We start from the raw sequence: 57,671 nt of genomic DNA, 5'->3' as shown, positions 1-57,671 counted from the left end.
TTTTGCAGGCGGGATGGGGGGGAGGCAGAGGGGACGTGGCTGCTGGCTTGAGGCGGGAGCCGCAGCTGGCAAGGGGGCTGTGCTTGTCTCATGATCCTCCGCCTGTGCCTGCATCCCGCTGATAAGGGGCACTTTTTGAATTTTTTCCCTTAAGTCCTGCGAGAATGTGCCGATAAATAGGGTAAGCGGCGTTAATGCGATGAAGCGTTAAAAATAATGCTAAAGACATCGAAGAAGAGGCCGTTAAATAAGACGCATCGGACATGAAAGACAATAAAGTTCGAGCAAATTAGATAGTAAATTTAATAGCTTAGGAGAATGATCATGGGTCTTTATATCAATACGAACGTTTCATCGCTCAACGCTCAGCGTAACCTGATGAACACCAACAAATCTCTGGATAATTCCTACACCCGCCTGGCATCTGGTCTGCGCATCAACAGCGCAAAAGATGATGCCGCCGGTCTGCAAATATCCAACCGTTTGACCTCCCAGATCAATGGTCTGGATCAAGGTAACCGCAACGCCAACGATGGTATTTCCGTTGCCCAGACCGCTGAAGGTGCCATGGACGAAGTGACCTCCATGCTGCAACGGATGCGTACTTTGGCACAACAATCAGCCAATGATTCAAACAGTAAAGATGATAGAACAGCCTTGCAACAAGAATACAAACAGCTCTCGACTGAAATAAACCGTATCGCAGGTGATACCACCTTTGGGGGGCAAAAAGTATTAGCTGGCGGCTATCAAGGTACTTTTCAGGTTGGCGCTGAGGCTGGACAGACAATTTCATTCAAAATGACCAATTCGTTCAAGTTGACTGGAATTGCTGATATGAGCAAAGGTAAAGCGACAGTAGTGAAAGCGGGTACAGCCGCGTCGTTAGCCGGTGATGCTTGGGTTGTGACGGTTTCAACCGGGTCAACATCCAAAGTCACGTGGAGTGATATCGATGATATCTCTGGATCAACAGGTTCCAATTCCCAATTGGCTTTAGCGAACTTGGACTTTATGATTGGTGCCGTAGACAGCAAGCGAGCTGAGCTGGGTGCGGTACAAAACCGTTTCGATTCAACCATTCGTAACCAGGCTAACATATCTGAAAACGTCAGTGCCGCCCGCTCACGTATCCGTGACGCTGACTTTGCCACTGAAACAGCTAACCTGACCAAGCAGAACATCCTGCAACAGGCGGCATCGACCATACTGTCCCAGGCAAACCAGCGTCCGCAGTCTGCACTTTCACTGCTGCAGGGCTAACAAAAGAAAACAGGGCGGTTGTTCAGGCCGCCCTGGTCAAGAGATGGAACAAAGGGGTGTTCGGGTTTGCACTCTGTTCTATCGGGAGAGAATCAATTCTCTATTAGTAATGCCAAGTGTTGTCCAGATGTTCAGTTCTGTCACCCTTGGTCATATTCTCCTGAGCATAAGCTCATCTTTAGGCCGGTTCTCCGGCCTCTTTTTATTGTGCCGCCAAATTGACGTCACTCTGTCAGTTCAAAGCATGAACCATGCCAATACATTCCACTCCGTAAAATCAGGCATCGTCGGATGTTGGCTGCTCGGCTACGTCGTTCCGTCCTTGCCCTATTGCCGCCTACCGGAGAAAACTTGCCGCTTTAGGCAACAATTTTCCTAAAGCTTGTCTCTGCGCTGCCGTTAAATAAAGTGAAGCAATCGAGGGGTGTTCGGAATCCAACGTTTGCACTACTGCGGGTGACCTGTTCGTTCAAACAGACACCCGCCTGAAGAGACAGGCATGTTCAACCTGTTCTTCAAACGGTGGGACGTCGTGTTGTTTGGACGACGCAACCTGCAGTCGCATGTTCTTCGGGAGAATTTATTATGGCCATGTACATCAACACCAATACGTCATCACTGAACGCGCAGCGTAACCTGATGAATACCAACAAAGCGTTGGATAGCTCTTACACTCGCCTAGCATCCGGCTTGCGCATCAACAGTGCCAAAGATGATGCTGCCGGCTTGCAGATTTCCAACCGTTTAACCTCTCAGATTAACGGCTTGGATCAGGGTAACCGTAATGCTAACGATGGTATCTCTGTCGCACAAACCGCAGAAGGGGCCATGGATGAAGTGACTAATATGCTGCAACGGATGCGTACGCTGGCACAACAATCAGCAAACAGCTCCAACAACAAGGATGACCGAACTGCCTTGCAGCAGGAGTATAAGCAGCTGACAACGGAGATTAACCGTATAGCTGGGGATACTACCTTTGGCGGTCAAAAAATACTCAATGGAAGTTATCAGGGCACTTTTCAGGTTGGGGCTGATGCTGGCCAGACAATCTCGTTTAAAATGACCAACTCGTTTAAATTGACCGGTATTGCAGATATGAGCAAGGGCAAAGCGACGATTGCGAAAGCAACTACCGCTGCGTCGATGGCTGGAGATGCGTGGGTTGTGACGGTTTCATCTGGTTCCACATCAAAGGTCACATGGAGTGATATAGACGATATTTCAGGTTCTACGGGTTCTAGTGCGCAGATTGCATTGGCAAACTTGGATTTTATGATTCAAGCAGTTGACAGTAAGCGAGCCGAGTTGGGGGCGGTACAAAACCGCTTCGATTCCACTATCCGTAACCAAGCCAACGTATCTGAAAACGTCAGTGCTGCTCGCTCTCGTATCCGTGATGCTGATTTTGCAACAGAAACGGCGAATTTGACCAAGCAGAATATCCTGCAACAAGCAGCTTCCAGTATTTTGGCGCAAGCTAATCAGCGTCCACAGTCAGCGCTCTCTTTACTGGGCTAAGTACCGGTTAAGGGATATGGATAGAGGAGAGATAAGATGACGAATGAACTTGGAAGCCTGTCATCTGCTAATGGCTCTTCTGTACTGTTGAAAGATAAGAGCGGCCATTCGGCCGCTCTACCACTTTCTGACAGACCAGCAGAATCGTTTAAAGGGCAGTCAGAAGAAAAGGTTGATGTGCAAAAAGACATCAAGTCAACTTCTCAAACAGTGAAATTGAGTGATGAAGAAGTTGAAATTCAGGTACAAAAATTGCAGGATTTTGGGCAATCTCAAGGATGGACTGTTAATTTTAGTTTGGAGCGAGAGCTAAACAAAGTGGTAATCAAGGTGGTTGACTCTGACTCCAAGTCAGTCATACGCCAGATACCGAGTGAGGAACTGATCGAGATAAGCAAGCGGATTAGAGAGTTGAGTGAGGAACACTCTGGCTCATCCCCCAGGGTTGGACTGTTGCTTGATCGTGAAGTCTAAAACCATAAGTACAGTGGCTAGGAGAGGACAAAATGGCAACAATCACATCTGCGGGTGCCGGTTCAGGTATTGATTTGGAAAGTGTCATCGCTGCTAGCCTCAATGCCCGTAAGGCGCAGATACAGCAACCCATCATAACAAAAAGAACCAATGCACAGGTCGAACTATCAGGCCTTGGCCAATTCAAATCTGCAATCAGTTCCTATCTGACTAGCCTTAAAGAAATGTCAAAAGCTGATGCTTTTAACAAAAGAGCTATCAATGTTACCCAAGATAAAGACAACCCTATCCTTAAAGTAGAGAGCAAAACGGGTGCTGCAAATGGGCAGTACAATGTAACGGTCAATAAATTGGCAACAACCAGCAAGTTTGAAGGAACGTTTAATAATGCCACCGATCCATTAGTGACTGAAGATGGGAGGCTTACGTTCAAGGCTGGAGAAAAAACTTTCAACGTTGATGTTAAAGCGGGTGATTCATTGCAAGCTATTCGTAAGCGGGTCAATGAGAACGGTAATAACTTTGGTCTGACTGCCAATATAATTAATACCTCTGATGGTAAAGCGAAGCTGGTTATTGATTCTGGTGTTAGTGGCAATGGTAAAGATTTGCAAATCACTGGTAGTACTGCGGGCCTAACAACATTTGCGTCATCATTAGCTAAGACCCAGACTGCTGGAAGTGCGGAAATCTCTGTTGATGGTAGTACTTTAACGAGTGATAGTAACACGTTTGATGGCACTATCATGGGCTTGAAGTTAACGGTCCTTAGGCTATCTGATAAGGATTCAGCAGGAGTAGTAAAGTCGAATAAAGTTGATGTTACGACAGATAAAGATGGCATCAAGGATATGGTTAAAGGCTTTATTACCGGTTACAACGAATTGGTAGCCAAAGCTGATGCTCTTGGCAAGCGTAATTCAGTTGTTGCTGGTGTAACACAAAATGATGGAGGTGCATTAGCTGGGGATTCAATGACCCGTAGCGTTGTCAACCTCATGAGTAATACTCTTATTACGCCATCTGATTCTTCGACAGAGTTTTCGACCATATTTCAGCTTGGTATCAAAATGGATAACAAAGGTGTTCTGTCACTTGATGATAAAAAATTTAGCGAGGCATTAGATAAAAATTTTGAACAAGTTGTCTCGGTCTTTGGTGGTGAGAAAGGAGTCACAGGTAAGTTGGTTACATCACTTGATAGTTATTCGAAAAGTGGTGGCCTGGTTGCCCAGCGAGAAGACTCTTTGAATGTAGAGCTACGCTCTCTGGCACAAAAAGAAAGTGACGCAGCGGCTGAGCTTGTAAAATATGAAGCTAGTTTACGTGCCAGATATGGTGGGCTGGATAGCTTACTTGCTAAAATGAATCAGTCGGCAAGTTATCTTAAAAATATTCAAACATCTAACAAGACTAGCTAAGGTGTCAATTTATTCTTGACTCTTGTAATATAAATGAGGTTGATATGTATCATAAGAGTATAAAAGCATACACCAGTCAAAACCTGCAGGCAGAGATGGCCGTTGCTGATCCTTACCGAGTTATTCAGCTGATGTTGCAAGGTGGTATAGAGCGGTTGTCACAGGCCAAGGGTGCAATAGAACGCAAGGATTACGAGGGTAAGTCAATTGCTATTTCAAAAAGCTTAGCGATTATAAATGGTTTGCAAGACTCGCTGAATCTTTCATATGGAGAGATTCCTGAAAATCTTTTTTCACTATATGAGTATATGAAATCTAGATTATTTGATGCTAGTCGAGATATGAGTTCAGAGCCTATCGATGAAGTTGCAATTCTGCTTGGAACAATAAAAAGTGCATGGGATTCCATTCCCGTTGATGAGCGTGCTAGAGCATTATCTCAGCAGGCTTCATTATGAATGATGTTCAGCATCTTCTTAAGTTAAACAAGCTTTTAGAGTCGGCGATTAAATCTCGTAATTTGCCATTGGCGCATGATTTGGCGGATAAGCGCCTTATCTTATTGGATAAGATATATCAGGCCAAGAAATATTCGTCGGAGTTGATTGATGCTGTCAATGTCATTTTAGATAGTGAGCAATATCTTACAGATATGATTGTGTATGAAAAAAATGAAATAAAGAAAAAACTACTATCCATTATCGCTTCAGATAAAGCGAGTCAGTTGTACAAGTCTCATGCAAAATAAGTAGGGTGAAAATGGACTTCCAAAATAGTATTGATAAAATCGAAAAAGAAGTGGCTCGCCTGAAAATTCAGAGTGAGCAAGAAAGCGCAATGATTAATGTGCTACCGATTCGTTTTAATAAAAATATGGAAGTATTTAAAAAATATATGCCTAGCATATATGAACGGTTTAAAGATTATAAATCTAATAGAGCATTTAGACTTTATTGCAATGAGAATGGTGTACCGAATCTATTGTGGCTGGATGATAACATATCGCTATATGGACATGACCCGTTCTTGGAATGTAAAGCACAAGTGGATAGTGTTTTACATTCCAATGATGCAATTCAGACAATAGAATTTTCTAGTGAAGATAATCCACTCGACTTTATTCATGTGAATTTCATGAATGAAATGTTAGATCAGCAAACCATTTTGGCTGACAGGCTTGAACCTATCTCAAAGGCTGGTGATGTCATCCCGCTCGTTATTATGTTTGGTGTCGGGTTGGGATATCAGATTTCATATCTGTTTGAACAGTGCCAGCCAAAGGTTTTCTTTATCGTTGAGCCAGATCTAGATTTGTTTTATGCCTCAATTTTTACTTTTGATTGGTTTTCTTTATTTGAATATATTGACAATGCCAATCTTAATATTCACATCTTTCTTGGACAAACAAATGACGAAATAATAAACGATATAGCACCTGCTATGGCGAAATTTGGTTCATATTTAGCGGCCGCTAGTATCGGATTTTGGCATTATAGAAGTGAAAAAATAATTGATTTAATAAAGAGAGTAAAGCAAGAGTTTTTTATATTAGCTAGCGGTTGGGGTTTTTTTGATGACAATATAATCGCAATGTCACATTGTATCGAAAACGTTAAAAATAATATCCCATTTTTGGTGAAAGATAGGTATGTTGATGAAAAGTGGAAAAATATACCTGTTTTTGTTATTGGTAATGGACCGTCTCTTGATAACGCGATTGAGACTTTAAAATATTTACACAAGAGTGTGGTAATGATCAGTTGTGGCAGTGCACTTTCAGCATTGCATAGAGCTGGAATAAAACCCGATATTCATGTTCAGGTTGAGCGAACCAAACTTGTCCCGGACACACACGCTTTATTAAATGATGATGATTATTTACGAGATATATTATTTCTTAGTGTGGATGTTATTCACCCTAATTGCATGACGCAGTTTGATAAGGTTGGATTAGCATTTAAGTTATTTGAACCAGGTCCATTTATATTAAAGCGTGACTTTGAGATTGCTAGATTGCGCGACACGCTCAGAGCTGCTAACCCTCTTGTTGGAAATACGGGGTTAGCAACAGCATGTCGACTCGGATTTGAAAATATTTATCTTTTTGGCATAGATAATGGTTATGTCAGCGATCAGCACCATCACTCTAAACTAAGTTTTTATTTTGATGATGATGGAAAATCAAAAGAGAAACTATCTCTCTTGATTACGCAAAAAAGCAAGCATCTTGTACCTGGTAATTTTGGTGGGGATGTTGAAACAACAAATATGATGATCAACTCCAAGTTGGTAATGGAAAGTTTGATAAAGGTATATAAGCAGGTTGATATATTTAATTGCTCAAATGGTGCGGAAATTAAAGGTACTAAACCGACAAGAGTCAGTGATATCATTGTAGATAACCTGCTTGTTGATAAAAACGAATTAAAATCACATATCATAAATCATATTTACCAGCCAATGAATATTTCAACAGAGGATTTTGTTGGCAGGATCAATAGTGAATTTTTCGATGAGTTGATCGATAAAATCGTATCAGAATGGGAAAGCGACTTTTCCTCTCGGGAGAACATACTGCAGTGTATGATGAGACAATATGAGTATATGTCAGCCATTCGCAATAGTGGATATAACCATATATATCGGTGTGTTATTGGTTCGTTATATTATTCATATAGCGTTATTTTGTCTACTTTGTATCGGTATGAAGAGTCTGACGATCTATATAAGACAATCAATCTTATGATTTTTATTATGAGACAGTACTTTATTACCATGAAAGAAAAATACAAAAATGCATTAACAAGCATAGATAATAAACAGCACGGATTACTAGATTGAGAATGAGGTGCAGCCCTATCTTGGGGCTGCATTTTTATTCTTTGATATGGGCATTGATCTTGCTAAGCAAGACAGCGGATGTCCATCCGGTCGATGTTTTAAAATGACCTAGCGTTTCGCCTTCAATAATGAATCCGTTTTTAATAAAGGCATTGATGGATGCACGATTATCCTCATATGCACCTGCTGTAATTTTGTGTATATTGAGCTGTGAAAAACAATAATCAGTTACTATCTTGATGACCTCTGTTGCAATACCTCTTCCCCAATAATTTTTATCTCCAATCATTATTCCTAGCCCAGTGCTGCTATTTTTTTTGTCAATGATTGATAATTTCACATTTCCAATGTGTTTCTTTTCTGTAAGGTCAATAATGGCCAAAAAAAGACCTTCGCTATTGTTTTTCATATAATAATTGGTTAGTTTTTCGATATCCCACTTAGTAAATCTAGACTCAAGATAACGATTTACTTCTGGATCATTCAGCCATGAACAGTAAGTGTTATTAATATCTGATAGTTCAAGTTTTCTAATGCCAATCACAAAAATTTTTTGATGTGAACTAATTATGCTTGAAAGTATAATATTAGAATCCATCATATCATTCCTCTATTTTAAGAAAATTGTTGATATAAAATCTCACAAAAAAATTTTTAAAAGTAATCGTTTATTTTATTTAGCTGTATGTAATTTTCATCATTCTATGTATGTACTTAATTTAAAAAAGCGACCTTCATCTATTTTTAAATTTTAAAGTCAGAAAAACAGACTGCTTTACCTCGATGAATATCATGGAGAGCTGTTTTTCCCAATACTTGTGGCAATGCTTCAGGTGGCAACCCATAGCCAGGCCGGATCCGACGGATGTGTTCCGGTTTTATTGTTGTGCCAGCAGGAAGGTTGGCAACAAAATACAATGAACGACGAAATCTCAGGTTTGTCAGTTCGGCCTGATTGCCACCACTTTCTCCTGACCCCAGCGCTTGCCAACATAGTTTTGCTTGGCTGCAGAGTTCTTTCAGTTCATGTGGTTCAAGGGAGAACTCGGCATCAGGGCCACCATCTGTGCGAACCAGCGTCAGATGTTTTTCGATGGCCACAGCCCCTAGCGCTATTGCCAGCTGAGCTGCTGTATTACCCAGAGTGTGATCAGACAGGCCGACGGGTACTGAAAAAGTATCTGCCAAGCGGCTAATTCGCTTGAGATTGATATCGGCAAGGGGAGTGGGGTAGCCACTGACACAATGAAGAAGAAGGGTCTGCGGGCAACCATTTTCACGTAAAATAGTCAGGGCTTGGGCAATTTCATCTTCAGTAGACATGCCAGAAGAGATAATGACCGGTTTTCCTTTCTGAGCTATATAACGGAGCAAGGGAAGGTCAGTAATTTCAAATGAGGCAACTTTGTACGCTGGGGTATCCAACTCCTCCAGAAAGTCGACCGCGCTCTCGTCGAAAGGGGTGGAGAAGATAGTCAGTCCGCGTGACTTTGCCCGCTCAAAGAGAGGCTTGTGCCATTCCCAGGGGGTATGGGCCAAGGTGTAGAGATCGTAAAGGGTATGGCCATCCCACAAACCACCTTGAATATGAAAATCCGGCAGATCACAGTCGATGGTCATGGTGTCTGCGGTATAGGTTTGCAGTTTGATGGCATCAGCCCCCGCATCGGCAGCGGCATCTACCAGCGCCAAGGCCCTTTCCAGCTGGCCATTATGGTTACCGGAGAGTTCGGCAATGATATAGGGCGGACTATCCGGGCCGATCTCGCGGCCATTAATAGTGAACTGAGGCATGAAATGTATCCTTGGGAGAAAAGTAAAACCAGTTCCGCGTGCTACTGACTTGGTATCCAACAGATTGGAATAGCGCCAGAGAGCCCAGGTTTTCGGGGCTAATGTAGGCGTGAAAGGTGAACCACGGGAAAAGCTGGTGCAGCAGGTTCAAGGCCCGCTTGCCATGCCCCTGCTGGTGTTGTTCGGGGTCAACGTAGATTGAGACTTCGGTATATCCTTCCGGCCCACAGGCTTCATCCAGCCTCACTACGGCACAAGGGCCAATAGCTGACATAACCTTGAACAGCCAGCGTCGAGGGTGTTGCAAAGCACTGTGCAGCCAAGCTTGATGCTCACGCAGGGGAGGGCACACGGGATTTCTACTATAGCGACGGGTTACGTCATCTTGTTGCCAGAGCCACATCCACTCTGCGTCTTCTGTTGTAATGGGTTGCAACCAGTACGCCTGTCGTAGGGGAGTGATCTCTTGAAGCAGACGTTGTGCCCCCATGCCATCACACAGTGCGGCGCTATGTTTGCCTAGTTGCTGTAAGGCCTCTTGAGTTGGCCAGTGAGCTGAGAGCTGCTGCAGCAATTGTTGATTATCCAGCGTATTCAGATCGCCAAGCCATATCACGGCATGTGCCTGCTCCAGCCGTCTGGCATTTTCCAGTTGATTGTCGGCAAGTGTGAATAGCAGGGTAGGCAGAGCCAGGGTTGCACGCTCCCAGCAACTGGTCCCGCCTGCGCCGATGGCGAGATCGGCCTGCAGCATCAACTCGGCCATGTTGTTTGCATCGAGGTGCAGTTTGACGTGATGGCGGCTCTTTGCCACGACCTCTTTGAGTGCATCGATATGAGGTGCTGTGCTTGCCAGTACTAGATCAATGTCCAATACCGGGATGGGCAGCTGATCAATCAGGGGCAGGAGGCGGGACAGATGGTTGTCACTGTCCATCGCTCCCAAGGAGAGCAGTAGTCGAAGGATGGTTCTATTTGATGCTCTCCTGGCCAGCGCTGCGGGCCGCAGCTTGGCAAATTCAGGCCGCAGAGGTGCATAGCTAGGTCCCAGCAGAGGAGCTTGCTCAAACTGGCTCTCTCGATAGTCGGCTAGTTGGCGATAGGGGGTGATATCTAGCAGCCGGGTAGCCACATGGGGTCTGTCTGCCAGATCGTCAATAACCAGTTGCTGGGGGAAGAGGGCGGCAAGCGGCCGCTCCCAACAACGATCGAGCTGATAGTGATCCACTATCAGCCAGTCACTGCCTCCCCACCCCATGATGGCGCGGTAGAGCGAGCGCCAGTCAGGTTGTGCGGGAAGCAGCGTCAGACCATGCTGGCGAGCCATGATCTGAGCCCCATCAAAGCCAGGCAGATCGGCGCACAAGAAGTGGCACTCATCACCTTGGCTGGCAGCAAGATCAGCGATGCTGAGGCAACGCATGAGGTGGCCAGCACCTATGGTCGTACTGGCATCACATCGGAACAGCAGCCGCATCAGCGCACCCGGAATACGGGTTGAATTGGCTCACCATCGAGCGCGCTGGCTAGCGTCTGGTCGCGATCGTGGTGGATGAGTACGGGCAGTATGTCACGATAAGCGGCCAGTAAAACGGCCACATCCTGTTCGCTATGGGCTAGGTTCATATTGTGACTGCCAAGGGTGAGGAGCCCCCGTTTGCACAACTCCTGGATAAGATAACTCTTGAGAAGCCAGGTCGAGTGGTTTGCTGAATCTGCAACCAGCAGGAAGCTCCAGCTAGGATGTCCGGCAGTTTGCAACCATGCTGGAGCATCGAGCTCTTTTAGCAAGGCATCGAGCCCATCCAGTACCTGCAGTCCCCGCTCTGCAAGCATCTTCGGCACATCCAGTTGCCGCATCTTTTTGATGACGGCGTTGGCAGCAGTCAGGGCGATGACATCTCCGCCGAATGTGCCGGAGAAGAAGATATCTTCCATCCGTTTCATGTACTTGCGGCGACCCACTACTGCGGAAATGGGGAAACCGTTGGCCATGCCTTTGCCAAATGCAGCCAGATCCGGCGTCACACCAAAGAGGCTCTGTGCCCCTCCCAAGTGATAGCGAAAGCCGGTAATAGTCTCATCAAAGATAAGCAGCGCGCCATGGGCATCGCAGAGTTGACGCAGACCAGGCAGAAAATCGGGGGTTGGCCAGGTTACGTTCATTGGCTCCAGAATGACAGCCGCAAACTCGCCAGGGTGGGCTTCCAGCTGTCGCTGTAGCGAAGCGAGATCGTTGTAGTCAAATTTGTGGGTCAACTCTCTCACGCATTCGGGAACCCCTAGATGGCGGGTGGTCGAGCCAATATACCAATCCTGCCAGCCGTGGTAGCCACAGACGGCTACCCGCTCGCGCCCGGTGACCGCGCGGGAGAGCCGGATACAGGCTGAGGTGGCATCAGTCCCGTTTTTGCCAAAGCGAACCATTTCGGCGCAGGGAATGAGTTCGATGAGCTGTTCGGCGACCTCGGTTTCCAACCGGTGGGGAAGTGAGAAGATAGAGCCCAGATTGAGCTGCTCCATCACTGCCTCATTCACGTCCGGATCGCAATATCCAAGGCTGATGGCCAGCAGGCCGCTGGCAAAATCGATGTACTCATTACCGTCCACATCCCATACTTTTGCTCCGTGTCCCCGTTCGATGAAGAGGGGGGCAGCCCCATAAGGGAAACAGAGGCGGCTTTTGGAGAAGGTTTGGGAGCCGAGAGGTATGCTCTGTTCTGCACGAGCAGATAGAGCCAGTGAATGTTGATAGCGTGTGGTCATATATGATTTTCCTTGGCTAGCGAGTCAGCCAATCCTTCGTTGCGCTGGTGCCGGGTATTGAGTGTTGCCAGCTCCGGCTGTTGTGCCAGCAAGGCGAGAATATCGTCAGTGGTGAAGGCTGGTTTGGTGGGGTAAAGAGCCTGGTAAATGCGCTCTACCAGTTCAAAATCGGCAGGCTCATCAACAGTCCAGCGCAAATGTGCCAGCGAAGACGTGCACTGCAGTTCGCCAATGGAAAATTGCTCTAAATGGCTGCGAACGTAATAGGTGACATGTTCTCGCTCGGTCAGTGTAGTTGCTTTTTCCTGCAAGGTTGCCAGCGTTGATCCGCTCATTATCTCGGCATCCAGCCCATCTGGATAACTGGGGTTCCCGCAGTTGCTGCTGTAGTCGTACTGACCGGTGAGATGCAGCTCTATCAGCTCATCTATCACCAGTGGGTCAACCAGCGGGCAGTCACCGGTGAGACGTACAACATGGGTCGGATTGTAGGGTTGAGCAGCCAGATAGAAACGTAGCAGCACATCGTCAAGTGGGCCGCAGAAACAGGGGATATCCAGCTTTTCACACAAGGCGGCAATGGCGCGATCTTCCGGCTGATCGCTGGTGGCAACCAGCAGCTTGTCCAGCAGCTTGCTCTGCAGCAGCCGTTCAATCTGCCTTGCCAGCATGGGTTCACCGAGCAGCTCTTTCATCACTTTGTTGGGCAGACGGGAGGAGCTGGTTCTAGCCTGCAAAATACCCAGGATCATTGCGTTCTCCAGAGTGCTGGGTTGATAAGGTCCTGCTCCATGGAGGCCAGCGGGGCAATCTCGGCCTCGTTGCTTTCATGTAGCGCGTGGCTGGCCGCAACAATAGCGGCCAATTCTTGCTCATGACACACACCGACGACAAAGCGCTTTACCTGTGGCAGGGCCGTCATGATAGAGAGTGCTCTGCCAAGTGGGGAGTGTGATGGGCGCCAGTTATCAAATGGCTCCAGTTTGGCCGAAAAGCGGTGAAAATAGTCTGGTCGCTGCGCCGGCGCCATCAGCAGGAGTCCCTGCAAAAAGAGCGACCGTACGTGGATCTCACACCCCATATCTGCCAGCTTGTCGAGCCAGCCGGTGCGCAGAAAGCGCTGATCGAGCAGATTGGCTGGCAATTGCACCAGTTCCAAGGGATAGCCAGCTGCGATCCAGGCTTCGAGTTCCTCTGGAGAGTAAACGGAGACGCCTAGCTTGCCGACATTCCCCTGGTGCTGCAGTTCAGCGAGCAACTCGAACAGGGCTGGAGAAGCATCCTGACTGCGATGGAGCAGTAAGCCATCAAGCCGTTTGCGCCCAAGTAGCCGCATACTCTGGTTGACGGCATCGTGGACATCAGTCAGCGGGAGTCCTGGCGCGAGTTTGTCAATCAAGGTGAAGTGACTGGTATCTCGTTGCCCCAGTCGCCGCTCGGCGTTGCCATAAGCTTGCGCCGTATCCAGGGTGTCAATGCCTGTCTGGCGGGCTAGCGCAATGATGGCATCGAGCTCATCATCGCTGACCTGTCCCTCCCGGTTACTCACCCCGTAATCCAGGCCGAATTGCACCGTGCCGAGAGCTAACTGCATAGTGCCTGCTCCAGTGCATCGACAACCTGCTGCTGCTCTGAGCACGAGAGGGTCGGGAACAGCGGAAGGGATATGGCTCTCTGATAGTAGGCTTGAGCCCCCGGATAGGCGGCGGGATTTTGTCCCAGCCCACGGTAGTAGGGCTGGGCAGGGATAGGAATATAGTGAACGTTGACGCCGATACCGGCAGCACGCAGCTGGGCAAACACTTGATCGCGAGCTGCCATCTGGATGATATAGAGGTGATAGCCGCTCTGGCGGTCACTATGTTGCTTCAGCGGCCGGACTGGCAGGTGGGCTAACAGTTCGTCATACCGACGTGCAAGTTCACGTCGCTGGGTGATGAACTGATCAAGGCGACTCAGCTGACTTAGCCCCAGTGCCGCCTGAATGTCGGTCAGACGGTAGTTGAAACCCAGAAGTTGCTGCTCGTAGTACCACTCCCCTGGGGAAGGCATGAGCAGGGATTGCGGGTCACGGGTAATCCCATGGCTGCGATAGAGCCGCAATTTGGTGGCGAGTTCCTGATCTCGGGTGGTGACGGCGCCACCCTCTCCGGTGGTGATCGGTTTGACCGGATGAAAGCTGAAGACCGTCATATCACTGTGAAGGCAACTGCCGATCGGCGACCCCTGATAGTGTGCTCCCAGTGCATGGCAGGCATCCTCGATCAGAAATATTCCGTACTGGCGGCAGAGCATACCAATCTCTTCGAGAGCGCAGGGCTGGCCCGCCAGATGTACCACAATCAGCGCTTTGGGCAGAACATGAGTGAGCGCGGCCTGCTGCAGCTTGCGTTTGAGCGCCACAACATCGAGGTTGCCGGTAGCTGGGTCAACATCAACAAAATCCACGTTGGCATTGCAGTAACGGACGCAGTTCGCCGAGGCCACAAAACTCACAGCTGAGACCCATACTGTATCTTCGACACCCAGCTCCAGTACTGCGCAGGCCAGATGAAGCGCAGTGGTGCCGTTACTGCAAGCGATCACGTATGGCACTTGGCAATAATCAGCCAGCCCCTGTTCGAAGGCGGGAACGGCCTGACCCTGGGTCAGATAATCAGATTTCAGTACGGCAACGACGGCTTCTATATCGGCATCGCTGATCGATTGGCGGCCATAAGGGATCATTCGGACAACACCTGCTGATTCATGCTCTGTAGTTCGGCTATCGACAGAAAGTGCTGATTATTTAGGGAATTGTATTCAAAGCCGGGAGCGACCAGCGTGGCCGTTTCACCGAGCGCATTAATGCTGAAATCATTGTTGCGACTGGTGAAAGTGATGCTGGGGGCAATCACGTAGTAATCGTTGAACTCGTAGGTGTGGAAAGAGTCGTCTGCCGGACACATTACTTCGTGCAGTTTCTCCCCGGGACGGATACCGATGATCTCCTGTTTAAAAGCCGGTGCCATGGCCGCTGCCAGATCGGTGATCCTGACTGACGGAATTTTCGGCACGAACAGTTCGCCACCGCGCATACGCTGGAAGTTGCTAAGAACAAAATCGACACCTTGCTGCAAGGTCAGCCAGAAGCGGGTCATCTCGGGATGGGTGATCGGCAGTGTATCAGCCCCATTTTTGATCAGGTTGTCGAAGAAGGGAACCACTGAGCCCCGCGAACCGACTACGTTGCCATAACGTACCACCGAGAAAATGGTCGGGTTTTTGCCTGCCATATTGTTGGCGGCAATAAACAATTTGTCGGAGCAGAGCTTGGTAGCCCCGTAGAGGTTGATCGGATTGGCTGCCTTGTCGGTGGAGAGCGCAATGACCTTTTGTACACCATTATTGAGCGCAGTCTTGATGACGTTTTCAGCTCCTCCGACGTTGGTCTTGATGCATTCCATGGGGTTATATTCGGCGGCCGGCACCTGTTTGAGCGCCGCTGCATGTACCACAAAGTCTACATCGCTCATTGCCATATCAAGGCGCTCGGCATCGCGGACATCACCGATGAAATAACGCATGCAGGGGGCGTTGAAACGTTGCTGCATTTCAAACTGCTTGAGCTCATCACGGGAGTAGACGATCAGTCGTGCTGGCTGGTAGTGGGAGAGCACGGTTGCAATAAACTTTTTGCCAAATGACCCTGTGCCACCGGTAACCAGAATTGTTTTTCCATTAAACATAACGGTGTCTCATGATGAAGATTGGTATCTACTAAATTTTAAGGCACTTTCTATGCCATGTGCAGATCTACATCAGCGTGTGTGATCTGAATGCATGTTTTTTGGCTGCTTGTCACCGAGCTGAATAATGGCATCACACACCTGCTGCACGGCATTGAGTGCCCTCGGGGTGAAGCGGTGCAACTCATCCGAGTTGATGAGTTGCAGGCGCTGGTGCTTGACCGCATCGATCATGGGCCACTGCTGCCAGTGACGCAGGGCGTCGGGATCTTGACTCCCCGCCAGGATCAGTGCCGGGTTGGCCTTGATGATCTGCTCCAGGCTGACCTGGGGGTAGGGAGTGTGGGTTCCCGCCATCACATTTTCTCCGCCACACAGTTCGATGGCCTGAGCCGGCCAGGCGGAACCGCTGACGCTGGTCAGGGGGGGATCCCAGAGCTGATAAAACACCTTGATATGCTTGGGCTGGCCGTAGCGTTGTTTGAGGTCGGCCAACCTGGCGAGATAGGCATCGGCCTGGGCATTGGCCGCTTGCTCCAGCTCCAGCCGTGTTCCCAGCGCGTGTATTTCCGTGGCCAGGGAGGCGAAATCCGTGGGCTCGGAGTAGAACACCGGAATACCCAGCTGCTCTATGGGCGCGAGCATGCGGGATTGGGCCGAGCGCCAGGCCACCACCAGATCCGGTTTCTGGGCCAGCAGGGCTTCCAGGTTGATGCTGCGGTAGTTGGCCACGTGCGGCCGTGTCGCCACCTCGGGTGGAAAGTCGGAGGCATCATCGGTGGCGACGATGCGATCGCCGGCACCGATGGCAAACAGCAGCTCGGTCAGATGGGGGGTGAGGCTGACGATGCGCATCGGCGCAGCCGCCAGCAGCGTCAGTGGCCAGCAGAGCAGGCAGATCAGGGCGACATGCCTAGCCATGCAGTTGCTCCAGCGCGGTGAAGAGGACGGCCAGTGCCAGCCAGCCCCAGCCAATTTGTTGCAACCGGTTGAGCAAGCGCAGTGCACTGCTGGCATCAGGGTCGCTCACCGCATCGAACACAGGGAAGCGAAACAGGGTGTCCTGGTAATAGCGTGGGCCGCCCAGCCGGATCCCCAGCGAGTGGGAAAGCAGCATCAGCAAGGCGCCCATGGCAGGGTAGGGCCACCGTATTGCCGTGCGCAGGCGAGCCCCCAGTTGACGCAGCTGGGTCAGGCACAGGGGCAATGCCAGCAGCAGGATGGCGGGGGTACAGAGTCCCTGGTAAAGCACGGCAGCGGCGCGGCCGAAGTGGCTGAATGCCGCTTGCTTGGGGCTCCAGCCCTGGTTCATCAACTGAGCGAGTCGCCACAACAGGGCACCCTGAACGCCGGCCAGTGCAAACCCGAGCAGGGGACCGGCCCACTGGCCTGTCAGTCGCAGCGCACAGGTCTCGCTGACCGCCTTGGCAACCCCCATCACGGAGAGTTTGCCGGTATCGCGCCTGAGCGAGGGGGCGGCCTGCAGCCGGGCAACCACCAGCGTCTCCTGACTTGCCAGCGAACGGGTGGCCTTGGCCAGCTCTCGCAGCGGGCGCGACTCTATCATCAGCAGCAGAAACAGCAGATCAAACAACGGCTCCGAGAGGGAAAGGTTGCGCACCGCCCAGAGTCCGGCGGCGCACGGCAGCCAGACAACCAGCAAGGCCAGCAGACCGGCCTGGAATTGCTGCCTGGGCGCGCCATCTGGCCTGTGTACCTTGTGGCCGAGGCGGGTCAGCAGGGGCACCAGGGCGGAGAGCCTGAACTGGGCAGGCCAGGGCAGTATGGCTTCCAGCAGCGTGGCCCCGAGCAAAATGGCCGCCGGAGTGGCGGCCATCTGTTCCAGCGTGGCGAGGTCGATCACAGCTTGCCGAGCATCTTGATGATCATCTCGGCCGAATGCTGGCCCGCCACCTCGATGAAGGCGTCGAAGGATTCAACCTGTTCCTTGCCGGCGATATCCGACATGGCGCGGACCACCAGATAGGGGACCTTGAACATGTGGCACACCTGGCCGATGGCGGCTCCTTCCATCTCGACTGCCAGCATCTGCGGGAAATCGGCACGGGCTTTCGCAATCGCCTCGGGCTTGCACATAAACTGATCGCCGGTGCAGATGAGGCCAACTTTGGTCTGATGCTTGCCTTGCTCGGCGATGCAATCCTGGGCCACCGCGATCAGCTTCTCGTCGCAGGGGAAGGCGGCGGGTTGTTGCGCCATCTGGCCCATCTCGTAGCCGAAGGCGGTCACATCCACGTCGTGGAAGCGCATTTCGCTGGCGATGACCACGTCACCTATATGCAGATCCTGGGCAAAGCCGCCGGCGGAGCCTGTGTTGATCACGCAATCCGGGGCAAATTTTTCCAGCAGCAGGCTGGTGGCGACGCTGGCGGCGACCTTACCGATGCCGGAGCGAGTCAGGATCACCTCTTTGCCCGCCAGCATCCCCTGATAGAACTCGCAACCGCCCAGTTGCAGGGTGGTTGGCTCGCTCATCTGGCTGCGCAGCAGGGCCACTTCCTGTTCCATGGCGCCGATAATACCTACTTTCATCACTCACCTCGTCTCGATGGCCGCGTGGCCGAATAAGTTGTTGTGGATCATAACAAAAGTTGGCGATGGCGCCGAGCATTCCGAGATGGTCGCCAGGAGGAAGATAAAAGGGGAAAGAGGCGGAAGTGACGTGTCCCCGCTCAGCGGTATTGTTCCACCAGCCTGGTCAGCGCGCCGCTGTCGGCCAGTTGCTGCAGCGTGCTGGCAAACAGGGCCAGCCGCGCGGGCGAGGTGTGTTGATGAAACAGTATGTAGAAAGGGGTCTCTTCCATGACGGTGGGGAGTATGCGCACCTGGCCGGTGAGCCTGTGCTGGCGAATATCGAATTCGAAGCCGGGTGAGCGGTAATAGATGAAGCGCCCCCGTTTCATCCGCAGCTTGTCGTAGTTGGCTGTGCTGTTGATCCCGCCGCTGTCGATGAGGAGCCCGCCGATGGCTTGCAGCCGCTCTATGGCTCCGCTGCCATGGTTGATGAGGATGATGCCCTCCTTGCCAAGGGCCCTGACATCGTCCCAGTGACGAATATGGATGGGGTCGTCGCTGCGCACCGCCAGGTGGTAGCGCACCGTGAAGATGGGCGGTTGCAGATAGATGAAGTGGTTGCGGCGGGCCGGGTTGTCGCCGACGCCGCAGATAAAATCGAGCTGGCCGTGCAGCACGCTCTTCTCCAGCCGTTTCAGCGGCAGGAAGATCTGATCGCCCTGGATGCGCAGGGCGGGTTCTCGCTGCTCCATGAGTCGAAACAGGTCGACGCAGATCCCGCCGACGTGTCCATCCGGGTTTTCAATGTATTTTGGGGCCGACTCCGGCTGCGCCGCCGTGTGATAGACCTCTATGGTACTGGCTGCCCAGAGCGCAGGGGCAAGCAGGAAAAGCAGTGAGGCCACCCAGGATCTCATCTCATGCAGGCCCTTGATGAAGGCTCGGGGAGATCCCGATGCCAGCTATGTCAGTATCGTCAACGAATGGGACATTGGGCTATTTATCAGCATCTTATCAACCCAATGCGGTGTCGAGCGTCATCATGAGGGCAAAGCCGGCCATCAGCCCCAGGGTGGCGTGGGTCTGGTGACCATTGCGATGAGTCTCGGGGATCACCTCGTGGGATACCACAAACAGCATGGCGCCGGCGGCCAGCCCCAGCCCTATGGGATAGGCGATGGCCATGCCGCTGGAGAGGCCCACTCCGAGCAGGGCGCCGAGCGGTTCCAGCAGACCGCTGCCGATGGCGACCAGTACGGCTTTGCCTGGATGAAAACCGGCGGCGCACATGGCCAGCGCCACCGCCAGCCCTTCCGGAATGTCCTGCAGTGCGATGGCGGTGGTGAGCGGCAATCCCACCGACATGTCTCCCTGGGAGAAGCTGACCCCGATGGCCATGCCCTCCGGCAGGTTGTGCAGGGCGATGGCAAACACGAACAACCAGACCCGGGAGCAACTCTCATGGCCCGGGCCGCAGGGGCCCGTCTTGTCGTGTTCATGGGGAGTGAACTGATCCAGTCCCAGCATCAGCAGTACCCCCAGCGTCATACCGGCTACCACCACGGCGGCGGCGAGGAAGCCATCCCCGGTGATCCCTTCCGCTGCCTCGAGTCCCGGCAGCAGCAGGGAGAAGGCACTGGCGGCCAGCATCATGCCGGCGGCAAAGCCCAGCATGCTGTCTTCCACCCGTTGTGGCACGGCGCGCAGGAAGAGGGCCGGCAGGGCCCCGAGGGCAGTGGCGGCAAAACCGGCCAGTCCACCGATGAGGCCATAACGGGCTCCCGGACTGATGTCACCAGCCGCCAGCATGATGAGGCTCTGCAACAGCAGCAACAACACGGCTGCCAGGGCGATGAGCAGGCCGATCGCGGTCAGCGGGCGAGCCTGCATCTGCTCGCGCAGCTGAATTGACCAGGAGGAAACCGGCAGCGCCGACGCGTTATCCATAAGCATGACCTCGATTGGCAGCGGATGAGGGGGCTCATCACCATGGTCTTGCATTACACCGAGGCGGGCCTGCTTTGTCCATGCCCGCTGACCGATTGCCTTCATCGGCTAACTATTTGATATGTTTTGGTCGCTATAAAAAGTTTGTGATGAAAGTCCGGTTGTGCGGAAAAACAACTTGCTTTCACGCCGCGAAATCCGGTGAAGGAGTAGGCAGATCTGTGGTAAAGTGCCGCCCTCGCGAAACCAGCCCTTCCCTTGGTTTTTCGCAACGTCCCATCTCCCGTCAGGAATGTCCGGGTATCAGCTCATACGGATGTGATCGCCACAGTGCACCTGCTTGTCAGCAGTTGAGGATCACCAGCCACCATGTTTTACAAAAATCTGTCTATCGGCAAGAAGATTGCCGTGGTCTTTGCGGTCATTGCCGCCGTCAACGTGATATTCGGTATTTTTCTCTCCAGCGAGCTGCGCGGCGTGCGCGACCGCGTGCTGAACTTTACCGACTCCACCCTGCCGAGCGTGCTCTCGGTGGAAACGCTGCTCTACGACGTCTCTTACGTGCGTCGGGCCCAGTTCGCCCTGCTGATGGTTGACGATGCCGCCGATCTGCAGGCTCGCCGTGGCCGCATTCAGGACAATGTCCAGAAGGTCGAGCGTGCCTTTCGTGCTTACGAGTCCACGGTCGGTGCCGATCATGAGCGCCAGGTGTTCAACCGTGCCAAGCAGGACTGGCAGCAGTACCTGAACTCGGTCAATGCGGTGGATCAGCTGCTGGTACAAGGCCAGCTGGCCCAGGCCAAGGCGCAGCTGTTCCAGTCCAACGCTGCCTATGGTGCGCTGGAACAGTCGGTCAACAGCCTGGTGGAGGTGAACCTCGGCTTCGTGAAGGAGAATCGGGGCAGCCTGCTCGACAGCGTCAACATGGTGACCAGCTTTGCCATGGTGAGCATAGGTGGCCTGCTGCTGTTCATGATGGCCATGACCTGGTTCCTGACTCGCCAGATCTGCCTGCCACTGCAAGCCGTGGTGGCGCAGGCCAACGCCATCGCCGCCGGTGATCTGACCCATCAGCTGGATCGACAGCACATAGGTCGCGATGAGCTGGGCATGCTGGCCAAGGCATCTCTCAAGATGCAGGACAACCTGCGTGGCCTGATTGAAGAGGTAGTAGCCGCGGTGACCCAGCTTGGCGCCGCCATCGAAGAGGTGAGCGCCGTTTCCGAACAGTCGGCGCAAGGGATCCAGAGCCAGCAGCAGGAGATCTCCCTGGTGGCAACCGCCATGACCCAGATGAAGGCCACCGTGGCCGACGTGGCCGGCAACACTGAGACCGCCTCCGAGTCCGCCAGCTCCGCCAACGCCCTGGCCCGTCGCGGCAATCAGGATGTGCAGAGCTCGCTGGTGGCCATTACCCGGGTCGCCGAGGAGATTGAACAGGCGGGGACCCTGGTCGCCGAGCTGGAGCGTGAATCTGCCCAGATCAACGTGGTGGTGGACGTGATCCGTGGCATCGCCGATCAGACCAACCTGCTGGCGCTCAACGCCGCTATCGAGGCGGCCCGTGCTGGCGAGCAGGGCCGCGGCTTTGCCGTGGTTGCCGATGAGGTGCGTACCCTGGCGGGTCGTACCCAGGCCTCCACCGGCGAGATAGTGGCCATCATAGAAACCCTGCAGGCGCGCGCCAACCAGGCGAAAGAGGTGACAGGTCAAAGCTGTGACATGATCCGCCAGTGCGTGGTGCAGAGCGAGCAGACCAGCAACGGCATCCAGCAGATCGAAGAGGCGGTCGCCCAGATTGCCGACATGGCCATTCAGATTGCCAGTGCCTGTGGCGAGCAGGATGCTGTCTCCGATGAGCTGGGTCGCAACGTGGAGCGGATCAATGAATCCTCCAACGAGGTTGCCATCGGTGCCGATCACACCGCCCGCGCCTGTCTGGAGCTGAGCCAGCTGGCTGCCGGTCTGAAGCAGACCATAGGTCGCTTCCGCCTGGCCTGATGAGGGCAATGCCGGCTTGGTCTAGGCTGAGCCGGCCCATGCCCGCTGGACACACAACAAAACCCGGCGCTTGCCGGGTTTTGTTGTTTTACAGGGCGCCAGGGGAGGCGGATACCCGGCGAATGAATCCTGATCTTCACGTCTTCATGCCGGGCCTGCGACTGCGGGCGGATGGCCGCGGGCAAAGGATTGATGTCGGCAGTTAAGCATGGTGAAACCCGGTTGGCGGGAAAGGGGTATGAGGATTTGCGTTGATAACGCTCATGCCTGCCGGGCTGCAAGGGAGGCTCAGGACTGCCATGGAAGGGCCTGCCTCGTTGCTGTAGCAATAAAAAAACCCGGCCAAGGCCGGGTTTTTTGTGCGTGCGCTGCGAGAGGCTGGCTTATTTGGCCAGGGACTCCGGCAGGTTTTCGCGGATCTTGCCGAGCATCTCTTTCAGGACGCGCGGGTTGGCAACCACTATGTTGCCGGAGTTTTCGTAGTTGTGACCACCCACGAAGTCGGTGACGATGGCACCGGACTCTTTGGCCAGCAGCTCACCGGCAGCGGTATCCCAAGGCTTGAGGCCGATTTCCCAGAAACCGTCGACGCGACCGGCGGCCACATAGGCCAGATCCAGTGCGGCAGAGCCGGAGCGACGGATGTCGGCACATTCGATGAACATGCTCTGGAACATCTTCAGGTACGGCTCTATGTGGTGCTTCTGCTTGAACGGGAAACCGGTGGCCAGTACTGTGCCAGCCAGCTCTTTGGCCTTGCCGACACGGATGCGGTAGCCATTCAGCTGGGCGCCGTTACCACGGGTCGCGGTAAACAGCTCGTCACGGATGGGATCGTAAACGACGGCCTGTTCGGTCTTGCCCTTGACGCGCAGGGCGATGGAGACGGCAAAGTGCGGAATGCCCTTGACGAGGTTGGTCGTGCCATCCAGTGGGTCAATGATCCATTGGTAGTCCGGATTGGTACCGGCAATCTCACCAGACTCTTCAGCTATGATGCTGTGTTCCGGGTAAGATTTTTTGATGGTGTGAATGATGGCCGCTTCGGCGTCACGGTCAACGTTGGTCACGAAGTCATTGCTGCCTTTCTGGATGGCCTCGATGTTCTCGGGCTGGGAGAAGGCTTTTACTACTACTTGACCGGCGTTGCGCGCAGCGCGCACGGCGATATTCAGCATCGGATGCATAGGTTCACCACTGGATGTTAAAGAACGGGGGATAAAAGGACGCGGTATAATACCAGTCTTTTCGATAATGGCAACCGTTATACGCCTTCTCCCTGACCTTGGCGACTGCCAGATCTGACGGCTCCAATATAGGCTTCTTTTGGTCTAGTCTTATGGCAGCAGCCGAATAACAGGCTGCATTGAGCATAGGGACGTGGATCATGAATCTGTCATTAGTCAGTCAAAAACCGTCGGCAGCGAGCACTCAAGGGCTGCTGGCTGCCTTGAGAGCATCAACCGGATATGGCGACTACTTCAACGAGGTGAGCATTGCCCAGCCATCACAGTGGCAGCCGGGCAAAGAAGAGGCGGCCATACTGCTGCTCGATGGCGATACCCCCTGGCCCGAGTTTGCCTGGCAGCGCAGCGGCGAGACGTTCGGCTTGCCGGTATTGCCGCTGCTGATGCGCGGCGGGGATGAGACCCTCACCATTCAGGGGCCGGATGTGCGGGATCCGCGCTTCTATTTTGTCTCCAACGGCATAGTGCTGGACGAATCGGAGCTGGCCGATCCCGCCTGCAGCAGAGTGCTGTTGAGCAAGCTTGAGTCCTACTTCCCGCTGTTGTCCCGCCTCATTTTGCTGCGCCAGCGCCAACCCGTGGGGCTGTGCAACTAGCGTTTCTCTTCCTGCTTGCGGGCTGTTCAAGCGGCGCAATATTTGTCATAACTGACCCGTATTGCGCCGCTTTGCCATGCCGGAGCCGGGAAAATGTCCGCATGGCGTCTATCCCGTTGTCTTTACCTGTCTGGCATAAGCACAGCAGTGATCGTGTCTGTGCCAATGTGTGGATCACAAGGAGTTCATGATGATCGATTTTTATACCGCAGCCACCCCCAATGGTTTCAAGGTGGCGATCGCCCTCGAAGAGCTGGGGCTGCCCTATCGGGTGATCCCGCTGGATTTGTCGGCACTGGATCAGAAAACCCCCGCGTTTCTGGCCATCAACCCCAACGGACGCATCCCGGCCATCGTCGATCGGGATAACGGTGACTTCGCCGTGTTCGAGTCCGGCGCCATCCTGCTCTATCTGGCAGAGAAGGCGGGCAGGCTGTTGCCGCAGGATCCCAAGCGTCGTTCCCAGGCCATCCAGTGGCTGATGTTCCAGATGGGCGGGGTCGGCCCCATGATGGGGCAGGCCAACGTCTTCTATCGCTATTTCCCGGAGAAGATCCCGGCCGCCATCGAGCGTTATCAGAAGGAGGGGCGCCGCCTGTTCGAGGTGCTCGACAGCCACCTGGTGCAGCATGAATACCTGGCCGATGAGTACAGCATCGCCGACATCGCCACCTGGCCCTGGGTGCGCATTCATGACTGGAGTGGCATCTCCATCGAGGGTCTGCCGCATCTGCAAGCCTGGATGGCGCGCATGGCAGAAAAACCCGCCTGCCAGAAGGGGATCACCATACCGCCACGCAACGAGACACCGGAGGATCTGGTCAAGCAGGCCCAGCAGATGGTAACGCGTTGATTTTTATTGCTGACGGGGCAAATTGCCCCGTTACATTAGAAAAACTAGGGAAAGCTGATTACAAAGATTCGTTCGTTTTTCGTGATCTGAATCACTAAAATCACGCCAAGCCAAGGGAGTGTCCTGCTCCCGGCCGGTGCGGGTTCTCCGCCTTGTATTTTCACCTTTGATTGACTCTGTTTTTTTGGATCCCCTCTGCAGGTTTCTGCCAGGGGTACGGCAGCTTTTTGATGATTTGCGGGACTGAGATATGTATCGGCACAGTTTTTACCCTCTGTTTTTTCTGACCATCCTGATGGTCGCCGTGGGCCAGATGACCCAGACCCTGTATGTGCCCTCCATTCCCATGATGGCGGGGGACTTCAACGTGGCCTCCGGCCAGTTGCAGGCGGTGATGGCCTGTTACCTCATTCCGTACGGGCTCTCCCAGTTTGTCTATGGCCCGCTGTCGGATCGCATCGGTCGCCGTCCTGTGCTGCTCATCGGCATGATGGTGTTTCTGGTGGGGACCCTGACCATTCAGCTGATCCCGAGCTTCACCGCGCTGCTGGTGGGCAGCCTGATCCAGGGGATGGGCACGGGTGCCGGCGGGGCCATGAGCCGTACCGTGATGCGCGATCGCTACAGCGGCGCCGAACTGAACCGGGCCAACAGCCTGGTGAGCATGGGAGTGATCTTCTCCCCGCTGCTGGCCCCCGTACTGGGTGGCTGGCTGACCGAGCTGTTCAACTGGCGCGCCGGTTACTGGTTCCTGTTCGGCTTTGGTGCCGTGACCACCCTGGCCCTGCTGGCCTGGTTTGGTGAAACCCTGCCACAGGCGGCTCGTCAACAGCCGCTGCGGGTCGGCGCCGCCTACCGCCACGTGCTGGGCAATCCGCGCTTTCAGGGCAACCTGCTCTGCCTGATGGCGACCTTCGCCGGTCTGGCGGTGTTTGAAGCGGCGGCCGGCGTGCTGCTCGGCGATGTGCTCAAGCTGAGCGCCCGCACCGTGAGCGTGCTGTTCGTGCTGCCGCTGCCCGGCTACCTGTTCGGCGCCTGGCTCTCCGCCAAGCTGAGCTTCCGGCTGAGCCAGGGCAAGCTGATGCGCCTTGGCATCGTCTTCCTGGCGCTGGGGTCACTGATCATACTGTTGCCTGGCTTGTTCGGCGTGGTGAGTGCGGCCTCGCTGGTGGGGGGCGCGGCCGTCTACTTCATCGGCAGCGGCATCCTCTATCCAACCGCCACCTCCTGCGCCATCGAACCCTTCCCGGGTCAGGCCGGCACCGCCGGCGCCATCCTTGGCGGCATGCAGAACCTGGGGGCGGGGATAGTCACCCTGCTGGCAGCCTGCTTCCCGATGGAAGGCCAGGTGACCCTGGGAGCCATCATGACGCTCATGGTCCTGCTGGTGGCCCTGAGCTTTGCCTGGCTGCGCCACCACGGCTCGCCGCACGAGCAGATGGCCGTCTGATCGCCTCGTGACAGTGACAAGCCCGCCCTCGCCGGCGGGCTTTTTATTGGCTCGATACTGGGTGTCGTGGGGGCCTGGGTTAGGGGAGAAGTAGGGGATGAACCTGAGCAGACAAGAATGAGCTGTCGCGCTGGGTCCCTGTAAACGAGAGACAAAGAAAAAGCCCGTCATCGTGATGACGGGCTTTTTGCTGTTGGTACCCCGGAGATGCCGTTGCCGGTTTGGGCCCTTGAACCGTAGGTTCAAGGCGGGAATCGAATCTGACCGCAGGCTTCTCGGTCGTGCCGAGCATGCGCAATAGCCAGAAGGCCGATCCCCTGGTGGGTATGATTATCGGCTCGGGGACTTGAACCGGCTGACGCACATCCCAGGGAATTTTAAAACGGTGCGCGATTAGGGCTGCAGGCCCTCGCCGCTGGATTCGCCATACTGTCCGTGCTCGATCAAGGCCGCTTCTATGGTGCGTTGCAGCATCTTGATCCGCTTGTCCATGGTCTCAGAGTATTGGTGATTCTTCTCTTTTTCAAGGCAGAGCTCATGGCAAAAATTGAGCGCTGCCATGATCGCCAATTGCTCGTTGCTGGAGACCTTGGAACGTTGACGCAGCTCGATGAGTTTGTCAGTCAGCTGGTCGGCGGCCTGGCGCAGGGCATCCTGCTGTCCCAAGGGACAGGATACCTTGTAGGGACGTCCCAAAATGACGATTTCTACGGCCTCTGTGCTCATGCCTTCCTCAATACGGCGGTGCTGATTTCCGCCTTTATCCACGTGGACAACTGGGCGGGACTATATAGCGCAGATGCAGAAGTTTCAAGGCCTTGCTGGCTCTGGAAGGGGGAGAATGCTAGGATCCTGACCATTAATTTTGCATATTTGCCTGAACTTTGAGCGGATCTTCGATGAGCAAAACGAACCCCCTGAAATACACGGCCGTGGCCGACCTGATGGAACAGCATGAGCTGATGGCAACGGCGGTGGAGGCCCATGGCGTGATCTGTGGTCTCGTCTGCGGTGGCGTGGCACTGGATGACAAGAGCTGGCTGCCGCCCTTCAACGATCTGGTCAACGACGGTTTCGGCTTGCCGGCCCCGGTGCGCCAGGTGATGACAGATCTCTATCACGAGATAGTCGAGAGCCTGATGGCCCAGAAGGGCGTCGAGCTGCTGCTGCCAAGCGATGAGGCGCCGCTCGATGAGCGCATCGATTCGCTTGTTGACTGGTCACAGGCATTTCTGGCCGGGTTTGGCGTGGTGCAGCAGGAGCTTTCCAGGGCGTCCGAAGAGTTGCAGGAGATGATCCAGGACATCGCCAGCATCACCCAGGTCTCTGCCGAGTTCGATCAGGAAGATGACGAGAACGAAGCCTCCTTCCTGGTGCTCTACGAGCATGTACGTCTGGGGGTCATGATGACCTTCGAGGAGTTTGGCAAGCGTCCCGATACCCCGATCGCACCGCCGACCCTGCACTGATCGCCCCTGCGACAGAAACAGCATAAAACAACGCAGAGCGCCCCGGTGGCGCTCTGCTTTTATCCGGCCGTATGGGGGAGGCAGCTCAGCATTTTTTCAACCAGATCATGGTCGTGACGCCGTTTTTTGCCCGTGGCCTCGCATCCCGGCCCCCCGCTTTGTGATAGCATGAGGTCACGTTCCCAGCTTCTTCCTCTCATCTCATGTCTCAATCTGATCTGGTTCACGTCGACGTGGCTATCGTCGGCGGTGGAATGAGCGGCGCCGTGCTGGCGCTCTCTCTTGCCGCGTTGCGAGGTGCCGACGGCGAGCCCCTGCAGATCCTGCTGCTGGAGGCGAGCGCCCCCGAGCTCAATGCCCATCCGGGCTTCGATGCCCGCGCCATCGCGCTCTCTGCGGGCACCTGCGAGGCACTGGCCCGTCACGGGCTCTGGCCTCGCTTCGCCCCTCACTGCTCCCCCATCACCCAAATCCATGTCTCGGATCGGGGCCACGTCGGCCAGGCTGGATTGTCGGCGGCGGAATATGGTCTGCCCGCGCTCGGCCAGGTGATAGAGCTGTCGGCGGCCGGCATAACACTGCAGCAGGGGATGGCGGCCTGCCCCAACATCCATATGCTGTGCCCGGCCCAGCTCTCGACCATTGAGCCGCTTGAGGAGGGCGTGACCCTGACGCTGGCCGGTGGCGAGCGCTACCAGACCCGGCTGCTGGTAGCGGCCGATGGCGGTCACTCCTTCGTGCGCCAGCACTTCAAGATGGCCGTCACTCGTCACGACTTTGAGCAAAGTGCCATCATAGCCACGGTCAAGACCGCCGAGGATCCCGCCGGGCGGGCGTTCGAGCGCTTCACCCAGGGGGGGCCGCTGGCCTTGCTGCCGATGCAGGATGGGCTCTCCTCCCTGGTGTGGAGCGTCGGGCGGGAGCAGGCGGATGAACTGATGGGGCTGGATGAGGCCGCCTTTCTCGCCCGGTTGCAGCAGGCGTTTGGCTGGCGGCTGGGCCGTTTCGAGCGATGCGGCCAGCGCCACGTCTATCCGCTGGTACAGACGGCCACCGACTACCCGCTGGCCCAGCGCACCGTGCTGGTGGGCAATGCCGCCCACCTGCTGCACCCCATCGCCGGGCAGGGCTTCAACCTCGGTATGCGCGATCTGGACCTGCTCACCCAGGCGGTTGCCGGCGCGCTCGCGGCGGGGGAGGACATAGGCAGCTTTGCGGTGCTGAACGGTTACTGGCAGCTGCGCAAGGAGGATCAGGCCCGGACCATCTGGCTCACCTCCTCGCTGGCCCAGCTCTTCTCCAATGGCCACGATCCGCTGGTGGCGGGCCGCAACCTGGCGCTCTCCCTGATGGGACGGCTGACTTGCCTCAAGGCGCCGCTGGCCTCCCGTACCCTGGGGTTTGTGGCCGACCTGTGCCGTAAATGAGGGGCGCCGCCCACCCGCGGCGGTCAATCGCGAATTGAAAGGGGCTATGCCAACGGGCGTCCCCTGCTGACCCGGCGGTCAGCCACGAAAGGAACAGATGATGCAGATGCAAAACGTGGATGTGGTGATTGTGGGGGGCGGCATGGTGGGCCTGGGGCTCGCCGCCGCGCTCAAGCAGAGTGGCCTCAAGATTGCCATCGTGGAGGGACAGTTGCCCGATCCTGAGCTCGGGGACGCGCCGGACAACCGGGTCAGTGCCCTGAGTCTGGCCAGCCAGCGCATCTTGCAGCAGGTCGGCGCCTGGGCCGGGATAGCGGCGCGGCGCCTGCAGCTCTACGAGAAGATGCAGGTGTGGGAGCAGGACAGCTTCGGCCAGATTGGCTTTGATGCCGCCAGTCTGCGCCAGGGGGCACTCGGTCACATAGTCGAGAACCGGGTCATCCAGCTGGCGCTGCTGGAGGCGATTCTTGGTGGCAATGCAGGGGATGCAGACAACATACAGCTGCTGAGCCCGGCCCGGGCCGCCAGCCTGCAAAGTGGCGAGGCGGGGTCACTCCTGCTGCTGGACGATGGCCGCGCGCTGTCGGCCAAGCTGGTGGTGGCCGCCGATGGCGCCCACTCCTGGGTGCGCCGCCAGGCGGACATTCCGCTCACCAGCTGGGATTACGGCCATCACGCTCTGGTGGCGACGGTGCGCTGTGCCGAGCCCCACGAGGCGGTGGCCCGCCAGATCTTCACCCCCGATGGCCCGCTCGCCTTCCTGCCCCTGTGGCAACCGGATCTCTGCTCCATCGTCTGGTCCGTGCCCGCTAGCCGGGCCGAGGCACTGTGCGCCTGCGATGACGAACAGTTCAACCGCCAGCTCACCACCGCCTTCGATGGCCGGCTGGGGTTGTGCAAGGTGGAAGGGGCGCGCAGCGCCATCCCGCTCACCGCCCGCTATGCCCGCGACTTCGCTCGCGAGCGGCTGGTGTTGGTGGGGGATGCGGCTCACACCATACATCCGCTGGCGGGGCAGGGGGTCAACCTGGGCCTGCTGGATGCGGCGGCGCTGGCGGAGCAGATTGTGCAAACATATCGTGCCGGTGGGGACATAGGTCTGCTGGCCAACCTGCGCAGCTACGAGCGCTGGCGCAAGAGCGAGGCGGCCCGCATGCTGGCGGCCATGGAAGGGCTCAAGCGGCTGTTCAGCGGGGACAACCCCCTCAAGAAGCTGGTGCGCGGGGTGGGATTGTGCGCCTTCGACGCGCTGGCGCCGCTCAAGCAGGGGGTGATCCGGGCTGCCATGGGGCTCGATGGCGAACTGCCCGCCCTGGCCAAGGGTGAAAAAATCTAATACTACTCAGGTTTTTTTACAACAAAACTAATCTGACGAGGCTGATGACCCATTTTGGGCATCAGCCTTTAATCTGGGTGGCAGGCGAAACGTTTTTCTTCAAATTGTGACGAAACGGTAAAAATCAAAATTTAATCTCGTGTGAGTCGCGGTTCGACTGTTTTTATCACTGTTTTTACCTTAGTGTCTGGGGTCTGTTTACTGGCGGTGGATTAGTTTTTTTTGAGCGGCAGGCTCGCCCGCTTGTCATATAATCCGCTGCGTTCAAGGAATCACTCTTGCCCCACGGGGCTGGAACGAGCACAGACTCCAGCCGTCTCTTCTCTTTCTGTTGCACAGGCGATTGCATGTCCTGTTGGCTGTCAGGGGAGGGCGGATTGCGAGTGTTGTCGCGAACGCTTAAGGAAACACAGCGATGATCCAGACTACAGTACTGCATCCCAAGCACCTGGAAGCCAGCGCCAAAATGGTGGACTTCCACGGTTGGGAAATGCCCATCAACTACGGCTCCCAGCTGGAAGAGCACCACGCGGTGCGCACCGATGCCGGCATGTTCGACGTCTCCCACATGACCATAGTCGACTTGACCGGCGAACGGGTCAAAGCCTTCCTGCAACACCTGCTGGCCAACGACGTGGCCAAACTCACAGTCCCGGGCAAGGCCCTCTACAGCGGCATGCTCAATCCGGAAGGCGGCGTCATCGACGACCTTATCACCTATTACCTAACCGATACGTTTTACCGCCTGGTGGTGAACTCCGCCACCCGCGAGAAGGATCTGGCCTGGATCCGCCACCACGCCATCGATTTTGCTGTGAGCGTGACCGAACGTCCCGAGCTCGCCATGATCGCGGTGCAGGGCCCCAACGCCAAGGCCAAGGCGGCCAAGGTGTTCACCCCTGAGCAAAATGCGGCAGTGGAAGGGATGAAGCCCTTCTTCGGCGTGCAGGCGGGGGATCTCTTCATCGCCACTACCGGCTACACAGGCGAAGACGGCTATGAAATCGTGGTGCCGCAAGAGAAGGCGTGCGACCTGTGGCAGGCGCTGCTGGACAACGGTGTGGCCCCTTGCGGGCTGGGCGCGCGGGATACCCTGCGCCTCGAAGCCGGCATGAACCTCTACAGCCAGGACATGGACGAGAGCATCAGTCCACTCGCCGCCAACATGGCCTGGACCCTGGCCTTCGAGCCGGCTTCCCGCCAGTTTATCGGTCGCGCCGCGCTGGAAGCACAGAAGGCGGCGGGCACTCAGCCCAAGCAGGTCGGTCTGGTGATGGAAGAGAAGGGGGTGCTGCGTGCCGGCATGCCGGTCACCTTCACCACCGCCAGCGGCGAGAAGCGGGAAGGTGTGGTCACCTCGGGTTCTTTCTCGCCGACCCTGGGCTACAGTATTGCCCTGGCGCGGGTGCCCCGCGACATCGGCGAACAGGCCGAGGTGGAGATCCGCAAGAAGCTGGTCACCGTCAAAGTCACCAAGCCCGCTTTCGTGCGCAACGGCCAGAAGCTGGTGTAACAACCCCATTGCGGCGAAGGGGCTGCCCTTCGCCAGTACCCCTTGTACGCGGTCCAGGTACAAGTGATCCAAGTGAATAAGAAGGAAGCACAAATGAGCCATATCCCGAGCGAACTGAAATATGCCACCTCCCACGAGTGGATCCGTGTTGAAGCCAACGGCGAGGCCGTGGTCGGTATCACCGAGCACGCCCAGGATCTGCTGGGAGACATGGTGTTTATCGACCTGCCGGAAGTGGGCAAGCAAATTGGTGCCGGTGATGACTGCGCCGTGGCCGAGTCGGTCAAGGCCGCCTCCGACATCTACAGCCCGGTGAGCGGCGAAATCATCGCCATCAACGAAGAGCTGGAAGGCAGCCCCGAGCTGGTCAACTCAGACCCCTACGGCGCCGGCTGGCTGTTCCGCATCAAGCTGGACGACGCGGGCGAGCTCGCCAACCTGCTGGATGCCGAAGGCTACCAGAACCTGGTGGACGAAGAGTAATGCCCCCGGGCCCTGCCAACACAGCAGGGCCCCTTTGTATGACCGCCAGCCGGGCACACGCCGGCCGGTGGAAGGGTGAAGTCGCCCGCGCCTGCCGTTTGCCAGCCTGGCCTTGCCAGGGGGCAAGCGGGCCGGTACGCAACAAGGCGATCCCCTGTCGATGCTGGCGCAGCATCCGGTGCCGCACCCAGCCTGCGGGACCCAGAACATGAGTGGAGTCGGTATCAACCGGCTATCAGGAACATCAGGTCTTGGTTATCAGGACTTAATACCAGGAATAGGGAAATGACCCAGTCACTGTTTGAACTCGAGCAAAAAACCGATTTCATCCGTCGCCACATAGGCCCGGGTGAGGAAGAAGTGCGCGCCCTGCTGGCCACCGTGGGCGCAGAGAGCCTGGACGATCTGATTGAGCAGACGGTCCCCGCTGCCATTCGCCGGCCGGGCCCGCTCGGCATCGGTGCCCCCATGACGGAAGTGGAGGCACTGGCCAAGCTCAAGGGCTACGCCGCCCAGAACAAGATCGCCAAGAGCTATATCGGCATGGGCTATCACGACACCCATGTGCCCCACGTCATCCTGCGCAACGTGCTGGAGAACCCGGGCTGGTATACCGCCTACACCCCGTACCAACCCGAGCTGGCCCAGGGTCGTCTTGAAGCCCTGCTCAACTTCCAGCAGCTCACACTTGATCTAACGGGGATGGATCTGGCCAGTGCCTCCCTGCTGGATGAAGCCACCGCCGCCGCCGAAGCCATGGCGCTGGCCAAGCGCATGGCCAAGTCCAAGTCCCATCTCTTCTTCGTGGCGGATGACGTGCACCCCCAGGTGATCGACGTGGTCAAGGAGCGCGCCGTGCACTTTGGCTTCGACGTGGCCGTCGGCCCCGCCGGCGAGGCGGTGAGTGAAGAGGTGTTCGGTGCCCTGTTCCAGTACCCCACCACCACGGGTGAGGTGAAAGATCTGCGTGCCCTGATCGCCGCCGTGCAAGCCCAGAAAGGGCTGGCCTGCGTCAGTGCCGACCTGCTCTCCTTGCTGCTGCTCAAATCCCCGGGGGAACTGGGGGCCGACGTAGTGTTCGGCTCAGCCCAGCGCTTCGGCGTGCCCATGGGTTACGGTGGCCCACACGCTGCCTTCTTCGCCACCCGCGATGCCTACAAGCGCTCCATGCCGGGCCGTATCATAGGCGTCTCCAAGGATGCCCGCGGCAAGAGTGCCCTGCGCATGGCGATGCAGACTCGCGAGCAGCATATCCGCCGCGAGAAGGCGAACTCCAACATCTGTACCGCCCAGGTGCTGCTGGCCAACATGGCGAGCTTCTACGCCGTCTACCACGGCCCTGTGGGGCTGAAAACCATCGCCTCCCGCGTGCACCGTCTCACCAGCATTCTGGCGCTCGGCCTCAAGGCCAAGGGCGTTGCCCTCAAGCATGCCAGCTGGTTCGATACCCTCACAGTGCTGACTACGGGCAAATCAGAGCTGATCGCCAAGGCCGAAGGGCTCGGCATCAACCTGCGCGCCGATCTCGATGGTGCCGTGGGCGTGTCCCTCTCCGAAACCACCACCCGCGCCGATGTGGCCGAGCTGTTCGATCTCTTCCTCGGCAAGGGCCACGGCCTGGATGTGGAGGCGCTCGACAAGGCGGCTCAGACCCATCACGGCATACCGCAGGATCTGCTGCGCACCGACGCCGTGCTGACCCACGAGGTGTTCAACAAGTACCACTCCGAGACCGAGATGCTGCGTTACATCCACCGTCTCGAGGCGAAAGATCTGGCGCTCAACTACGCCATGATTTCGCTCGGCTCCTGCACCATGAAGCTCAACGCCACCGCCGAGATGATCCCGGTGACCTGGCCCGAGTTCGGCAAGCTGCACCCGTTTGCGCCGCTGGCCCAGGCCAAGGGCTACCAGCTGCTGCTGGCCGACTTGGAAGACTGGCTGGTGAAGGTGACAGGTTACGATGCGGTCTGCATGCAGCCGAACTCTGGTGCCCAGGGCGAGTACGCGGGCCTTCTGGCCATCAAGAAGTACCACGAGTCCCGTGGCGATGGTCATCGCGACATCTGCCTCATTCCGGCTTCCGCTCACGGCACCAACCCGGCTTCCGCCCAGATGGCGGGGCTGCGGGTCATAGTCACCGCCTGTGACAAGTCCGGCAACGTGGATCTCGACGACCTGCGCGCCAAGGCCGCCGAGGCGGGGGAGAAGCTTAGCTGCCTGATGGTGACCTACCCTTCCACCCACGGGGTGTATGAGGAGACCATCAAGGAGGTGTGCGACATCGTTCACCAGCACGGTGGTCAGGTGTATCTGGACGGCGCCAACATGAACGCGCAAGTTGGGCTGACGGCGCCGGGCTTCATCGGGGCGGACGTCTCCCACCTCAACCTGCACAAGACCTTCGCCATTCCTCACGGCGGTGGCGGCCCGGGCATGGGTCCCATAGGCGTGAAGAAACACCTGGCACCCTTCGTGGCCGGTCACGCCGTGGTCAAGACCGACAAGGAGAGCCGCAACAACGGCGCCGTGTCGGCAGCCCCGTTCGGTTCGGCCAGTATCCTGCCCATCAGCTGGATGTACATCGCCATGCTGGGCGACGAGGGGCTGAAGAAATCTACTCAGGTGGCCATCCTCAACGCCAACTATCTGGCCAAGAAGCTGGGTGAATCCTTCCCTGTGCTCTATTCCGGGCGCAACGGCCGGGTGGCCCACGAGTGCATCCTGGATATACGCCCGCTGAAAGAGGCGTCCGGCATCAGCGAGATGGACGTGGCCAAGCGGTTGATGGACTACGGCTTCCACGCCCCGACCATGAGCTTCCCGGTGGCGGGCACCCTGATGGTCGAGCCGACCGAATCTGAATCCAAGCGCGAGCTGGATCGCTTCGTCGAGGCCATGACGGCCATCCGTGCCGAGATAGCCAAGGTGCAGGACGGCCACTGGAGCCTGGCCGACAACCCCCTGGTCAACGCGCCCCATACCCAGGATGACGTGATGGACGAGCAGTGGAACCGTGGTTACAGCCGCGCCGAGGCGGTCTTCCCGTCCGACGCCGTGCGCGCCGCCAAGTTGTGGCCGTCGGTCAACCGTATCGACGACGTCTACGGCGATCGCAACCTGTTCTGCTCCTGCATCCCCACCGAGGATTACGCCAAGTAACTGGCGCGCTGATCACGGCCATTTAAGTTGGAAACCGTGACATTAGAGTTGGAAACCGACAATTAAGTTGGAAACTGAAAGACCCTGCATCGCAGGGTCTTTCTATTTGTGAGGTACATCGCTGCTTGTTCATTGTGCAATATGAGTGGCTTGGTTAGGGAAAGTGCAAACCATTCACTATTGTTAAGGCCTAATGGGCGATTCCGATACACCCGCAAGCTAAAGGCGGTTATAGCATATGAGAAGCTCAAATCTGTATCCGCGCCAAGCGCCAAGTGAATCGCCCCGGCTTCTTTAGACACTTTTGAGCCGTTCGAAATATTGCTTCTCACACTCTACTGGCGATAGCCCATTGTTGAAACTGTGTCGACGCTTGGGGTTGTAAAACATTTCAATGTAATCGAACACATCCTGCCGGGCCTCCTCGCGATCCGCATAGGTTCTACGTCGGATCCGCTCGCGTTTGAGGAGCTGGAAGAAACTCTCCGCCACCGCGTTATCATGACAATTGCCGCGTCTGCTCATGCTGGCCTTGAGCCGGTGCTCCCGCAAAAAATCTTGCCAGTCATAGCTGCTAAACTGACTCCCTTGATCGGAATGAACCAGCACTTCCTGCTCGGGTCGCCGTCGCCACACCGCCATCAGTAACGCGCTGATGGCCAGCTCTCGGTCAATCCGTGGCCTCATTGACCAACCAATGACTTGTCGTGAGAACAAATCCAATACCGCAGCCAAATAGAGCCAGCCTTCATGGGTTCGGATATAAGTGATGTCCGTTACCCAGACCTTATTTGGCTCAGTCACATCGAACTGGCGTTCAAGATGATTCGGTGCAACGACCGTTGGCCGGCCACCATAATGACCGGGACGGCGACGATAACCGGTTTGTGAACGTAAGCCTTTATGGCGCATTAATCGCGCCACTCGGTGTTTCCCACAGGTCTCGCCCATCTCTCGCAGGTCATCCCAGATCTTGCGATAACCATAAACGCCCCCGCTTTCTAGCCAACATTGCTTGATCTGGCCCAGGAGGCGTTGGTCTTCCAGGGCTCGGGCAGATAAAGGCTGGTGCTGCCAGGCGTAATAACCGCTCGGGTGGACATTCATCATCCGACACAGTCTGCGGATGGGATGTGTGGACGCGTGCTCCCGGATGAAGGCGTACCTTACCCTGACAGCTTGGCAAAGTACGCGGCGGCCTTTTTTAAGATATCTCGCTCATCGGTGACGCGGCGCAGTTCAGCCTTGAGGAGCCGAATTTCGGCTTGCTGGCTGGAGTCATGCTGTTGCTGCACTTCGGGCTGGCTGTAGCGTTTGATCCAGGCGTAAAGACTGTGGCTGGACACACCAAGCCGCTCAGCGACCTCTGCCACTGGGTAATTGCGCTCAGTCACTTGCTTGACGGCGGCCAGTTTGAATTCTTCCGTGTAACGTTGCTGCTTGCTCATAACACCTCCTGAATGACCTCAGTTTGAGGCTCTTGAGGTGTCTAGGAAAGTAGGGGCGATTCATCAAGTCACAACGTCCCCAGCCCCAAGTGACCGCTACACTTGGGCTTTCTGACAGAGACACCAGTTGACGAAAATCGTACTAGACAAAGTCGACTTCATTTCGTTGATTATAAATGTGCACGTTAATTTCTAAAAATGAGGAGGTAGATATGATTTTTCTGAATAATCTCTCTGTTTACGAACGCTCTAATATGGCCCGAGACCCGACAACTGCTTCTGAGGTGTTGGTTGAGTTGGCGACTGATGAAGAGTTGGAGGTTCGCTACTATCTAGCTCTCAATCCTGCGACTCCAATCGAAGTGATCATTGAGCTAGCGAGTGACGATGATGACGAGATAAGCGGGGTTGCATCTAGTAACCCAGCCCTCCCAGCCGATATGCTCATAGCACTCGCAAGACACAAAAATGTAGTAACCCGCGCTACTGTGGCAAGGAATTGCTCAACTCCGACCAAGGCACTAGCTATGTTAGGTTGTGATGTGGATAAGCATGTTCGTCGTGGCGTTGCCAGCAATCCTAATACTCCGCCAACCGTGCTGGATACGCTGGCTCGTGATACAGAGGAAGAGGTTCGCGCTGGGGTTGCCTGTAATCCCATGATCCCGCCTAGTTTGTTGGCTCGGGTATTGAGCTTGGCAAGACATGATGAAGTTAGAATCTTGGCTGCGGTAGCGAGCAACCATTCCCTACCATCCGATGAGTTAGCCAGCTTGGTGTCTGATGACAGACCGCTAATTCGTATGGCAGCAGCTAGCAATCTTAGACTGCCTGTAGAGCTGATGGCCGAGCTGGCGTGTGATGAGGATAAATATGTTCGCAAGGCCCTTATCTACAACCCCGTGTTGCCAACTCAGGTTCTGCTCAAACTGGCAAGTGATAAGGATGAGTGTGTCCGACGAGCCGTAACGAAGACCCTGTCTTTGCCTGTGGAGTTACTACTATAACTAGCTCGTGACGAGATGTCTTATATTGAAGATTGGAATGATCGCAAGTCTCTAATTAATCATCCTGCATTATCAGCACAAATGTTGCTTTTGTTAGCATTGGTGATGTTATTTAATCGCATTTCAATTAATAAATCCTGGATTTTTATCTCTAGTATTTAGTTTATTGGGTAAGGAGTTTTTAATGATTAGGGATATCCCCCGGATATATTTTACGAAAAAATTACTCCTAAAGGATATGAAATGTTGAAACCATGTGTACTTTACGCCACTTTAAATCATGCCGCGAAGAGCGGTACGCTAGTTAATTTAAACACCGTGGTGAGAAATATATTTCTAGGTGTGGAGAACGAACACCCTCCTTACATTGAAGTAAAAATAAATGACGAGATCAAACTTAACCAACTCCGTCGGGAACTTAGTACAGAGCTATGTACTCGATATCATATCGACATTACTGCTAATCAATTACCCCTCAGTGCGTTGTTCGTTGGCGAGAAATCAAAACTGCCTGGACCACCGCTCAGGAAACTCATGGAATCAACTAATGGATTAGAGTTTACTACTGATGTTGAGTGGTATACCTATTGGCGTAGCATAGTTAACTCGATCTACAAACATTACCAAAATGATTGAACTACTACACTTTATATTGTGATGGAAGTCACGCAAATTATTTTTATTACTTTTACATTCTTGCCCGCGAGCAACTATTTTATGGCGCGGTGTGATTTTAAAATATAAGATGTGAATATGTGGTCGATTGTGTGGGTGGCCCAGTGTTAAATATTTACAAGGATAAAATAGATGAATATGGATCTGGGGAAATTAGAGTTAGAAGCTGAGTTAGGTGTTGCCAGTGCTCAGTTCGCATTGGGAGAGATATACGAAAATGGGGAAGAAAGAGATTATGAGCAAGCTTTAGCATGGTACCGCAAGGCAGCCATCAATGGGTATGCTGATGCGCAGTATCGCCTCGGGAAATTACACGAACAATGGCATAGCGGTATGGGGTTTTATCTCGGAAGTACGGTGATGCTAGCTCATGATATTAAACAAGAGTATGAGCGAGCCGTGGATTGGTACAGTAAGGCCGCCGATCAAGGCCATGCTGATGCACAATACGCTTTAGGCCGGATGTATAGCCGTGGCCAAGGGACGGAGCAAAATTATGAACAAGCCGTAACATGGTACCGAAAAGCTGCCGATCAAGGGATCGCTGGAGCGCAGTTCCGACTTGGTGAGATGTACAAATATGGCCATGGGGTAGCACAAAATGATGAGCACGCAGAGGCTTGGTATCATAAATCGGCTAGTCAAGAAAATACCAATGCGATGTGCGCATTAGGCGAGATGTATGAACTTGGCCAAGGTGCAGCACAAGATAATGATCAAGCCATGACTTGGTATATCGAAGCAGCCAAGCGAGAAAATGCCAAAGCACAATACCGTCTCGGCCAAATGTATAGTCTTGGTCATGGAGTGAAACAAGATGCTCATGAAGCCTTGGTATGGCTCTGCAAGGCTGCCATGCAAGGCAATGCTGATGCATTGGAAGTAATCGTTAAGATGGCAAAGCAAGGTGATCACCATGCCTTTAGTGCTCTCTGCAATATAGCCAAAAATGGACATAAGGGGGCACATGAAATAATCACTGTGATGGCTGAGCAGGGCCATGCAGAGGCACAGTATGTACGCGGCATGATGTATTGGGATAATAGTTCTATACAAAATAGCCGCGCACAATGGGTTTTCAATTGGCTGCTAAAAGCGGCAAGCCAAGGGCATGTGCATGCGCAATTACGACTCGCAGAAATGTATTCCAGAGGTAATGGGGTGGAAGAAAACAATGTTCAGGCCATTTTTTGGTATCGCGAAGCGGCCGAGCAAGGCAATGCCATGGCGTTAAACACCATCGATAAAATGGTAAAGCAAGGTAATGCCCATGCTTTGAACATTCTTAGCGAAATAGCAAAATCTGGGAATGATGGTGCACAAAAAATAATTATCGAGATGGCTGAACAAGGGCATATGGAGGCTCAATTTCAACTCGGCGGAATATATGCCACGGGCCAAGGGGTTCAGCAGGCAGTGACCTGGTACAGCAAGGCAGCCGAGCAAGGCCATGTGGAGGCGCCGTTCCTTCTTGGCTGGATGTACGACACTGGCCGAGGGGTTGCACAGGATGACAGACAGGCTGCGGCCTGGTACCACGAGGCGGCCGAACGAGGCCATGTAAAAGCTCAATTTAAGCTTGGCATGATGTACACCAATGGCCGAGGGATAGCTCAGAATCACACGCTGGCGTGGGCCTGGTACCGTAAAGCGGCCGAGCAAGGCCATGTGGAGGCGCAGTACTACCTAGCTAGTTTGTACGATGAGGGCAAAGGGGTTAATAGGGATTATCAACAAGCGGTAGTCTGGTACCACAAGGCGGTAGAGCATGGGCATGCTGGTGCGCAGAACAACCTTGGCATGATGTACGCTAATGGCCAAGGGGTGGCGCAGGACGATACCCAGGCCGTGGCCTGGTACCGTAAGGCGGCTGAGCAAGATCATGCAGGGGCGCAGTACAACCTCGCCGGGATGTACGCCAATGGCGAAGGGGTGGCACAGGATCATGAGCAAGCTGTGGCCTGGTACAGCAAGGCAGCCAAGCAAGGCCATGCTGAGGCACAGTGCGACCTAGCCAGGATGTACTCAGAGGGCAGAGGGGTCGCACAGGATGGCCAGCAGGCTGTGACCTGGTACAGCAAGGCGGCCGAGCAAGGCCATGTGGAGGCACGGTTCCTACTCGGCACAATGTACACCTATGGCCGAGGGATCGCCCAGAATGACAAGGAGGCTGCGGTCTGGTATCACAAAGCGGCCGAGCGAGATCATCTGGAGGCACAGTTTCTACTCGGCGGAATATACACCACGGGCCGAGGGGTTGCACAGGATGACAAACAGGCGGCGGCCTGGTACCGCAAGGCGGCCGAGAAAGGTCATGCGGAGGCGCGGTTCCTACTCGGTACGATGTACTCCTATGGCCGAGGGATAGCTCAGAATGACAAACAGGCGGCAGCCTGGTACCGCAAAGCGGCCGAGCAAGGTCATACGGAGGCGCAGTACCACCTTGCCAGAATGTACGATGATGGTCGAGGGGTGGTACAGAATGACAAGAAGGCGGTTGTCTGGTATCACAAGGCGTCCGAGCAAGGCAATGCCAATGCATTGGACGCCGTCTGTAAGATGGTAAAGCAAGGTAATATCCATGCCCTAAACGCTCTCGGGGAAATGGCCAAAAATGGGCATGATGGTGCACGGGAAGTAATCATTGAGATGGCTGAGGAAGGGACTGCCATGGCGCAGGCCAAGCTCGGCTGGATGTATAGCAATGGCCAAGGGGTGGAGCAGGATGATGCTCTGGCCATAGTCTGGTACCGCAAGGCGGCCGAGCAAGGGCATGCCATTGCGCAGTACAACCTCGGCATGATGTACGATGAGGGCCAAGGGGTATCACAGGACTATGCCCAGGCCGCAGCTTGGTTTCGCAAGGCCGCCGAGCAAGGGGATACTGATGCGCAGTACAACCTTGGCGTGATGTATGAAGCGGGCCAAGGGATGCCACAGGACGATGCCCAGGCCGTGGTCTGGTACCGCAAGGCTGCTGAGCAAGGAAATGCTAGTGCGCAGTATAACCTTGGTGTGTCGTACGACACTGGCCAAGGGATGCCACGGGACTATACCCAGGCCGTGGCCTGGTACCGCAAGGCAGCCGAGCAAGGATATGCCGATGCGCAGTACAACCTTGGTGTGTCGTACGCCAATGGCCAAGGAGTGGCGCAGGACGATGCCCAAGCCCTGGTTTGGTACTGTAAGGCGGCTGAGCAAGGGTATGCCGAAGCGCAATTCAACCTAGGGGTGATGTATTACCATGGCCAAGGGGTGCCGCAGGACGTCAAACAGGCATATGCCTGGTTCTCGGTCGCTGCGGCCAGCGGTTATGGCGACAAGGCTGTTAAGTCCCGCGATCGTGCTGCCAAACAATTAACACTAGCCGCTCTGGCAGAGGCGCAGGCGCTGGCTGACCGCTATATTCAGCAGCACTCATCCCAGTCGTAACCGACAGGGCGATCAGTAAGAGCACTGTACATAAGGGGCGGTTACGTTAAACGACCGCCCTTATTTGTAATAAAATTTCACAAACTGTATCACGCCAAGCAGTGCTCGGTTTCCAACTTCAATGTCCTGCTTGTTCGTTGAGCTGGTGGAGGATTGCTATTGAGTTTCCAACTTAATTGTCATATTGAGAATCGCTAAGATATTGAATTTTTTGACCAGAGAGTTTCCAACTTAAATGGTCGTGATCAGGCGCAGAGTGAACGCGGGCCAGCTGCCCGATAAAACCAAGGCCACCCCAGCGGGTGGCCTTGTTGTTTATGGCGAATGTCTGACATGACATCACGCAGGAGCCTTCTCAGCCTCGGGCTGCGTCAGGATTTGGCCGGTGCGAGCAGGGCCAGGGCTTTGGCCAGGGTATCGACGGATTCCTGATGCTTGCCCGCCTTGTGCAGTGCCTCACCTTCGGCGCGCAGCTGCTTCACCTCGGCCAGCTGCTCGGCGCTGAGGGCGGGGCCTGCGGCGAGGGCATCATCGATCTTCTTCATGTCTGCGGGGCAGTGAAACGCGAGGGCACTGCCGGCAAAGAGCAGGCCAATCAATAACAGGACAGGTTTCATCTTGGTTACCTCAATGGTGGGTCTCATCAAGGATAGTCCGGCCGTGGCGGGGCTGGTTGGGTTGAAGTGGGCGGGAAGCAAACGGTACCATGGCTGTTTAGCCCTACAGGGAGACCCCATGACACTCACAAGGTTGTTGTCACCCTTGGCCAGTCTGGTGATATTCATTCTGGGCCACGGCATGTTCAATACCCTGCTGACGGTGCGACTCTCGGCCGAGCAGGTGTCGGTGCAGGCCATAGGTCTGGTGTCGGCCGCCTATTTTGGCGGCCTGGTGCTGGGGGCCTTCGTCAACGCTCGCCTCATCATACGGGTCGGCCATATCCGGGCCTATGCGGCCTACGCCTCCCTGCTCTGTTTTCTGTTCCTGCTGCACGGCATGGTGGTGGAACCCGTCAGCTGGGCGGCGCTACGGCTGCTGGGTGGCTTTGCTACCGGCGGCCTGTTCGTGGTGCTGGAGTCCTGGATGCTGGTTTCCAGCACCCCGGCCAACCGGGGGCGGCTGATGTCGCTCTACATGATACTGCTCTACGGATCCCTGGCCATGGGCCAGTTGCTGCTCAAGTGGGTGGATCCCATGGTGCTGACCCCGTTTGCCCTGTGCGCCATGGCGGCCACCCTGTCTGTGGTGCCGCTGGCGCTCTCCCGGGTGGCGACGCCCGCCATGGTGGCGCCCCAACCGGTCGGGGTGATCGAGCTGGTGCGGCTCACCCCGGCGGGCATGGGCAGCAGCTTCACCTCGGGCCTGATCCTTGGGGCTATCTATGGCCTGCTGCCACTCTATTTTACCGACAGCGGCGCCTCGCTCTCGCGGGTGGCGGACATGATGGCGCTGGTGATCCTGGGGGGCATGTGCCTGCAGTATCCCATAGGCCGCATGTCCGATCGCTATGACAGACGGCTAGTGATCCTGCTGCTCGGCGCCGTGCTGACCCTGCTCGCCCTGCTGATGGTGCTGTTGCCGGAGGAGTGGCGCGAGCCTGTCACCGGCACCCTGGTGTTCTTGCTGGGGGGGATGGCGTTTTCCATCTATCCCCTGAGCCTGAGCCACGCCTGCGATGAGCTGCGTCCGGATCAGGTGCTGGGGGCCAATCAGGGGTTGCTGCTCGCCTACAGTCTGGGAGCCATGATAGGGCCGCTGCTGGCGCCTTTCGTCATGCTGCAGTTCGGGCCGCAGGGCTTGTTCGTCTACTTCGCCCTGTGCGGCACCCTGCTGACGGCATATCTGGGCTGGCGCAAGCGGCAGCGGGCCCCCATTCCGCTGGCCGATCATCAGGTGTTCATGCCGGTGCCGCCCAATACTCCCATGACTGCCGAACTGGAGCCGAGAACGGATCTGGCGGGGGAGGCTGTCCCTGCCAGCTATGCCACGCCTGAGTCATCCGGGCCGCAGGATATGAAGACCGGTTAGCGGTCGCTGAATCACGCGGATAAAAAAAGCCGGCTCCAGGGAGCCGGCTTTTTATTGGTAACGGAGACTATCAGGCGGTCACGGCATCGGCCTTGGCGGATGTCTCGGTGGCGTCCGGCGCCGCATTGCGGATGAGGTAATCAAATGCCCCCAGCGCAGCGGTCGCTCCTGCGCCCATGGAGATGATGATCTGCTTGAACGGCACCGTCGTGGCGTCGCCTGCGGCATAGACGCCGGGCAGGGAGGTGGCGCCCTTGGCGTCGATCTCTATCTCGCCAAAGCGGGTCAGTGCCACTTCACTCCCCTTGAGGAACTCGGTGTTCGGCACCAGGCCGATCTGCACGAAGATACCGGCGACCGCCAGATGCTTGATCTCGCCGGTGGTGCGATCTTCGTAATCCATGCCCACCACCTTGCTGCCGTCACCGATCACTTCCGTGGTGCGGGCGCTCATGATGATGTCGATGTTGCCCATGGAGCGCGCCTTCTTCTGCAGTACCTCGTCGGCGCGCAGGGTATCGGCGAACTCCACCACGGTCACGTGCTCGACGATGCCGGCGAGATCGATGGCCGCTTCTATGCCTGAGTTACCACCACCGATCACCGCCACCCGCTTGCCCTTGAAGAAGGGGCCGTCACAGTGCGGGCAGTAGGCCACGCCCTTGGTGCGGTATTCAAGTTCGCCCGGCACGTTCAGATCACGCCAGCGGGCACCGGTCGCCAGGATCACGGCGCGGCTCTTCAAGGTGGCGCCGGAGGCCAGCTCCACGTTCACATAGCCATCCTTGCTGATGGCGGCGGCGCGCTGCTCTGTGATCACTTCCACGCCGTACTGCTTGACGTGCTGCTCCAGACTGGCGGCCAGCTTGGGGCCTTCGGTGTAGGTTACCGAGATGAAGTTCTCGATGCCTACCGTGTCCATCACCTGACCACCGAAACGCTCGGCGACGATGGCGGTGCGAATGCCTTTGCGAGCGGCATAGATGGCAGCCGCGGCGCCAGCCGGGCCACCGCCCACTACCAGCACGTCGTAAGGCGCTTTTTCATTGAGCTCTTCAGCCTTGCGTTCTGCTGCGCCAGTGTCGAGCTTGGCCACTATCTCTTCCAGCGAGATGCGACCCTGGCTGAACGGTTGGCCGTTCATATAGACGTTCGGCACCGCCATGATCTGGCGCTCGTTCACTTCGTCCTGGAACAGGGCGCCGTCGATCATGGTGTGGGTGATGCCGGGGTTCAGGGTCGCCATCAGGTTCAGCGCCTGCACCACGTCCGGGCAGTTGTGGCAGGAGAGGGAAATGTAAGTCTCGAAGTGGAACTCGCCCTTGAGGTTGCGGATCTGCTCCTGCACGGCCGGATCGGCCTTGGAGGGGTGACCACCGCTTTGCAGCAGGGCGAGCACCAGGGAGGTAAATTCATGACCCATGGGGATGCCGGCAAAATGAACGCGCGGGGCCTGGCCCTTTGGCGCGATGCTCATGGAAGGCTTGCGAGCGGCAGTGCCAGAGGTCTGGGTAATCTTGGGGGACATCTCGCTGATCTCTGTGGCCAATGCCAGCAGCTCTGCGGATTTGTCACTGTCATTGCCGGACACGCTGATCTCGATGGGATTGACGATGTACTGCAGATAGGTGTTCAGCTGTTGTTTGAGGTTGGTATCCAACATCTTCGAATTCCTTCTTTTGATTGCGGGTCGGCGTTTTGTCAGGCCAGAAAGCAGACCGGCCCTTGAATGGGCCGGTCTTGGAAGCGGAGGCTTAGATTTTGCCTACCAGATCCAGGGACGGGGCCAGGGTGGCATCGCCTTCTTTCCACTTGGCCGGGCAGACTTCACCCGGGTGGGAAGCAACGTACTGGGCCGCTTTGACTTTGCGCAGCAGTTCCAGGGCGTCACGGCCGATGCCGCCAGCGTTGATTTCAACGATCTGGATGATGCCCTGCGGGTCGATGACGAAGGTGCCGCGGTCAGCCAGACCGGCTTCTTCGATCATGACGCCGAAGTTGCGGGTGATGGCGCCAGTCGGGTCACCAATCATCGGATACTGGATCTTCTGGATGGTGTCGGAGGTGTCGTGCCATGCCTTGTGGGTGAAGTGGGTGTCGGTGGAGACGGAGTAGATCTCGACGCCCAGCTTCTTGAATTCGGCGTAGTTGTCAGCCAGGTCACCCAGCTCGGTTGGGCAAACGAAGGTGAAGTCAGCCGGGTAGAAGAACACCACGGACCACTTGCCTTTCAGGTCAGCGTCAGACACCTGAACGAATTTGCCATTGTGGTAGGCGGTGGCGTTGAACGGCTTGATTTCAGTGTTGATGTAGGTAGACATGTATTAGCTCCTTGGTGATGTACATATGCCTGTCTGGTATTGAAGAGTCTGTCCGGACCAGGCGTTTAACGTTCGATGGATTCATCATAGGGGCTTCTCCTAATCGGTTAAAGCCGCAATTTTGAATCACTTCAATCTATCTATTAGATAACCTACCGCTGCTGTACCTAACATGAATATTTCTGACATGCAGAGGTAACCCCTTGTCGAGATTCAACATCTGTGCGGTTCTTGGGTTTTTCAAGGGGCGAATGGGCAGCTTTCTCGGGGGGACGGGGCGTGGCAGTTACGTACTGGGCGAAACACGCAAAAAGAGGGGGGCCCGGGGCAGGGCAGGAGGGTGCAGATAAAAAAAATCCCGGCGCTGTCGTAAGGACAAGGCCGGGTCATCAAACAAGGAATGGCTATATAAACAAAAGCTTTACAGCAAAGACTAACTACGGGGTGTGCAAACTTGCAGACATATGAGAGGAAGAGGCTGGGTGCACAATCCCTCGTCTCCCCCTCGGCAACTATTGCATGGGGGAGATAATAGTGTGATGCAGATCACAAAGCAAGGTTGTGGTGTAAATTTTCAATCAAAATGAAAGTCTTTCAGCTTTATTGCCGATTTCATGTGCTGAAAACGCTTTTATTGTAATTTTATTACAGGCTTTAAAGATCAAAAATCGCCGGGCGGTTCCTGTTCTTCCATCAGTTCGAGCAGGTTGATGGCAACCGCAATGAAATCCGACTCCGTGACTATGCCCACCAGTTTGCGCCCCTTGAGCACCGGCAGGCAGCCATATTTGTGGCGCTGCAGGTAGAGCGCCGCCTCCTTGATGCCGGCGTGGGGATCCACGCTCGCCACCTGGCGGGTCATGATCTCGTCGAGCTGGACGCTGTCGGTGAATTCCGCTTCCCGCTCCGGGTTGATGAGCAGCAGCTTGGACTCGCGAGTGGCCAGGATGTCGGTGAGGGTGACCAGACCCAGCAGGTGATGGTGCTCGTCGACGATGGGGATGTGGCGGATCCGCTCCTGCTGCATCAGATCCATCGCCTGTTTGACGCTGTTTTCCGGACCCAGAGTGAAGGGATGTTCTGTCATGATCTCGGATAAGGTCATCATGGTGGGCCTCCTTGTGTATCTGCTTTCACCCTAGCCCAGCCCCCACAGGCAAAACATGATCAGGGTCAATACAAAACCTTAAAGGTTTTTTAACTGGCCCTGCTTCACATAATTGCTCGCTATCCCTTGTCTCTCTTGGGTTTTTGGTCTTTTGGGTTGCCTTGGAAGAGGGGGATAACTAGACTAGCCGCCGATTCCCCCGAGGTGAAAGATGCAAGTATCCGATTTTCATTTTGATCTGCCAGACGAGCTGATTGCCCGCTATCCGATGGCAGAGCGTACCGCCAGCCGCCTGTTGCAGCTCGATGGTCAAAGCGGCGCCCTGCGCCATGGTCAATTTGTGGATGTGCTGGACCAGCTCAACCCCGGCGATCTGCTGGTATTCAACAACACCCGTGTCATTCCGGCGCGCATGTTTGGCCAGAAGGCCAGCGGCGGCAAGCTGGAGGTGCTGGTGGAGCGCATCCTGGACGAACACAGCGTGCTGGCTCACGTGCGCTCTTCCAAATCGCCCAAGCCCGGCACCCGTCTCATTCTGGATGGTGGGCCCGACGGTGAGAAAGTCGAAGCCGAGATGCGGGCCCGCCACGATGCCCTGTTCGAGATCCATTTCCAGGACCCCCGCCCCGTGCTGGAGATCCTGGAAGCCATAGGCCACATGCCGCTGCCGCCCTATATCGACAGGCCCGACGAGGATGCCGACAAGGAGCGCTACCAGACCGTTTACAACCAGAAGCCGGGCGCCGTGGCGGCGCCGACCGCCGGCCTGCACTTCGACGAGCCATTGCTGGCAAAGATCCGTGCCAAGGGGGTTGAAACGGCCTTCGTCACCCTGCATGTAGGGGCGGGGACCTTCCAGCCGGTGCGGGTGGACAAGATTGAAGATCACCACATGCACTCGGAATATGCCGAGGTGCCGCAGGAGGTGGTGGATGCCATAGCCGCAACGCGCGCCCGCGGTGGCCGGGTGATTGCGGTGGGCACCACCTCGGTGCGATCGCTCGAGAGCGCCGCCAAGGTGAGCCTGGCTCAGGGCAAGCCGCTGGCGCCGTTTTTCAGCGATACCGACATCTTCATCTTCCCCGGCTACCAGTTCCAGGTAGTCGATGCCATGGTTACCAATTTCCACCTGCCGGAGTCGACCCTGATCATGCTGGTCAGCGCCTTCGCCGGGTACGATCACGTGATGGCGGCCTATCAGGCGGCCGTGACCGAGCAGTACCGTTTCTTCAGCTACGGGGACGCCATGTTCGTCACCCGTCGCCGGGCGGTGGCATAAGCCTCGCCCTTTATACCGGGCCTTCGGGCTCTCTATTGTCAGACTGTTTCTCTGACGCAACGAGGTAGCAATGAAATTTGAACTGAAAACCACCGACGGCCGTGCCCGTCGCGGCCAGTTGGTATTCGAGCGCGGCACAGTGCAGACCCCAGCCTTTATGCCGGTCGGTACCTATGGCACCGTCAAGGGGATGACCCCGGAAGAAGTGCGCGAGACAGGTGCCCAGATCCTGCTTGGCAACACCTTCCACCTCTGGCTGCGGCCGGGGCAGGAAGTGATGCGCGCCCACGGCGATCTGCATGACTTCATGAACTGGCAGGGCCCGATCCTGACCGACTCGGGTGGTTTCCAGGTGTTCAGCCTGGGGCACATTCGCAAGATCACCGAGGCGGGCGTGCACTTCCGTCACCCCATCAACGGCGAGAAGATCTTCCTCGACCCCGAGAAATCCATGGAGATCCAGTACGATCTGGGCTCCGATATCGTGATGATCTTCGACGAGTGCACCCCGTATCCGGCCACGTACGAAGAGGCGCGCAAGTCCATGGAGATGTCCCTGCGCTGGGGCAAGCGCTCGCGCGACAAGTTTGATGCCCTGGGCAACAAGAACGCCCTGTTCGGCATCATTCAGGGTTCCGTGTATGAAGAGTTGCGGGACGTGTCTCTCAACGGCCTGCTGGAGATCGGCTTCGACGGTTATGCGGTCGGCGGTCTGGCGGTGGGTGAGCCCAAGGAAGACATGCACAGGATCCTCGAGCATGTCTGTCCGAAAATTCCGGCCGACAAGCCGCGTTACCTGATGGGCGTGGGCAAGCCGGAAGACTTGGTGGAAGGGGTGCGCCGCGGGGTCGACATGTTCGACTGCGTGATGCCGACCCGCAATGCCCGCAACGGCCATCTGTTCACCACAGATGGTGTGGTCAAGATCCGCAACGCCAAGTATCGCAGCGACACCAGTACCCTGGATGCCGATTGTGATTGCTACACCTGCAAGAACTACACCCGCAGCTATTTGTACCATCTGGACAAGTGCAACGAGATCCTCGGTGCCCGTCTGAACACCATTCACAACCTGCGTTATTACCAGCGTGTGATGCAGGGTTTGCGGGACGCGATCGAGCAGGGTAAATTAGACGACTTTGTAGCTGAGTTTTACCGTCGGCAAGGGAAGCCTGTGCCTCCGTTAGCTGAAAATGACGTGAAATAACAACGATATATAAGCCAGTTCTCAAATCTACATCAATAAGAGGTTGTTAAATGAGCATTATCTCCAAGGCGTATGCAGAAGGCGCAGTTCCGGGTGCACAGGGTGGTGGTATGGAAATGATCATCATGCTGGCCGTGTTCGGCCTTATCTTCTACTTCATGATCTATCGTCCCCAGGCCAAGCGCGCCAAGACTCATCGTGATCTGATGAGCTCCCTCTCCAAGGGTGATGAAGTGCTCACTTCCGGTGGCCTGGTCGGCAAGATTGCCAAGGTGTCCGCCGATAGCGAATACATTGTGCTGGCCCTGAATGATCAGACTCAAGTCACCATCAAACGTGATTTCGTCTCTGCCGTTCTGCCCAAGGGTTCTATTCAGTCCCTTTAATCTCCCGAGGAGCACAGCGTGTTAAATCGCTATCCGCTGTGGAAATACCTGATGGTGGTCTTCGTGATCGCCATCGGTTTTCTATATGCAGCCCCCAATCTTTACGGCGAAGACCCGGCCTTGCAGATCTCTGCCAGCCGGGGTGCCGAAGTCAAGCTAGAGACGCTTGATCTGGTGAAAGAGACGCTGGATGCGGCTCAGATCCCGGTCAAGCATGCTGCGTTCGAACACGGTTTCATTCTGATCCGTTTCAAGAACACCGAAGAACAGCTCAAGGCGCGCGACGTCGTCGCCAACAAGCTGGGCGACAACTTCATTACCGCTCTCAACCTGGCGCCCTCCACGCCTGCCTGGCTCGAAGCCATCGGTGCCAACCCGCTCAAGCTGGGTCTTGACCTGCGCGGTGGTGTGCACTTCCTGATGGAAGTGGACATGGCCGAGGCGCTGACCAAGCAGCAAGAGCAGATGGTGCAGGATTTCCGCGCCGAGCTGCGTACCCAGAAGATCCGTTATTCCGGCGTGCGTCGGGCCGGTGATCAGGTACAGGTGCTGTTCCGCGATGAAGCGGATCAGGCCAAGGCGGTCTCTCACCTGCGTCGTCAGAACCCTGATCTGACCTTCACCACAGAACAGAAGGGGGATGAGTTCATCCTGCTGGCGGGTCTGAGCGAAGCCAAGATCAAGGAAGTGAAGAAGTACGCCCTCGAGCAGAACATCACCATCATCCGTAACCGGGTGAACGAGCTGGGTGTGGCCGAGCCGCTGGTACAACAGCAAGGTGCCGAGCGCATCGTGGTGGAGCTGCCCGGTATTCAGGACACGGCCCGTGCCAAGGAGATCCTGGGCGCGACCGCGACCCTGGAATTCCACATGGTCGATGAGACTGCCGATATCCAGGCCGCCGCCGATGGCCGGGTGCCACCGAGCTCCAAGGTCTACAACGATCGCAACGGCCGTCCCGTCGTGCTGCAAAAGCGCATCATACTGACCGGTGACCACATAGTGGGTGCCCAGTCCGGTTTCGACGAATACAGCCGTCCCCAGGTCAACATCAAGCTCGATGGCCAGGGTGGCAACAAGATGGCCAACTTTACCAAGGACAACGTCGGTAAAGGCATGGCCACAGTGTTCATCGAATACAAGCCGGTCGGTCAGCCGGGTCCGGATGGCAAGCGCAAGTTCCGCAAGCAGGAGGAGGTGATCAACGTCGCCACCATCCAGTCGCGTCTTGGCAGCCAGTTCCGCATCACGGGTATCGACAACGCCAACGAAGCCCACAACCTGGCGCTGCTGTTGCGTGCTGGTGCCCTGATAGCCCCGATCCAGATCGTCGAAGAGCGCACCATAGGCCCGAGCCTGGGTCAGCAGAACATCGACAGCGGTATGGAAGCCATCGGCTGGGCCATGCTGGTGATCGTGCTGTTCATGGGGATCTACTACCGTGCATTCGGCTGGGTGGCCAACCTGGCGCTCACCATGAACCTGGTGCTGATCGTCGGCATCATGTCGATGATCCCCGGGGCCACCATGACACTGCCGGGCATCGCCGGTATCGTCCTGACGCTGGGCATGGCGGTGGATGCCAACGTGCTGATCTACGAGCGTATTCGTGAAGAGATCCGCAACGGTCGCGGGGTGCAGCAAGCCATCCATCTGGGCTTCGACCGCGCCTTCTCGACCATCGCCGACTCCAACGTCACCTCGCTCATCACCTGCGTGATCCTGTTCGGTATCGGCACCGGCGCCATCAAGGGCTTCGCCCTGACGCTGGGCATTGGTCTGAGTGCCTCCATGTTTACGGCCATCACGGTATCCCGCGCCATCATCAACCTGGCCTGGGGTGGACGGCGCATCGACAAGCTGCCGATCTAAGGAAGAGACATGTTTCAGATTCTACATTTTGAAAAGCCTATCCCCTTCATGCGCTTCGCCAAGTCGGGAATGGTGTTCTCTGCCCTGCTGACGATACTCGCCCTGTTCTGCCTGTTCGATCGGGGTCTGAACTGGGGTCTGGACTTCACCGGTGGTACCACCATAGAGGTGGGATTCCAGCAATCGGTGAGCCTGGACAAGATGCACGAGGCGCTGGATCAGCAGAAGATTGAAGGGGCGACCCTGCAATTCTTCGGCTCCAGCCGTGATGTGCTGGTGCGCATGACCCCGAAAGAGGGGGTCAAGGTGGAGCAACAGGGTAACGAAGTGCTGGCTGCAGCCAAGTTGATCGATCAGAGCGCCGTGCTCAAGCGCGTCGAATTCGTCGGCCCCTCGGTGGGTGACGAGCTGGCGACAGACGGTGCCCTGGCCATGCTGGCCTCCATCATCTGTATCCTGATCTACGTGGCGGTGCGCTTCGAATGGCGTCTGGCCATGGGGGGCATACTCTCCCTGGCGCACGATGTGATCATCACCCTCGGCATCTTCGCCTACTTCCAGTACGAGTTCGACTTGACCGTGCTGGCGGCGCTGATGACGCTGGTGGGTTACTCCCTGAACGATACCATAGTGGTGTTCGACCGGCTGCGGGAGAACTTTCGCAAGGTGCGCAAGGGAAATACCAGCGAAATCATGGATCTTTCCATGACAGAGACCCTGAGCCGGACCATCATCACCTCGGGGTTGACCTTCGTGGTGGTGGTGGCGCTGCTGCTCAAGGGCGGTCCGCTGATCCACGGTTTTGCCATCGCCATGGTGATCGGGGTGGCCTTCGGGACCTACTCCTCCATCTATGTGGCGAGTGCCTCAGCCATGTTCTTCGGGGTCAAGCGGGAGCACATGCTGCCGACCCAGGTGGAAAAAGAGGGCGCGGATCAGCAAGAGATCCTGCCGTAAACGACAAGGGCGCCGCGAGGCGCCCTTTCTCTTATGGCCCGGGTGAGTCATTATGCTCCCCGTTACCCATCTCCTATCATCCAAGGCAAGGAGCACAAGCCATGCAACACAATCCCCGTTTTCTGGCGCTGGTAGAGGCCGTTCGCACCCTGGTGCAAGAGACAGACGTGCATCAGGTCAAACGCTGGCAGGATGAGGGGCGCGCCTTTCATCTTATTGACGTGCGGGAAGAGAGCGAGTGGGCAAGGGGTCATCTGCCGGGGGCCGAATACCTGGGTCGCGGCGTGATCGAGCGTGACATAGAGACTCGCTATCCGGATCCGGCCACCGAGCTCTACCTCTATTGTGGTGGGGGATTTCGCTCCATCCTGGTGGCGGATAACCTGCAGAAGATGGGTTATAGCCGGGTTGTCAGCGTAGATGGTGGCTTTCGGGGCTGGTGTGATGCCGGATACCCTGTCGAATCCTGATTTATTTGAGGGAGAGAGGATCAGCCACATGACAAAGTGTCGGTTGACCTTTACCATATGCGGGGTCAAGCGTAAGCGTCGGAGTGTTCATTGAACGTCAGGAAAGGGATTGGATACCTCCTTGGTATCCTGTTGCTGCTCCCCATGTGGGGTTGCAGCAGTAGCAGTCAGGTTGAAGCGCCTCAAGTTCCCAAGCCGCAACCCGCTTCACTGGTATTGGCGACCCCCCTGCAGGTCTCTTACCAGAGCGAGTTGGCGTTGGCGCGACTCGGGCAGATGCTCGGTGAGATGGAATTGACCACAGAGCAACGGGCTGAACTGTTTTATGAGCGTGCCGTGGTGTTTGACCGGGTTGGCTTGCGCTCCCTGGCGAGGCTGGATTTCAACCGGGCCTTGCGGGAGAAACCGGATTTTGCCGAGGCCTACAACTTCATCGGCGTCTATCTGGTGCAGCAGCAGAATTATGACGAAGCCTACGAGGCATTTGATTCCGCCCTCGAGCTGGCTCCCGATTATGACTATGCCTATCTCAACCGTGGCATAGCGCTCTATTACGGCAATCGTCCCGAGCTGGCCGCAGCCGATATGAAACGCTTCTATGAAGCGCAGCCGGAAGATCCCTATCGGGTGATCTGGCTCTATCTGGCCGAGCAGAAGCTCAACGCGCCGGCCGCCATGAGCCGGATGCGCGAGCGTCTCAACAAATATGACGATGACGCCTGGAACTGGGATCTGGTTCGCCTCTACACAGGCGAGCTCAATGCGACCCAGTTGATGGGCAACGTGGTGAAAGGGGTGAAGGACAACCGGGAGCTTGCCGAGCGCCTGTGTGAAACCTACTTCTACCTCGGCAAGTTTGAACTGGCCAAGGGCAACCGCAAGGAAGCCATCAGCTACTTCAAGCTGGCACTCGCCAACAACGTGTACGACTTCATCGAGCACAGGTATGCCTTGCTTGAGCTGGAGCTGATGGCGCGCAAACCCTTGCCGCCGGGTGCCCAGAGCGCACAGGGCAAGAGCAGCAAGCAGGCCTCCTGATTGCAGGCTCTCGCGATGTAAAAAAGGCCTCACAATGAGGCCTTTTTGCTGTCTGAGCTCTGGCATGGGGCGGTGTTAATCCAGCAGGCTAATGCCGGGGATATTTGGCAACAGTAGCCGTGGCAACCGCGCCCAGACCTGTCTGCGCTCTGGCATGGGTGTGGCGTTATTCCACCAGGCTCATGCCGGGGATCTGACGCCAGTAACCGTTGCAGTCTCGCTCCCGTTGCAGGGGGAGAGGAGCCTGACCCTGCACATTGGCCTTGAAGCTGGCCAGCATCTTCAGTGTCTCCATCCCTTCGGGAGAGAGACGTACCACGTCCACCAGACCGTCCATCGTTTTGAGCTCGTTGCCCAGGTTGTAGCAGTAACCTGACTGGGTCTGGATACCGTTGAGGTTGAACACCTTCTGCCCCTCGCGGCTGCTGGCCAGCCGGCCTGTGGGGTAGTGGATGCAGGCGAGTTCGCAGCTGTCCTTGGGCTTGTCGAGGGAGCGGGCGGTGAAGCAGCGCGCCGAGTAGGCGAGCGGCAGGTGGCCGTAGGCGAACACCTCCACTTCGAACTGGCGGCGAGCGCTGCCCAGATCCTGATTGAGCTGCACCAGCCAGTCGCGCGACAGCTCCACCGGCATCACCCAGCGTGTCATCCCCTGTTTGAGCAGCATGCGCAGTACATCGGCGTTGTAGGCGTTGATGGCCGGGCCGCAGACAAACGGGAGCCCCGCCTCCCTGGCAAGTTGTACCGTGCCGAGATCGTTGGCCTCGACCATGAGATCGCCATTGTCGACCAGCCGCTTCACCTCCTTGAGCTCCGAGGGGGCCGAGATCAGCGCCAGGGTGGAGAGCACCACCTGCTTGCCCGAGGTCGCCACCTGGCGGGCGAGGGCGATCCAGTCATCTACTTTCAGTTCGCGGCGCTTGCTGCAGACGGTTTCCCCCAGATAGATGATGTCCGCCTGGCTTTGTGCCGCGGCGTCGTAAAAGGCCTGGGTGTCGGCCTTGGGCCAGTAGAAGAGCAGAGGCCCGAGAGAGAATTGCATGTGGTTGAGCTCCTTTATTGCCACTGACGATGATAGGCACCCAGGGTAGTCTGACTCCCCTCGGAGACGCGGGCGAGCTGGGCATCCCACTCGGCTTTGACGCTGTAGCCCTCGGGATTGGCCTGGTAGGCATCGATGGCCGCGCGCCAGACCCGGGTGACCTGCTCCACGTAGGCGGGACTGCGCTGGCGCCCCTCGATCTTGACCGACTGGATCCCGGTCTGGAACAGCTCGGGCAAGAGGCCGAGCGTGTTGAGGCTGGTCGGCTCCTCCAGGGCGTGGTAGGTCTGGCCATCCACCTCGAAGCGGCCCTTGCACAGGGTCGGGTAACCGGCGTTTTCACCCGGGCCATAGCGGTCGATCAGCACCTCGTTGAGGCGGGACTCGAGGCCAGCCGGCGTCTCCTCCCAGCGCACAAACTTGGCCGGTGAGCAGGCACCCACGGTATTGGGACTCTCGCCTGTCATGTAGGAGGAGAGATAGCAGCGCCCCTCGGCCATGATGCAGAGGCTGCCAAAGGCGAACACCTCGAGGCCGACATCGGTCTCGCGGGCCAGCTGTCTGACCTGATGCATGGAGAGCACCCGTGGCAACACCACCCGGCCGACGTTGAAATGCTGCTGATAGAAGCGGATGGCGGCGGCATTGGTGGCGCTGGCCTGCACCGAGACGTGCAGCTCCATGTCCGGATGATGCCGGCTGGCGTAATCGAGCACGGCGAGATCGGCGATGATCAGGGCGTCGGCACCGAGCGCCACACCCCGGTCCACAGCCTGCTTCCATCTGGCATCCGAGCCCGGGTGGGCGAAGGTATTGATGGCGATGTGCAGCTTGCGGCCATGCTGGTGCACGTAGTCCACCGCCTTTTCCAGCTTGCTGTCGGTGAAGTTGAGACCGGCAAAGTGGCGGGCATTGGTGTCATCCTTGAAACCGATGTAAACCGCATCGGCCCCGTTATCCACGGCTGTTTTCAGTGCCGGCAAACTGCCTGCCGGACAGAGTAATTCCATCGGGTACGCTCCGAGAGGGCAAAAAATGCAAAAGTGGCCCGATTGTATTCATCGATGCCTTCCCACTTTTTGACCTGAGGCAGCTTTGTGTGGCTTTACCCTTCTTGAGGTAAGTCGGCACAAGTTTGATTTCCAACAGGATCCAGAGCGTGGCCCTGTGTTTGAATGCGCAAAAAACTGGGAGTTTATCGTGTTTCAACAACTGCAATGTCGCCTGGTCGAACAGGCTCCCCGCTTTCTGCGCCGCCCCCTCAAGCTGGTGCCGTTTGCGCTGCAGCAGAACCTGATGGAGCGACTGCTGGCGCGGGTGTTCAAGGAAGCCATCCAGGATGGTGACTTCGAATTTTTGGCCGGCAAATGGCTCAAGGTCGAAGTCTCGGATCTCGAGCTGTGCTGGTTCATCAGCGAACAGGATGGAAAACTGGTGGTGGCCCGCGATTGTGAGCGGGCGGATGTCTGTTTCAGCGGCACCACCAACGACCTCATACTGATCGCCGGTCGCAAGGAAGATCCCGATTCCCTCTTCTTTCAGCGCAAGCTGAAGATTGAAGGGGATACCGAGCTGGG

At 56.1% G+C, this 57,671-nt stretch carries 51 protein-coding genes and 1 other RNA gene (1 of these 52 only partly in view); 29 read left to right on the top strand and 23 right to left on the bottom strand.

What is annotated here, in order from left to right; translation table 11 throughout:
* Positions 1–324: 324 nt before the first annotated feature.
* The 7 genes from IU367_RS13525 (at position 325) to IU367_RS13495 (ending at position 7,520) form a co-directional block, all read left to right on the top strand.
* A complete protein-coding gene (locus tag IU367_RS13525; RefSeq protein ID WP_274452159.1) occupies positions 325–1,263 on the top strand; it encodes a flagellin N-terminal helical domain-containing protein in 939 nt (312 codons plus the stop codon).
* A gap of 585 nt (positions 1,264–1,848) precedes the next feature.
* On the top strand, positions 1,849–2,784 hold the full coding sequence (gene flaB, locus IU367_RS13520) for a flagellin B (protein WP_274452158.1): 936 nt from the start codon (positions 1,849–1,851) through the stop codon (positions 2,782–2,784).
* Between the two features lie 36 nt (positions 2,785–2,820).
* Positions 2,821–3,258: a flagellar protein FlaG gene (locus IU367_RS13515; RefSeq protein ID WP_274452157.1), complete on the top strand. Its 438-nt coding sequence runs from the start codon at positions 2,821–2,823 to the stop codon at positions 3,256–3,258.
* 32 nt (positions 3,259–3,290) lie between these two features.
* Positions 3,291–4,679 (top strand): flagellar filament capping protein FliD, encoded by a 1,389-nt coding sequence (gene fliD, locus IU367_RS13510; RefSeq protein ID WP_274452156.1) that lies wholly within the window; start codon positions 3,291–3,293, stop codon positions 4,677–4,679.
* Positions 4,680–4,723: 44 nt separating this feature from the next.
* Positions 4,724–5,137 (top strand): flagellar export chaperone FliS, encoded by a 414-nt coding sequence (fliS, locus tag IU367_RS13505; protein ID WP_274452155.1) that lies wholly within the window; start codon positions 4,724–4,726, stop codon positions 5,135–5,137.
* Positions 5,134–5,427: a hypothetical protein gene (locus IU367_RS13500; RefSeq protein WP_274452154.1), complete on the top strand. Its 294-nt coding sequence runs from the start codon at positions 5,134–5,136 to the stop codon at positions 5,425–5,427. The genes fliS and IU367_RS13500 overlap by 4 nt, the downstream gene beginning before the upstream one ends.
* 11 nt (positions 5,428–5,438) lie before the next feature.
* Positions 5,439–7,520, top strand: a complete 2,082-nt coding sequence (locus IU367_RS13495) for a motility associated factor glycosyltransferase family protein (protein ID WP_274452153.1) — start codon at positions 5,439–5,441, stop codon at positions 7,518–7,520.
* Positions 7,521–7,554: 34 nt separating this feature from the next.
* On the opposite strand, the gene IU367_RS13490 is transcribed toward IU367_RS13495, so the two are convergent.
* The 13 genes from IU367_RS13490 to IU367_RS13430 form a co-directional block, all read right to left on the bottom strand.
* Entirely contained in the window at positions 7,555–8,118 is a 564-nt protein-coding gene (locus IU367_RS13490) for a GNAT family N-acetyltransferase (protein WP_274452152.1), read from the bottom strand.
* A 146-nt stretch (positions 8,119–8,264) separates the two neighbouring features.
* Positions 8,265–9,314 (bottom strand): pseudaminic acid synthase, encoded by a 1,050-nt coding sequence (pseI, locus tag IU367_RS13485; RefSeq protein ID WP_274452151.1) that lies wholly within the window; start codon positions 9,312–9,314, stop codon positions 8,265–8,267.
* A complete protein-coding gene (gene pseG, locus IU367_RS13480; protein WP_274452150.1) occupies positions 9,295–10,791 on the bottom strand; it encodes a UDP-2,4-diacetamido-2,4,6-trideoxy-beta-L-altropyranose hydrolase in 1,497 nt (498 codons plus the stop codon). Before pseG ends, pseI begins: the two co-directional genes overlap by 20 nt.
* Positions 10,791–12,080: an aminotransferase class III-fold pyridoxal phosphate-dependent enzyme gene (locus IU367_RS13475; protein WP_274452149.1), complete on the bottom strand. Its 1,290-nt coding sequence runs from the start codon at positions 12,078–12,080 to the stop codon at positions 10,791–10,793. Before IU367_RS13475 ends, pseG begins: the two co-directional genes overlap by 1 nt.
* The gene (locus tag IU367_RS13470; RefSeq protein ID WP_274452148.1) at positions 12,077–12,832 is read right to left on the bottom strand and encodes a glycosyltransferase family protein; all 756 of its coding nucleotides are present in this window, start codon (positions 12,830–12,832) and stop codon (positions 12,077–12,079) included. The genes IU367_RS13475 and IU367_RS13470 overlap by 4 nt, the downstream gene beginning before the upstream one ends.
* On the bottom strand, positions 12,829–13,674 hold the full coding sequence (locus IU367_RS13465; protein WP_274452147.1) for an aldo/keto reductase: 846 nt from the start codon (positions 13,672–13,674) through the stop codon (positions 12,829–12,831). The genes IU367_RS13470 and IU367_RS13465 overlap by 4 nt, the downstream gene beginning before the upstream one ends.
* The gene (gene pseC, locus IU367_RS13460; RefSeq protein ID WP_274452146.1) at positions 13,665–14,807 is read right to left on the bottom strand and encodes a UDP-4-amino-4,6-dideoxy-N-acetyl-beta-L-altrosamine transaminase; all 1,143 of its coding nucleotides are present in this window, start codon (positions 14,805–14,807) and stop codon (positions 13,665–13,667) included. Before pseC ends, IU367_RS13465 begins: the two co-directional genes overlap by 10 nt.
* Complete coding sequence (gene pseB / locus IU367_RS13455; RefSeq protein ID WP_274452145.1) at positions 14,804–15,808, bottom strand: UDP-N-acetylglucosamine 4,6-dehydratase (inverting); 1,005 nt, start codon at positions 15,806–15,808, stop codon at positions 14,804–14,806. The genes pseC and pseB overlap by 4 nt, the downstream gene beginning before the upstream one ends.
* A gap of 72 nt (positions 15,809–15,880) precedes the next feature.
* Entirely contained in the window at positions 15,881–16,729 is an 849-nt protein-coding gene (locus tag IU367_RS13450; protein WP_274452144.1) for a cobalamin-binding protein, read from the bottom strand.
* Positions 16,722–17,672 carry a cobalamin biosynthesis protein CobD/CbiB gene (locus tag IU367_RS13445; protein ID WP_274452143.1) on the bottom strand — a complete coding sequence of 317 codons (951 nt, stop codon included), beginning with the start codon at positions 17,670–17,672 and terminating at the stop codon, positions 16,722–16,724. Before IU367_RS13445 ends, IU367_RS13450 begins: the two co-directional genes overlap by 8 nt.
* A complete protein-coding gene (gene mtnN / locus IU367_RS13440) occupies positions 17,669–18,361 on the bottom strand; it encodes a 5'-methylthioadenosine/S-adenosylhomocysteine nucleosidase (RefSeq protein ID WP_043136828.1) in 693 nt (230 codons plus the stop codon). The genes IU367_RS13445 and mtnN overlap by 4 nt, the downstream gene beginning before the upstream one ends.
* A gap of 140 nt (positions 18,362–18,501) precedes the next feature.
* Entirely contained in the window at positions 18,502–19,260 is a 759-nt protein-coding gene (locus IU367_RS13435) for a substrate-binding periplasmic protein (protein ID WP_098984374.1), read from the bottom strand.
* Positions 19,261–19,357: 97 nt separating this feature from the next.
* Positions 19,358–20,290 carry a ZIP family metal transporter gene (locus IU367_RS13430; protein ID WP_043137005.1) on the bottom strand — a complete coding sequence of 311 codons (933 nt, stop codon included), beginning with the start codon at positions 20,288–20,290 and terminating at the stop codon, positions 19,358–19,360.
* A gap of 369 nt (positions 20,291–20,659) precedes the next feature.
* Here IU367_RS13430 and IU367_RS13425 point away from each other — a divergent pair, with 369 nt between their 5' ends.
* Complete coding sequence (locus tag IU367_RS13425; RefSeq protein WP_043136824.1) at positions 20,660–22,291, top strand: methyl-accepting chemotaxis protein; 1,632 nt, start codon at positions 20,660–20,662, stop codon at positions 22,289–22,291.
* Positions 22,292–22,674: 383 nt separating this feature from the next.
* On the opposite strand, the gene suhB is transcribed toward IU367_RS13425, so the two are convergent.
* The gene (gene suhB / locus IU367_RS13420; protein ID WP_005310327.1) at positions 22,675–23,478 is read right to left on the bottom strand and encodes an inositol-1-monophosphatase; all 804 of its coding nucleotides are present in this window, start codon (positions 23,476–23,478) and stop codon (positions 22,675–22,677) included.
* A gap of 200 nt (positions 23,479–23,678) precedes the next feature.
* Here suhB and IU367_RS13415 point away from each other — a divergent pair, with 200 nt between their 5' ends.
* The 3 genes from IU367_RS13415 (at position 23,679) to emrD (ending at position 26,437) form a co-directional block, all read left to right on the top strand.
* Complete coding sequence (locus IU367_RS13415; protein WP_043136820.1) at positions 23,679–24,134, top strand: hypothetical protein; 456 nt, start codon at positions 23,679–23,681, stop codon at positions 24,132–24,134.
* A gap of 190 nt (positions 24,135–24,324) precedes the next feature.
* The gene (locus IU367_RS13410) at positions 24,325–24,987 is read left to right on the top strand and encodes a glutathione S-transferase family protein (protein WP_274452142.1); all 663 of its coding nucleotides are present in this window, start codon (positions 24,325–24,327) and stop codon (positions 24,985–24,987) included.
* Positions 24,988–25,237: 250 nt separating this feature from the next.
* The gene (gene emrD, locus IU367_RS13405; RefSeq protein ID WP_043136815.1) at positions 25,238–26,437 is read left to right on the top strand and encodes a multidrug efflux MFS transporter EmrD; all 1,200 of its coding nucleotides are present in this window, start codon (positions 25,238–25,240) and stop codon (positions 26,435–26,437) included.
* 194 nt (positions 26,438–26,631) lie between these two features.
* Here the strand turns inward: emrD and ssrS are convergent.
* Positions 26,632–26,814: non-coding RNA, 6S RNA (ssrS, locus tag IU367_RS13400), on the bottom strand.
* Between the two features lie 16 nt (positions 26,815–26,830).
* The gene (zapA, locus tag IU367_RS13395; RefSeq protein WP_042865847.1) at positions 26,831–27,163 is read right to left on the bottom strand and encodes a cell division protein ZapA; all 333 of its coding nucleotides are present in this window, start codon (positions 27,161–27,163) and stop codon (positions 26,831–26,833) included.
* Positions 27,164–27,336: 173 nt separating this feature from the next.
* Here zapA and IU367_RS13390 point away from each other — a divergent pair, with 173 nt between their 5' ends.
* The 6 genes from IU367_RS13390 to gcvP all read left to right on the top strand — a co-directional run bounded on the left by IU367_RS13390 (position 27,337) and on the right by gcvP (position 35,827).
* Complete coding sequence (locus IU367_RS13390; protein WP_042034443.1) at positions 27,337–27,906, top strand: UPF0149 family protein; 570 nt, start codon at positions 27,337–27,339, stop codon at positions 27,904–27,906.
* A 203-nt stretch (positions 27,907–28,109) separates the two neighbouring features.
* Positions 28,110–29,333, top strand: a complete 1,224-nt coding sequence (gene ubiH, locus IU367_RS13385; RefSeq protein WP_241278189.1) for a 2-octaprenyl-6-methoxyphenyl hydroxylase — start codon at positions 28,110–28,112, stop codon at positions 29,331–29,333.
* A gap of 100 nt (positions 29,334–29,433) precedes the next feature.
* Entirely contained in the window at positions 29,434–30,669 is a 1,236-nt protein-coding gene (locus tag IU367_RS13380; RefSeq protein WP_274452141.1) for an FAD-dependent 2-octaprenylphenol hydroxylase, read from the top strand.
* Positions 30,670–31,084: 415 nt separating this feature from the next.
* The gene (gene gcvT, locus IU367_RS13375; protein WP_274452140.1) at positions 31,085–32,182 is read left to right on the top strand and encodes a glycine cleavage system aminomethyltransferase GcvT; all 1,098 of its coding nucleotides are present in this window, start codon (positions 31,085–31,087) and stop codon (positions 32,180–32,182) included.
* 93 nt (positions 32,183–32,275) lie between these two features.
* Positions 32,276–32,665: a glycine cleavage system protein GcvH gene (gcvH, locus tag IU367_RS13370; RefSeq protein WP_043136806.1), complete on the top strand. Its 390-nt coding sequence runs from the start codon at positions 32,276–32,278 to the stop codon at positions 32,663–32,665.
* 285 nt (positions 32,666–32,950) lie between these two features.
* Entirely contained in the window at positions 32,951–35,827 is a 2,877-nt protein-coding gene (gene gcvP / locus IU367_RS13365; protein ID WP_274452139.1) for an aminomethyl-transferring glycine dehydrogenase, read from the top strand.
* Positions 35,828–36,121: 294 nt separating this feature from the next.
* Here the strand turns inward: gcvP and IU367_RS13360 are convergent.
* Positions 36,122–37,275, bottom strand: a protein-coding gene (locus IU367_RS13360; RefSeq protein ID WP_274452138.1) for an IS3 family transposase whose coding sequence is annotated in 2 segments (ribosomal slippage) — positions 36,122–37,038 and positions 37,038–37,275 — 1,155 coding nt in all. Because the reading frame shifts where the segments join, the coding sequence is not laid out codon by codon here.
* 212 nt (positions 37,276–37,487) lie between these two features.
* On the opposite strand from IU367_RS13360, the gene IU367_RS13355 reads away from it, so the two are divergent.
* From IU367_RS13355 to IU367_RS13345, 3 genes are all read left to right on the top strand, one after another.
* Positions 37,488–38,282: a hypothetical protein gene (locus IU367_RS13355; RefSeq protein WP_274452137.1), complete on the top strand. Its 795-nt coding sequence runs from the start codon at positions 37,488–37,490 to the stop codon at positions 38,280–38,282.
* A 243-nt stretch (positions 38,283–38,525) separates the two neighbouring features.
* Positions 38,526–38,918, top strand: a complete 393-nt coding sequence (locus IU367_RS13350; protein ID WP_274452136.1) for a hypothetical protein — start codon at positions 38,526–38,528, stop codon at positions 38,916–38,918.
* Between the two features lie 171 nt (positions 38,919–39,089).
* A complete protein-coding gene (locus IU367_RS13345; protein WP_274452135.1) occupies positions 39,090–42,389 on the top strand; it encodes an SEL1-like repeat protein in 3,300 nt (1,099 codons plus the stop codon).
* Between the two features lie 371 nt (positions 42,390–42,760).
* Here IU367_RS13345 and IU367_RS13340 read toward each other — a convergent pair whose 3' ends face one another.
* Positions 42,761–43,006, bottom strand: a complete 246-nt coding sequence (locus IU367_RS13340; RefSeq protein WP_043136802.1) for a hypothetical protein — start codon at positions 43,004–43,006, stop codon at positions 42,761–42,763.
* Positions 43,007–43,124: 118 nt separating this feature from the next.
* Here IU367_RS13340 and IU367_RS13335 point away from each other — a divergent pair, with 118 nt between their 5' ends.
* Positions 43,125–44,417, top strand: coding sequence for an MFS transporter (locus IU367_RS13335; protein WP_274452134.1), 1,293 nt, complete (start codon positions 43,125–43,127; stop codon positions 44,415–44,417).
* A gap of 70 nt (positions 44,418–44,487) precedes the next feature.
* On the opposite strand, the gene ahpF is transcribed toward IU367_RS13335, so the two are convergent.
* The 3 genes from ahpF to IU367_RS13320 all read right to left on the bottom strand — a co-directional run bounded on the left by ahpF (position 44,488) and on the right by IU367_RS13320 (position 47,846).
* On the bottom strand, positions 44,488–46,080 hold the full coding sequence (ahpF, locus tag IU367_RS13330) for an alkyl hydroperoxide reductase subunit F (protein ID WP_241278183.1): 1,593 nt from the start codon (positions 46,078–46,080) through the stop codon (positions 44,488–44,490).
* A 91-nt stretch (positions 46,081–46,171) separates the two neighbouring features.
* Positions 46,172–46,738, bottom strand: a complete 567-nt coding sequence (gene ahpC / locus IU367_RS13325; protein ID WP_017411392.1) for an alkyl hydroperoxide reductase subunit C — start codon at positions 46,736–46,738, stop codon at positions 46,172–46,174.
* A gap of 661 nt (positions 46,739–47,399) precedes the next feature.
* Positions 47,400–47,846, bottom strand: coding sequence for a CBS domain-containing protein (locus tag IU367_RS13320; RefSeq protein ID WP_098984366.1), 447 nt, complete (start codon positions 47,844–47,846; stop codon positions 47,400–47,402).
* 211 nt (positions 47,847–48,057) lie between these two features.
* Here IU367_RS13320 and queA point away from each other — a divergent pair, with 211 nt between their 5' ends.
* The 7 genes from queA to nlpI all read left to right on the top strand — a co-directional run bounded on the left by queA (position 48,058) and on the right by nlpI (position 55,055).
* Positions 48,058–49,125 carry a tRNA preQ1(34) S-adenosylmethionine ribosyltransferase-isomerase QueA gene (queA, locus tag IU367_RS13315; protein WP_274452133.1) on the top strand — a complete coding sequence of 356 codons (1,068 nt, stop codon included), beginning with the start codon at positions 48,058–48,060 and terminating at the stop codon, positions 49,123–49,125.
* A 70-nt stretch (positions 49,126–49,195) separates the two neighbouring features.
* A complete protein-coding gene (gene tgt, locus IU367_RS13310) occupies positions 49,196–50,332 on the top strand; it encodes a tRNA guanosine(34) transglycosylase Tgt (RefSeq protein WP_042865859.1) in 1,137 nt (378 codons plus the stop codon).
* A 50-nt stretch (positions 50,333–50,382) separates the two neighbouring features.
* Complete coding sequence (yajC, locus tag IU367_RS13305) at positions 50,383–50,718, top strand: preprotein translocase subunit YajC (RefSeq protein ID WP_098984364.1); 336 nt, start codon at positions 50,383–50,385, stop codon at positions 50,716–50,718.
* Between the two features lie 18 nt (positions 50,719–50,736).
* Positions 50,737–52,590, top strand: coding sequence for a protein translocase subunit SecD (gene secD / locus IU367_RS13300; protein ID WP_043555278.1), 1,854 nt, complete (start codon positions 50,737–50,739; stop codon positions 52,588–52,590).
* 9 nt (positions 52,591–52,599) lie between these two features.
* Positions 52,600–53,547, top strand: coding sequence for a protein translocase subunit SecF (secF, locus tag IU367_RS13295; protein WP_043136784.1), 948 nt, complete (start codon positions 52,600–52,602; stop codon positions 53,545–53,547).
* 101 nt (positions 53,548–53,648) lie between these two features.
* Complete coding sequence (locus IU367_RS13290) at positions 53,649–54,017, top strand: rhodanese-like domain-containing protein (RefSeq protein WP_274452132.1); 369 nt, start codon at positions 53,649–53,651, stop codon at positions 54,015–54,017.
* Between the two features lie 90 nt (positions 54,018–54,107).
* Complete coding sequence (nlpI, locus tag IU367_RS13285; RefSeq protein ID WP_280136097.1) at positions 54,108–55,055, top strand: lipoprotein NlpI; 948 nt, start codon at positions 54,108–54,110, stop codon at positions 55,053–55,055.
* A 166-nt stretch (positions 55,056–55,221) separates the two neighbouring features.
* On the opposite strand, the gene IU367_RS13280 is transcribed toward nlpI, so the two are convergent.
* Together IU367_RS13280 and ubiU are read right to left on the bottom strand one after the other, a co-directional pair.
* Positions 55,222–56,094 carry a U32 family peptidase gene (locus tag IU367_RS13280; RefSeq protein ID WP_274452131.1) on the bottom strand — a complete coding sequence of 291 codons (873 nt, stop codon included), beginning with the start codon at positions 56,092–56,094 and terminating at the stop codon, positions 55,222–55,224.
* 14 nt (positions 56,095–56,108) lie between these two features.
* A complete protein-coding gene (gene ubiU / locus IU367_RS13275) occupies positions 56,109–57,104 on the bottom strand; it encodes a ubiquinone anaerobic biosynthesis protein UbiU (protein ID WP_264303463.1) in 996 nt (331 codons plus the stop codon).
* Between the two features lie 190 nt (positions 57,105–57,294).
* Here ubiU and ubiT point away from each other — a divergent pair, with 190 nt between their 5' ends.
* Positions 57,295–57,671 carry the 5' portion of a ubiquinone anaerobic biosynthesis accessory factor UbiT gene (ubiT, locus tag IU367_RS13270; RefSeq protein ID WP_043137002.1) on the top strand. 163 nt of this gene lie beyond the right edge of the window, so the window shows 377 of its 540 coding nt (coding positions 1–377); it begins with the start codon at positions 57,295–57,297; its stop codon lies off the right edge, out of view.

Source organism: Aeromonas bestiarum, from assembly GCF_028751155.1.
Classification (GTDB): domain Bacteria; phylum Pseudomonadota; class Gammaproteobacteria; order Enterobacterales; family Aeromonadaceae; genus Aeromonas; species Aeromonas bestiarum.
This window is presented reverse-complemented; position numbering and strand designations above follow the sequence as displayed.

Excerpts from the sequence above, each read along its gene's own strand:
- IU367_RS13525 (WP_274452159.1), top strand. The coding sequence starts at position 325 with ATGGGTCTTTATATCAATACGAACGTTTCATCGCTCAACGCTCAGCGT.
- flaB (WP_274452158.1), top strand. The coding sequence starts at position 1,849 with ATGGCCATGTACATCAACACCAATACGTCATCACTGAACGCGCAGCGT.
- IU367_RS13515 (WP_274452157.1), top strand. The coding sequence starts at position 2,821 with ATGACGAATGAACTTGGAAGCCTGTCATCTGCTAATGGCTCTTCTGTA.
- fliD (WP_274452156.1), top strand. The coding sequence starts at position 3,291 with ATGGCAACAATCACATCTGCGGGTGCCGGTTCAGGTATTGATTTGGAA.
- fliS (WP_274452155.1), top strand. The coding sequence starts at position 4,724 with ATGTATCATAAGAGTATAAAAGCATACACCAGTCAAAACCTGCAGGCA.
- IU367_RS13500 (WP_274452154.1), top strand. The coding sequence starts at position 5,134 with ATGAATGATGTTCAGCATCTTCTTAAGTTAAACAAGCTTTTAGAGTCG.
- IU367_RS13495 (WP_274452153.1), top strand. The coding sequence starts at position 5,439 with ATGGACTTCCAAAATAGTATTGATAAAATCGAAAAAGAAGTGGCTCGC.
- IU367_RS13490 (WP_274452152.1), bottom strand. The coding sequence starts at position 8,118 with ATGGATTCTAATATTATACTTTCAAGCATAATTAGTTCACATCAAAAA.
- pseI (WP_274452151.1), bottom strand. The coding sequence starts at position 9,314 with ATGCCTCAGTTCACTATTAATGGCCGCGAGATCGGCCCGGATAGTCCG.
- pseG (WP_274452150.1), bottom strand. The coding sequence starts at position 10,791 with ATGCGGCTGCTGTTCCGATGTGATGCCAGTACGACCATAGGTGCTGGC.
- IU367_RS13475 (WP_274452149.1), bottom strand. The coding sequence starts at position 12,080 with ATGACCACACGCTATCAACATTCACTGGCTCTATCTGCTCGTGCAGAA.
- IU367_RS13470 (WP_274452148.1), bottom strand. The coding sequence starts at position 12,832 with ATGATCCTGGGTATTTTGCAGGCTAGAACCAGCTCCTCCCGTCTGCCC.
- IU367_RS13465 (WP_274452147.1), bottom strand. The coding sequence starts at position 13,674 with ATGCAGTTAGCTCTCGGCACGGTGCAATTCGGCCTGGATTACGGGGTG.
- pseC (WP_274452146.1), bottom strand. The coding sequence starts at position 14,807 with ATGATCCCTTATGGCCGCCAATCGATCAGCGATGCCGATATAGAAGCC.
- pseB (WP_274452145.1), bottom strand. The coding sequence starts at position 15,808 with ATGTTTAATGGAAAAACAATTCTGGTTACCGGTGGCACAGGGTCATTT.
- IU367_RS13450 (WP_274452144.1), bottom strand. The coding sequence starts at position 16,729 with ATGGCTAGGCATGTCGCCCTGATCTGCCTGCTCTGCTGGCCACTGACG.
- mtnN (WP_043136828.1), bottom strand. The coding sequence starts at position 18,361 with ATGAAAGTAGGTATTATCGGCGCCATGGAACAGGAAGTGGCCCTGCTG.
- IU367_RS13435 (WP_098984374.1), bottom strand. The coding sequence starts at position 19,260 with ATGAGATCCTGGGTGGCCTCACTGCTTTTCCTGCTTGCCCCTGCGCTC.
- IU367_RS13430 (WP_043137005.1), bottom strand. The coding sequence starts at position 20,290 with ATGGATAACGCGTCGGCGCTGCCGGTTTCCTCCTGGTCAATTCAGCTG.
- IU367_RS13425 (WP_043136824.1), top strand. The coding sequence starts at position 20,660 with ATGTTTTACAAAAATCTGTCTATCGGCAAGAAGATTGCCGTGGTCTTT.
- suhB (WP_005310327.1), bottom strand. The coding sequence starts at position 23,478 with ATGCATCCGATGCTGAATATCGCCGTGCGCGCTGCGCGCAACGCCGGT.
- IU367_RS13415 (WP_043136820.1), top strand. The coding sequence starts at position 23,679 with ATGAATCTGTCATTAGTCAGTCAAAAACCGTCGGCAGCGAGCACTCAA.
- IU367_RS13410 (WP_274452142.1), top strand. The coding sequence starts at position 24,325 with ATGATCGATTTTTATACCGCAGCCACCCCCAATGGTTTCAAGGTGGCG.
- emrD (WP_043136815.1), top strand. The coding sequence starts at position 25,238 with ATGTATCGGCACAGTTTTTACCCTCTGTTTTTTCTGACCATCCTGATG.
- zapA (WP_042865847.1), bottom strand. The coding sequence starts at position 27,163 with ATGAGCACAGAGGCCGTAGAAATCGTCATTTTGGGACGTCCCTACAAG.
- IU367_RS13390 (WP_042034443.1), top strand. The coding sequence starts at position 27,337 with ATGAGCAAAACGAACCCCCTGAAATACACGGCCGTGGCCGACCTGATG.
- ubiH (WP_241278189.1), top strand. The coding sequence starts at position 28,110 with ATGTCTCAATCTGATCTGGTTCACGTCGACGTGGCTATCGTCGGCGGT.
- IU367_RS13380 (WP_274452141.1), top strand. The coding sequence starts at position 29,434 with ATGCAGATGCAAAACGTGGATGTGGTGATTGTGGGGGGCGGCATGGTG.
- gcvT (WP_274452140.1), top strand. The coding sequence starts at position 31,085 with ATGATCCAGACTACAGTACTGCATCCCAAGCACCTGGAAGCCAGCGCC.
- gcvH (WP_043136806.1), top strand. The coding sequence starts at position 32,276 with ATGAGCCATATCCCGAGCGAACTGAAATATGCCACCTCCCACGAGTGG.
- gcvP (WP_274452139.1), top strand. The coding sequence starts at position 32,951 with ATGACCCAGTCACTGTTTGAACTCGAGCAAAAAACCGATTTCATCCGT.
- IU367_RS13355 (WP_274452137.1), top strand. The coding sequence starts at position 37,488 with ATGATTTTTCTGAATAATCTCTCTGTTTACGAACGCTCTAATATGGCC.
- IU367_RS13350 (WP_274452136.1), top strand. The coding sequence starts at position 38,526 with ATGTTGAAACCATGTGTACTTTACGCCACTTTAAATCATGCCGCGAAG.
- IU367_RS13345 (WP_274452135.1), top strand. The coding sequence starts at position 39,090 with ATGAATATGGATCTGGGGAAATTAGAGTTAGAAGCTGAGTTAGGTGTT.
- IU367_RS13340 (WP_043136802.1), bottom strand. The coding sequence starts at position 43,006 with ATGAAACCTGTCCTGTTATTGATTGGCCTGCTCTTTGCCGGCAGTGCC.
- IU367_RS13335 (WP_274452134.1), top strand. The coding sequence starts at position 43,125 with ATGACACTCACAAGGTTGTTGTCACCCTTGGCCAGTCTGGTGATATTC.
- ahpF (WP_241278183.1), bottom strand. The coding sequence starts at position 46,080 with ATGTTGGATACCAACCTCAAACAACAGCTGAACACCTATCTGCAGTAC.
- ahpC (WP_017411392.1), bottom strand. The coding sequence starts at position 46,738 with ATGTCTACCTACATCAACACTGAAATCAAGCCGTTCAACGCCACCGCC.
- IU367_RS13320 (WP_098984366.1), bottom strand. The coding sequence starts at position 47,846 with ATGATGACCTTATCCGAGATCATGACAGAACATCCCTTCACTCTGGGT.
- queA (WP_274452133.1), top strand. The coding sequence starts at position 48,058 with ATGCAAGTATCCGATTTTCATTTTGATCTGCCAGACGAGCTGATTGCC.
- tgt (WP_042865859.1), top strand. The coding sequence starts at position 49,196 with ATGAAATTTGAACTGAAAACCACCGACGGCCGTGCCCGTCGCGGCCAG.
- yajC (WP_098984364.1), top strand. The coding sequence starts at position 50,383 with ATGAGCATTATCTCCAAGGCGTATGCAGAAGGCGCAGTTCCGGGTGCA.
- secF (WP_043136784.1), top strand. The coding sequence starts at position 52,600 with ATGTTTCAGATTCTACATTTTGAAAAGCCTATCCCCTTCATGCGCTTC.
- IU367_RS13290 (WP_274452132.1), top strand. The coding sequence starts at position 53,649 with ATGCAACACAATCCCCGTTTTCTGGCGCTGGTAGAGGCCGTTCGCACC.
- IU367_RS13280 (WP_274452131.1), bottom strand. The coding sequence starts at position 56,094 with ATGCAATTCTCTCTCGGGCCTCTGCTCTTCTACTGGCCCAAGGCCGAC.
- ubiU (WP_264303463.1), bottom strand. The coding sequence starts at position 57,104 with ATGGAATTACTCTGTCCGGCAGGCAGTTTGCCGGCACTGAAAACAGCC.